This is a genomic window from Streptomyces sp. NPDC101219 (assembly GCF_044767675.1).
Classification (GTDB): Bacteria; Actinomycetota; Actinomycetes; order Streptomycetales; family Streptomycetaceae; genus Streptomyces.
On sequence record NZ_JBIWOK010000014.1, the window covers coordinates 56,619 to 112,693 of the forward strand.

Here is a 56,075-nt window from a genome sequence, read left to right on the forward strand (position 1 = left end):
GGGCACATCTCGTCGGCGCTGCGTCCGCTGGGGAAGGTGATGTGCGCGGTGGGGATCCAGTCGGGCATGCCCTTGGGGGCGCGCTTCTGGTAGAACCACTCGCCGGTGATGCCGTCGGGGTAGCGCTGGAGGGTGGTGGGCCGCTCGCGCAGGGCGCGCAGCAGGCCGGGGGCGACCGCCTGGTAGTAGCGGGCCACGTCCAGCTTGGTGTAGCCGCGCTCCGGGAAGAAGATCTTGTCCGGGCTGGAGATCCGCACGGTCCGGCCGGCCACGTCCAGTTCCACCGCTTGCGCCATGCGAGCCACGGTAGGGGCAGCGGGCAGACCTCGCACACCGGGCGACGGCGGGCGAATGACCGCAGAATCGGAACCATGGATCTTCCCGTGATGCCGCCCGTGAAGCCGATGCTCGCCAAGTCCGTGGCGAAGATCCCGCCGGGCATGCAGTACGAGGCGAAGTGGGACGGCTTCCGGGCGATCGTCTTCCGCGACGGGGACGAGGTGGAGCTGGGCAGCCGTACCGGCAAGCCGCTGACCAGGTATTTTCCCGAAGTCGTGGCGGCGCTGCGGGAGCGGGTGCCCGAGCGGTGCGTGCTGGACGGGGAGATCGTGGTCGCGCGGAACGAGCGGCTGGACTTCGACGCGCTGACCGAGCGGATCCACCCGGCGGACTCGCGGGTGCGGACGCTGGCCGAGCGCACCCCGGCCTCGTTCGTCGCCTTCGACGTGCTGGCACTGGGCGACGACTCGCTGATGGACGTGCCGCAGAGCGACCGCAGGGCCCTGCTGACCCGGGCTCTGGAGGGGGTCACGCCCCCGGTGCACGTGGCGCCGGCGACGACGGACATCGAGGTGGCCCGGGGGTGGTTCGAGCAGTACGAGGGGGCGGGCCTGGACGGGGTGATCGCCAAGCCGCTGGACCTGCGCTACCGGCCCGACGAGCGGGCGATGTTCAAGATCAAGCACGAGCGCACGGCGGACGTGGTGGTGGCGGGCTACCGCCTGCACAAGAGCGGGCCGGTGGTGGGGTCGCTGCTGCTCGGGCTGTACGACGACCAGGGGGTCCTGCAGCACGTGGGGGTGTCGGCGGCGTTCACCATGAAGCGCCGGGCGGAGCTGGTCGAGGAGCTGGCCCCGCTGCGGATGGACGACGTGTCGGGGCATCCGTGGGCGGCCTGGGCCCAGGAGGCGGCGCACGAGACGGCCCGGCTGCCGGGGGCGCCGAGCCGCTGGTCGGGCAAGAAGGACCTGTCCTGGGTGCCGCTGCGGCCGGAGCTGGTGGCCGAGGTGGCCTACGACCACATGGAGAACGGTCAGCGGTTCCGGCACACGGCCCGGTTCCGCCGCTGGCGCCCCGACCGCACACCTCGCAGCTGCACCTACGCGCAACTGGAGGAGCCGGTGCGGTACGACCTAGGGGAGATCCTCGGCGGCCCCTGACGCCCGGCCACCACCGCGTGCGGCCGGGGACGGGCGCCGGACGCCGGACGCCGGAGCCGGGTCAGGGCCGCATGACCACCTTGACGGCGCCGTCCTGCTTGCGCTGGAACATGTCGTAGGCGTGCGGCGCGTCGGACAGCGGCACGTGGTGGGTGGCGAAGTCGTCGACGCCGAGCGGGTCCTCGTCGGTGAGGTGGGGGATGATGTCGTCGGTCCAGCGGCGGACGTTGGCCTGGCCCATGCGCAGCTGGATCTGCTTGTCGAACAGGGTGAGCAGCGGGATCGGGTCGGCCATGCCGCCGTACACGCCGGACAGGGAGATGGTGCCGCCGCGGCGCACCATGTCGATGGCGGTGTAGAGGGCGGCGAGCCGGTCGACGCTGAAGCGTTCAGCCATCGGGCCGCTGAGCTTGCGGGGCAGCAGCGCGGAGGCGTTCTGCACCATGCGGGCGGCGGCGCTGCCGTGCGCCTCGGTGCCGACGGCGTCGATCACGGCGTCGGGGCCGCGGCCGTCGGTCCGGTCGCGGACGGCGGCGACGAGTTCCTTCTCGTCGTCGAAGGAGCGCAGGTCGAAGGTCTCCACGCCCCGCTCGCGCGCCCGGCGCAGCCGTTCCGGCACGAGGTCCACCCCGAAGACCCGCCCGGCGCCCTGGAGCATGGCGACCCGGCAGGCCATGTCACCGATCGGGCCGAGGCCGAGCACGGCGACGCTGCCGCCCTTGGGCACACCCGCGTAGGCGACGGCCTGCCAGGCGGTGGGCAGCACGTCGGAGAGGTAGAGGAAGCGGTCGTCGTCGGGGCCCTCGGGCACCTTGATCGGGCCGTACTGTGCCTGCGGGACCCGCAGGTACTCGGCCTGGGCGCCGGGCACGGCGCCGTACAGCCGGGTGTAGCCGAACAGCGCGGCGCCCATGCCCTCGGAGCCGACCTGGGTGGTCTCGCACTGGGTGGGCAGGCCGGTCAGGCACATCCAGCAGTTGCCGCAGGCGATCTGGAACGGGACCACCACCCTGTCCCCCACCTGGAGGTCCGGCACGGCCGCGCCGACCTCCTCGACGATGCCCATCGGTTCGTGGCCGAGGATGTCGCCCGGCGTCATGAACGGGGTCAGCACTTCGTAGAGGTGCAGGTCGGAGCCGCACAGTCCCGACGAGGTGACGCGGATGACCGCGTCCGTGGGCTCCTCGATCCGGGGGTCGGGCACGTTCTCCACCCGTACGTCCCGCTTTCCCTGCCAGGTGACTGCCCTCATGTCCGCCCGCTCCCTCCGTCGATTCCGGTGTGTCACGCATGCGGTGGCCGCCGGGTACCCGAGCGGGCCCGTACCGAATCGCCCGGCGCTGCGCCGATCGGCGGAACCGGCGCGACCGACCACGTCTGATCGGGTATGACACCCGACGATCAGAAAAGCGCACAATTGAGACATCGACGGAGTCGGGCGGGGAGGGTGGCGACGGTGAGCAGGAGACGGAGTCCGCGCGCACGGGGCGGGACGGCGGCCAGGGCGCTGGTGGCGGCCCTGGCGGCGGCCGCGCTGGCGGCGGGCTGCACGGGGCCGGGCGGCGGCCCGGCCGACGACGGCCGGGGCAGCCCGTCCCGCCGGCCGTCCCAGCAGCCCCCGCCCACCGCGGCGGACAGCGCTCCGGTCCTCGCCGTGAAGCTGGACAACGCCCGTACGGCCCGTCCGCACACGGGCCTCGAGGACGCCGATGTGGTGTACGTCGAGCAGGTCGAGGGCGGACTGAGCCGCCTGATGGCGGTGTACGCCACCCGGGTCCCGGAGTCAGTCGGTCCGGTGCGCAGCGCCCGGGAGTCCGACCTGGAGCTGCTGCGCCAGTTCGATCGGCCGGTGCTGGCCTTCTCCGGGGCGCAGAGCAAGCTGATGCCGGAGATCGAGGGCGCGCCGCTCACCCCGCTCACCCCCGAGACGGCCGAGGGGATGTACGTCCGCCGCACGGACCGTGCGGCCCCGCACAACCTGTACCTGCGGGCCGGGCGTCTGCTGCCCGAGGAGCCCGGCCGGGACGCCCTGACCACCGGCTTCCGCTACGGCCCGCCCCCCGAGGGCGGCGAACCCGAGCGGACCCGGACGGTGTCCTATCCCGCGGCCCGCTTCTCCTTCACCTGGTCCGGCGCCCGCGACCGGTGGCTGGTCACCATGGACGGCACCCCGGCGACCACCGCGCAGGGCGAGCCGATCGCGCCGGCGACCGTGGTGGTGCAGTACGTGACGGTACGGCCGTCCGACTACCACGACTTCCTCGGCAACAACACGCCGTACACCGAGACCGTCGGCTCCGGCCGGGCCACGGTGCTGCGCGACGGGCGGGCCTACGACGTCGGCTGGAACCGCCCGGACGCCGAGGACGGCACCCGCTTCACCACCGACGAGGGCACGCCGGTGAACTTCGCGCGCGGTCAGGTCTGGGTGGTGTACGCCGACGCGCCGTGACCGGACGGGGGCGTCCGGGGCCCGTGCGCGGTGGGCGGACGGGGGCGTGCGGGGCGGGGCCTAGGTACCGCGCGGGGCGTCGGGGCCGTCCGGGGTGTCGGAACGGTCCGGGGTGTCGGGGCCGTCCGGGTGGCGCAGGCTTTCGGCGGCGTCGGCGACGCGGCGGACCAGTTCGATGAAGACCGCCCGTTCGGCGGCGTCGAGAGGGGCGAGGAAGACCCGGTTCATCCGCGCGGTGCGCACGGTCAGCTTTCGGTGGGTGCGCTCACCGTCCGCGGTCGGGTGCAGCAGGAAACGCCGGCCGTCGCGCGGGTCGCGGTCCTTGCCGAGCAGCCCGCGCCCGACGAGCCGGGCGACCACCTCGGCGATGGTCGACCGGTCGAGTCCCACCCGCTCCCCCACGGTGCGCTGGTCCAGGCCCGGTTCGGCGACGAGGGCGTTGAGAACGGCGTACTGCGGCGAGGTGATCTCCTCCGAGACCATCGTGTTCCACAGCAGGTGGTGCGCCTGCTGGAGCCGCCGGGCCAGGTGCCCGGGATGGGTGGCGAGGTCCACCGCCGCCATGCGCGCTCCCACGGTCGGTTCAAAATTGCTCTGTGCACGGAACGCTACCGGGTCCTCCCGCTCCCTGTCAGGCCCCGCTCACCGACGTCACCCGGCATCTTCGGGGGTGTTGACGCCCCGCCGGAGCGAATGGCAGCGTATGCGACGCCTTCCGAAATACTCAGTGCCCTGACTGATTCGGCGCCCGAAGCCCCCGAAGCGCTGACCGAACCGGGGAGAGCCCTGCCATGACCGACGCGCCCACCCAGGCGGACATAGACCAGGAGATCGCGGCCGAGCACGCCGCGTACCGGCGGCGGACCGCCGACGGGGCGCCCGTCGAGCACCATCCGCGCCGGGACTACGCCCCCTACCGCTCCTCGGCCCTGCGCCACCCCCTGCGCCCTCCGGTCACCGTCGACGTGAGCCGGGACCCGGAGCTGGTCGAACTGTCCTCCCCCGCGTTCGGGGACCGGGACGTCACCGACGTCGACAACGACCTCACCCGGCAGCACACCGGGGAGCCCATCGGGGAGCGCATCACCGTCTCCGGGCGCCTCCTGGACCGCGACGGACGCCCCGTCACCGGGCAGCTGGTGGAGATCTGGCAGGCCAACGCGGCCGGGCGGTACGCGCATCGGCGCGAGCAGCACGACGCGCCGCTGGACCCGCACTTCACCGGCGTGGGCCGGACCCTCACCGACGCCGAGGGCACCTACCGGTTCACCACCGTCCGGCCCGGCCCCTATCCCTGGCGCAACCACGTCAACGCCTGGCGGCCGGCGCACATCCACTTCTCCGTCTTCGGCACGGCGTTCACCCAGCGGCTCGTGACCCAGATGTACTTCCCCCACGATCCGCTCTTCCCGCACGACCCGATCCTGCAGTCAGTGACGGACGACGCGGCCCGGCAGCGTCTGGTCGCCGCCTACGACCACGGCCTGTCGGTGCCGGAGTTCTCCCTGGGCTACCGCTGGGACATCGTGCTGGACGGGCCGCGGGCCACCTGGACCGAGGAAGGACGCTGACCCATGACGCACGACGACACCGGCGGCGCCCGGACCGCGCTGCCCACCCCCTCGCACACCGTCGGCCCGTTCTACGGCCACGCGCTGCCGTTCCCCGGCGGCGAGGACATCGCGCCCCTCGGGCACCCCGACGCGATCACCGTGCACGGGTACGTCCTCGACGGCGCGGGCCGTCCGCTGCCGGACGCCCTGCTGGAGGTGTGGGGCCCGGATCCCCGGGGCGTCGTGCCCGCGGTCGACGGGTCGATGCGCAGGGACCCGGCGAGCGGTGGTCATCTCGGCCGCAACGGCGTGGAGTTCACCGGTTTCGGCCGGATCCAGACCGATGCGGACGGCCACTGGTACGTCCGCACCCTGCGCCCCGGGGCCCGGGGACGCCACGCCCCGTACCTCAGTGTCTGCGTGTTCGCGCGCGGTCTGCTGGTCCACCTGTTCACCCGGATCCACCTGCCGGACGATCCGGCCGCGCTCGCGGCCGACCCGCTGCTGTCCCGGCTCGACGCGGACCGCCGCGACACGCTGATCGCCGTGTCCGAGGGTCGCGCCACGTACCGTTTCGACATCCGCCTTCAGGGCGAAGGCGAGACGGTCTTCCTGGAGTTCCAGTGACATCAGCCGCATCCGGTACCGGTCTGCTCGCCCCCGGGTGGTCCGGTTCCCCCGCCGCCGCCACGACCGGCGACGACGCGTTCCTGCGCGCGCTGCTCGACGCGGAGGCCGCACTGACGCGCGCGCACGCCGCGCTGGGTCTGGCCCCCGCCGAAGCCGCGGAGGCGGTGACGCGGGCGGCCGCCGACAGCGGTCGCTTCGACCTCGCCTCGCTCGCCGCACGGGCCCGCGACGGCGGGAACCCGGTGATCCCGCTGGCCGCCGACCTGACCCGGGCGGCCGGGGAGGAGTACGGCCCGCAGGTGCACCGGGGCGCCACCAGCCAGGACATCATGGACACGGCGATGATGCTGGTCGCGCACCGCACCCTGGGCCCGGTGGCCGACGACCTGGGCCGTGCGCAGCGGGCGCTCGCCCGGCTGGCCGTCGAGCACCGGGACACCGTGCTGCCGGGCCGCACGCTCACCCAGCACGCCGTGCCGACGACGTTCGGCCTGAAGGCCGCCGGCTGGCGGTCGCTGGTGCTCGACGCCCGGGACCGGGTGACGGCGGTCCGCGACGCGCTGCCCGCCCAACTCGGCGGCGCGGCGGGTACGTTGGCCGCGTTCACGGCGTACGGCGCTCGGAACGCGACCGAGCTGCCCGCCGTCTACGCCCGCGAACTCGGACTGCGGGCGCCCGGACTGCCCTGGCACACGCTGCGCACCCCGGTCGCCGACCTGGCGGGCTGCCTGGCGTTCACCGCGGGGGCGCTGGGCAAACTGGCGGCCGACGTGCTCACCCTGTCCCGCACGGAGATCGCGGAGGTCTCCGAGGGCAGCGGCGGGGGCTCGTCGGCCATGCCGCACAAGTCCAACCCGGTGCGTTCGACGCTCGTCGCGGCGGCGGCCCGGCGCGCGCCGCAGCTCGCGGCCACCCTGTACGGGGCGCTGGTCGCCGAGGACGAGCGGCCGGCCGGTGCCTGGCACGCCGAGTGGGAGCCGCTGCGGGACCTGCTGCGGCTGACCGGGGGCGCCGCCCGGGACGCGGCCGAACTGGCCGAGGGACTGCGGGTGCACCCGGAAGCCATGCGCCGGCACCTCGGGCTCACCCGGGGGCTGATCGCCACCGAGCAGCTGTCCGCGCGGCTGACGCCGGTGCTCGGCCGCGCCCGCGCGCGGGACCTGCTGACCCGGCTGGCGCGCCAGGCCCGGGAAGAGGGTGTCGACCTCACCGAACTCCTCGCCACGGAACCCGAGTTGCTCGGCATCGACCTGAACCGCGCGGCCGACCCCACTGAGGGCACCGGCGCGGCCGGCGCCCTCACCGACCAGGCTCTGGAGCGACCGTGACCGGCATCCTCCACCACCGCGCCGAGGGCCCCGACACGGCTCCCCCGCTGCTCCTCGGCCCCTCCCTCGGCACGTCGTACGCCCTGTGGGACCGGGTGGCGCCCGAGCTGTCCGCCGTCCGCCGGGTGGTGCGCTTCGACCTGCCCGGGCACGGCGGTTCCGCGCCGGAGCTGATCGGTCCCGGCGCGACCGTAGGCGACCTGGCGGGGCTGGTCCTCGACCTCGCCGACGCGCTCGGTCTCGAACGGTTCGGGTACGCGGGGGTCTCGCTCGGCGGCGCGGTGGGACTGCACCTGGCCGTGCATCATCCCGAGCGGCTGACGACACTGGCCGTCCTGTGCTCCTCGGCCCACTTCGACGGCGCCCGGCCGTGGGAGGAGCGGGCGGCGCTGGTCCGGCGCGAAGGGCTGGAGGGGCTCGCGGCGGGCGCCGACGCCCGGTGGTTCACCCCCGGGTTCACGGTGCCCCGGCTGGTCCGGGACCACCGCGAGACCGACCCGGCGGCGTACGCCGCATGCTGCGACGCGCTGGCCGCCTTCGACCTGCGGGACCGCCTGGCGGAGATCACGGCGCCGACCCTCCTCGTCGCGGGCCGGGAGGACCCGGCGACACCGCCGGCCCACCTGCGGGAGATCGCGGACGCGGTGCCCGGCGCCACCCTCGTGGAACTCCCGGGCGCCTCGCACCTGGCCCCGGCCGAACGCCCGGAGGCGGTGCTCACGGCGCTGCGCAGCCACCTCGCCGGGGACGCCGGACGGGGCATGGAGGTGCGGCGCGCGGTGCTGGGCGACGCCCACGTGGACCGGGCGCAGCAGCGTCAGTCGCCGTTCACCGCCCGCTTCCAGGACTTCATCTCGCGCTACGCCTGGGGCGAGATCTGGACCGACCCGACGCTCACCCGCCGCGAACGCAGCATGATCACGCTGACCGCGCTGACCGCGCACGGCCACCACGAGGAGCTGGCCCTGCACGTCCGGGCGGCGCTGCGCAACGGGCTCACGCCCGAGGAGATCGGTGCGGTGCTGCTGCAGACGGCGGTGTACTGCGGCGTCCCGGCGGCCAACGCGGCGTTCGCGACGGCTCAGCGGGTCCTGGCGCAGGAGAGGCCCGGACCGAGTCTTTGAAGGCGGGGCGGCGCGTGGTCGGCGGTGCGATTCCGTCTCAGCGGGACGGTACGTGGGCGGCGACGGTGCGCAGTTCGGCCTCCGCGCGGGTGACCAGACCGTCCGCGCCGCAGGAGCGGGCCAGGGCCAGCCCGCGGGCGAGATCGGCCTCCGAGCGGGCGAGGGCGCCGTACTCGACACGGGCGGCGGCGTGCTCGTACTGGCAGGGCGAGGACTCCAGGTAGGCGACCGCCTGCCCGGCGAGACGCACCGCGCGCTGGCCGGTCTCCAGGGCGGCCGCCACCCGCAGCGCCTCCCCTATCGCGGTGTCGGTGCCGAAGCGTTCGGCCCGGCGGCGGAGCTCGACCGCGAGCCGGGCGGCGCGCCCCGGGTCCTCGGTGGCCAGGGCGCGGGCGAGGTCGGCGGCCCAGAAGAGGTGCACGGGATTGTGGTGGCCGCGGGCGGCGGCCGCTTTCCCGGCGGCTTCCAGCTCGTTGACGCCGTCCTTGGTGCGGCCCACCGCGAGCAGCAGGCGTCCGCGCACGGAGCGCGGGTCGGGCAGCGCGATGGTGGACGGGTAGGGCGGGGCGAAGTCGTGCCGGTCGGCGACCGCCTGCGCCTCGTCGACGTGGCCGCGGGCGAGCAGCGTGTCGATGAGGTTGCAGGTCACCGTCCAGTACAGGGGCAGTCCGCGGCCGACGCGTTCGGCGATGCGCAGGGCCGCCCGCAGGGACGTCTCCGCGGCCTCCAGCCTGCCCCGGCGGCGGTGGCCGAGGCCCACGTAGGCGTGTGCGAGCGCGAGGTGGCCGCCGCTCCAGCCGGCCGACTCGTAGGAGCGCAGGGCCTCGTTGTACATGCTCTCGGCGCGGTCGAGGCGGTCGGTGTAGGCGTAGACACTGGCCAGCATCAGGAGGAGTTCGACGCCCCACTCGGAGTCGGTCCAGCCGAGGCCGGGCGCGAGACGGCCGTTGACGAGGGCACGGTCGACGAGTTCGAGGATCTCCTCGGCGTTCTCGCCGCGCATCATGGCGTCGAAGCCGCGCAGGATCAGCAGCACCCGCTCGGAGTTGTCCCGCCCGGTGCAGGTGGCCGCGAGCTCGGCCAGGCGCTCGGAGCGGTCGGGCGAGGTGGTCTCCCCCGCGTGGATGCCCTCCCACATGAACTGCACGGCCTGCAGCCGCATCCGGGCCGGTCCTGGTTCCGTCCGGGCGGCCTCCGCCTCGACGGTGCGGACGGCCTCCTCCATCTGGTCGTTGTGCAGCAGTGCCTGGGAGAGGCGGACCACCGCGTCCACCCGCTGGTCGCTGTCGAGCCCCGTCATCCCGAGCGCGGTGCGCAGGTGACCGATGGTGCGCGCGGGGGCGGTGAGGAAGGTGGCGCGGCCGAGTTCGTAGAGGACGCCGGCGTGGACCTCGGGGCGCGGCGGTTCCTCCAGGGCACGTTCCAGACAGCGGCGGGCGGCGTCCGGGGCTCCGACGGCGAGGTGTTCGCGGGCGGCCTCGCGCAGTTGCGCGACCAGTTCCTCGTCGTCGTCCGGGTGCACCTCCAGCAGGTGGCGGGCGGCGGCCGCCGCGCCGAGCGCGGAGTCGGTGACGATACGGGCCGCGATGCCGTGCATGGCCCGGCGCAGTGCGTCGGGGATGGAGTTGTAGACGGCGGTGGCGATGAGCGGGTGGACGAACTCCAGGTCGTGGGGGCCGGAGCGGCCGGTCGCCGGGTCGGGCGTGGTGAGGATGCGGGCGGAGCGCAGCCGCTCGGCGCAGCGGAGCGCGTCGTCGGGGTCCAGGGTGGCGAGGCGGGCCACCAGGTCGACCGTGATGTCGGTGCCGAGGATGGCGGCCGCCCAGGCGAAGCGGGTGGCGTCGATGCCGAGCTGTTCCAGGCGGGCGACGAGGCCGCCGCCGCGGGCCGACCGGTTCAGGTCGCGCAGCTGCCCGGCGTGGCCTTCCACGGGCTCCAGTTCACTGTCCTGGACCTTGGCGAGGAGTTCGACGGTCTCGTAGGGGTTGCCGCCGGTGACGGCCCACACCTCGCGGCAGAAGGCGGCGTCGGCGGTCTCGCCCAGGGTGGCGCGGGTGAGTCCGGCCGCGGCGGCGGGGGTGAGGGCGCTGAGGGTGGTGGTGGGGCGGTCGGCCGCGGCTGCGACGGCTTCCAGGTGGCGGGCCGCCACCCCGGAGACCTCGCCGGGCCGCCGGGCCACCACGACGAGGACGGACAGGTCCGTCAGCCGTTCGGCGAACGCGGAGAGCCAGTGCAGGGTCTCCTGGTCGGCCCAGTGCGCGTCGTCGATCAGGAGCACCAGCGGCCAGTCCCGGCGGGCCAGCCGGCTCACGGCGGCGACCAGACCGTCGCAGACGCTCTGCGGGTCGACGTGCCCGTCGCCGGGCTCCGCTATGCCGAGCGCGGGCCCCGCGATGTCGTACCACTCGCCGAGGTACTCACGGGCCTCCTCCGGCAGCATCGACACCAGGGCGGGCTGGAGGAGTTGGCGCACCACGTTGAACGGGACGGAACGCAGCGTCTCGCCGCCGCGGGCCGACCACACCGTGCAGCCGCGCTGCTCGGCGATCCGCCGGGTCTCCGCGAGCAGCGCCGTCTTGCCCAGGCCCGCCTCGCCCCGGAGCACCAGCAGGCTGCCGGAGGACGAACGGTCCGCGCACAGGGTGTCGACCGCCTCCGCGAGCGCGGCGACTTCCTCGTCCCGCTCCCACAGGGGCGCCGAGGCCCCGGCCGTGCGCCGTACCTCCGTCATCCCGCTCCCTCCCCAAGTCGCCCGAACGACGTACTGAACTCGAGCGTAGCGGCCCGGTCGCCGTCACGGTGCCGGGACCGGGCACGTGTTGCCGTGACGGGTGACTCGGGGTACGGGGGTCGACGCATCGGGCCCGCCACCAGCGGTTCGCATGGTCAACAGCTGTCAAGAGGACGGAAGGTGACGATCCGACAGATTCTCGCGCGAGGGTGGCGCGGGACGGCGCCGCCTCGCCGGGGGACGGTCCGCGCGGGGCGGACGGTCCTGGTGCGGGGTGCCCCGCGGCGTCGGCCGGACCGTGCTGCGGGGACAGCATGAGGGGGCGCGTTCCGGGGTGGATCGGGGGGCGCGTCGGGAGCGCGTCGGGGGTCGGCTCGGGGGGTGGGGCCGGCTCCGGGGGGTGGGGCCGGCTCCGGGGGGGGTGGGGCCGGCTCCGGGGGGCGGGGCCGGCTCCGGGGGGCGGAGGCGGCTCCGGGGGGCGGAGGCGGCGCGAGGACGGGGTCGGCTCCGGGGGCCCAGGCGCGCGGGAGCTGCCGGCGCGGTGTCCTTCCGAGGGGGTTCCGAGGGGGCTTCTCATCCCGCTTTCACCGATGCCTCATACGGTGGGGACATGACGCAGGTGACTCCCCCCGGGTGGTACCCCGACCCCGGGCAGACGCAAGACGGACCGCCCACCGAACGCTGGTGGGACGGCAATGCCTGGACGGACCGGGTCCGCCCGGCGGGGCAGGCCGGCGCCTGGGCCCCGCCCACACCGGCCCCACCGCCGACCCCGGCTCCAGGACCGGCGCCTGGACCCGGGCCGGCGGGAGGCCCGTTCGCAGGTCCGCCCGCACCGGCCGCCGCACCCTATCCGGTGCACCCCGGCTATCCGGGCCACCCGGTGGCGCCGCCGCCCGGCCGCGGGCGCGGCCTGCGGATCGGGGCAGCCGTGGCCGCCGCCGTGGTGCTGCTCGCGAGCATCGGGGTCGGGGTGTACGTCCTCGTCGACGACGGGGACGGCGGTCCGACCACGTCGCAGGCACCCCGGGACCGGGACGGCGGACCCGGCGGCGAGCCGGACGGAGGGTCCGGCGGTTCCGACGGGGAGCGGCGGCCGGAGCGGCCGGACGGATCCGAGCCGCCCCGCATCGAGAGCGGATCGGTGACCGACGCGCTGAACGGCATCAGCCTGCCCATCCCCGACGGCTGGTACGGCCAGGAGATCGGCGCCGGCGCGCACATATCGTCGAAGGACTCCTACAAGTGCCCCGGTGACACCTCCAAGACCTGCGTCAAGGGCGGCGCCTACTCCGCCCCCGCCGTGGCCCTCGGCACCCGGGGCGCCACCGCCGAGGAGGTCGCCAAGGCCGACATCGCGGTGAACGCGGAGGAGTCCTACGGCGGAACGTCCTACGGCAAGATCACCTCGCACGACGTGCTGGAGTCGAAGGCCGTCACGGTGGCCGGCCAGAAGGGCTATCTGGTGCGCTGGAAGGCGGTCACCAGCAAGGGCTCCGACGGCTACGTCCAGTCGCTCGCCTTCCCCTCCCCCGCCCAGCCGAAGCTGATCGTCGTGGTGCGGGCCGGGGTGGACACCGACCAGAAGGAGACCGTCATCGACCAGATCACCCGGGGCATCGAGGCGGCGAAGGGCGGCAGCGGAACGGGGCAGGACATCTGACCCGCACGTCCCGGTACGACGGCCGGGTGGGGCGCCCTTCCGCTCAAAGGGCACCCCACCCGGCCGGGGTGCGCGCCGCCCCCGTCCCCACGGTGCGGCGCGGTCGGGCCGCCGTCCGGTCATCCCGTTGACGGCGTCCCTGGTCCAGGGGGTGTGAGGAGCGGCAGCACCGCCGCCTCCACGAACGCGAGCAGGTACTCCGGGTCGGCGTTCCGGCCCTCCAGGACGGGCCGGGCCCGCAGCACGCCGAAGATCTGGGCCGGGACATGGGGCAGGGCCGGGTGGTCGGCCGCGACCTCGCCGCGTTCCACACCCCGGCGCAGGATCTCCTCCAGCGCGGTGATCTCCGGGTCGACGAGTGCCTCGCGCAGCGCCCGGGCCAGCTCCGGGTCCTGGGTGACCGCGTGGCCGAGCGCCTGGAGCAGCGCGGTGTCCCGCGTGGCCCACTCCCCGGCGAGCCGCGCGGCCGACCGCAGGTCCCCGGCGAGGCTGCCGGTGTCGATGCCGGCGAACCGGGCCCGGGGGCTGGAGCGCAGGGCGGCGGCGACGAACCGGGGCTTGGTGCCCCATTGCCGGTAGAGCGTGGACTTGCTGCACCGGGTGCTGGCGGCGACGCCCTCCATGGTGACGGCGTCGTAGCCGTGCTCCCGGATCTGGTCCAGTACGGCGTCGAAGAACTCCTGCTCACGCTCGGGCGTGATCTTGGAGCGGCGCGCGGCGGATCCGGACGGTTCCGGTCGGCGCGCGGCCTGCGACGTCATCGGTTCGGCTCCTTCGGCTCAGGTCATCGAAACGCCAGTGTACGGGTACGGGAGCGTATCGGTACTCGGGCGTATCGATACCTGGCCGTATCGGTGCCGGAGCGTATCGGTTCCGGAGTGTGTCGGTGCCCTTCGGCGGTACCGGCTCAGGCGGCGAGCAGCAGGATGCCGAGGACCAGGAGCACCACCGTCTTGATGACCTCGAGGGCCACGTAGTACAGGTGTGCGGAGGACCGGGGCACCTGCTCGCCGGCCAGGACCCGGTCGGAGCGGCGGTTGAGCCGGGGCCGCACGACGCCCAGCTGCACGGCCAGCACCGCCACTGCCACGGCCGTCGGCACGATCACCCCGGCATCCGGGCCGCCCGTCGCCACGGCGACCACGACGACGACCGCGAGCGCCGCCTCGGCGATATTGAGGGCGCGGAACACGATGCGGCCGATACCGAGCCCGAGCGGGATGGTCACCCCCGGAGCCCGGAACTTCAGGGGCGCCTCCAGGAAGGAGATCGCCAGGACCATGCCGAGCCACACGAAGACGGCGGCCCCGGCCACCGCTGCTGACGTCGAGTTCACTTCCGTACTGCTCCTTCTTTGCTCCCGGGCGCGCCTCGCCCCGGCGCCGCTGGGCGGCGGGGCCGTGACCCCGTTACAACCCCGGAGGATGGAGCGGGCGCGACCGGTCCTAGGGGACGGGGGCGAGATGGGCGACGCACACGTCCGGTTCGGCGAACGGCTCCAGCCGGACGGCGGCGACGGGGGCACGCTGCTGCTCCAACGCGCCCTGCATGAGGCCGAGGTGCAGCGGGCAGACGATCTCCCCGTACTCCTCGGCGAGTTCGAGGAAGGGACAGTGCCGCAGCAGAATGCGGCCGGCGTCCGCCTCTTCGGCCGCCCCGTCGTCATCGGCGCCATCAGCACCGGCGTCGATGCGGGGGCCTGCATCGGCAGCGGCGGTCGCGGTCTGGTCCGCCGGCCGGTCCGGCGGACCGTGCACCGGCTCCGGGTCGAAGCCGAGGTCGGCGAGAAGGCCGGTGAGGCGTTCGACGGCCTCGGCGGCCTCGACGGTGCGGAACGGCGGGACGGGGGGCAGGAGGTGTCCGCCCCAGGCCCGGCCCGCTTCGACGGCGGCCGTCTCGGCGTCCGCCTCGTCCGAGGCGAGGCGGCTGAGCAGGATCCGGGCCAGCAGGAGGTACTCGCGCTGTCCTCCCCGGTCCATGCCGCGGCGGGGCGCGTAGACGGTGCGGGGGCGCCCCCGGCCGGACGAGGGTTCCGTGAGGCCCTCCACGGCACCGCTCGTCACCAGTGCGTCCAGGTGGAAGCGGACCGTGTTCGCGTGGACGCCGATCCGCTCGGCGATGTCACCGACCCCGAGCGGCCCGTCGGCCTCGCGCAACACCTCCAGTACGGCCCGGCGGCGAGGACTCACCGGGGCGGCTGCGCGGTCAGGCTCCACGGCGCTTCACTCCTGCCCGTTCTGCGGCGGCAGGGCGGCGATCAGCGGATGGTCCCGCTCGATCAGCCCCAGCTTCGAGGCACCGCCGGGAGATCCGAGGTCGTCGAAGAACTCGATGTTGGCCCGGTGGTAGTCCTTCCACTCGGCCGGGGTGTCGTCCTCGTAGAAGATCGCCTCGACGGGGCAGACCGGCTCGCACGCCCCGCAGTCGACGCATTCGTCGGGGTGGATGTAGAGGGAACGCTGCCCCTCGTAGATGCAGTCGACGGGGCATTCCTCGACGCACGCCTTGTCCTTCACGTCGACGCAGGGCTGTGCGATCACGTAGGTCACGGCGGCCTCCTCCATGAATTTCCACAAATTCTACATGGAGAAATAGTGGCTGCCGCGGCCGGGGTCGAGCCCGAAGCCTCCCGGCTCCCGGGCCCGCCTGGAGAAGGGGGCGGCGGTCAGTCCGCGGCGGGAACCACCCGCAGGTGGGCGGCACCGCGTCGGGCACCGCGCCCCCGGGCGGCGGCCTGGCGGCGCGCGTCCCGCAGGACCAGGGTGAGACGCGTGCACCCCAGGTCGTCGAGGGTGGGGGTCGTCTCGACGACGATCCGGCAGTCCGTGGCACCCCAGCGCGGGTCGGGGTGGATCAGCGGCCGCACCGACCCGTCGTGCTCGGCGGCCCCCTCCCCCACCACCCGCAGCCAGTGCGGCACCCCGTGCCGGTAGGCGACCTCCATGATGGGGTCCTGCTCGATCTCGCGGCGGATCGCCTGGAGGCCGGGGTCGGGGGCACAGTGCTCGACGGTCCGGGCGAAGTGGGCCAGCATCGGCAGACACCAGCTCGCCTCGTGCTCACCGAGCACGGTGGCGGCGTCCGGGTGGAACAGGACGAACCGGAGGAAGTTGTCGTCGGGCATGGCGGTCGGGTGCGCCTCGACCTGCCGGAAAAGTGACCGGAAAGGACTGTTGGACAGCAGCACGTCCCAACGGCGGTCGACGACCAGGGACGGGAAGGGGACCGCCTCCAGGAAGGCGGCGTAGTCCGCCAGATAGGCCCGAGCCTCGGGAGTGTCGGGGACGAGCCGCGGTGCCTGCCGCTGCCCTCCTGCTGCCTGATGTGCCATCGGGAGGTCACCCCTCTTGCCTGTGCGGCCCTGACGCGGCGCCCCGATCCTGCTGCCCGGCGCCCGAGCATGTCAACTATCGTGGCATTCCATGCCCGTTGACGGCTGAAATTGGCCACAGTTGTGGCGAGACCTGGATGTGAGTTCGAACCACCGGCTAGTCTCCGTGAAGTTCACGGCGACGGGTTGTGAGAAGCCTGTGAGAGACGTAGGAGATCTGTCGGTGACGGGTGGCTTCGAGGGTCCGGACACCGCGCCGACGACCGCGCTGCCGGCCGTCGTCGCCCGCGTCGCCGCACTCGCCGACCGGCTCGGCGTTCCGCACGGCGAGGTCTTCGACACCGGTCGGCTGTCGGCCGCCTCCGGGGTGCCGGAGAGCGTGGTCAAGGCCCTGCTGAGCGGGCGGCCCGCCGGCGAGCGCGACGTGCAGGCCCGGTTCGTGCAGCGCCTTGACCTGCTGCGCCGCACACGGCTCAAGCCGAACGGCCGCAAGTACACCCAGCAGGAGATCGCCGACGGCGCGGGCATGTCCCGTCAGCAGGCCGGCGCCCTCATCAACGGGGACCGGCGGCCCACCATGGAGCACTGCGACGCCATTCAGCGGTTCTTCCGGGTACACGCCGGTTTCCTCACGGCGGAGGACCCGGAGGCGCTGGCGGGCGCCCTGCAGCACACCGAGCAGGAACTGCTCCAGAAACTGGCCGGCAGGGAGCGGGAGTCGGCCGCCGCCGCCGACGACGACCCGCTGGAGCGGCTGCTGCAGGACCACGGCGTGCGCGGGATCGCGTGGCGGGCCGCCCAGCTGCCCACCGACCAGCACCGGGACAAGGTCGCGGAGTGGCTGGACATGCTCCTGGAAAGCGTCAAGCGATCCGAGTCGTGATCTGGGGAGAACTGTGGGCATCGGTAGGGAAATGCGCCGTCTGTGCGGCGAGTTGGTCGCGGAGCTGACGCTTCCGGTCCCGGCGCGGCCCGCCGATCTCTACGGCGCGCTGTGCGCGGCGATGAGCCGACGGCGCGGGCGTCCCGTGCAGTTCCGCATGGCCGCGTTCCCGCCCGGCACGGCGAGCGGGCTGTGGCTCGACATGGCGGACCGGGACCTCGTCGTGATCGAGGAACGCACCGCCCCTGCCCATCAGTTGGTGATCCTGGGGCACGAGCTGTGGCACATGAAGGCCGGTCACTGCGGCCACCACGTGGCGGGCGCCGGGGCGGCGACCCGTCTGCTCGGCGACGACCCGGACGAGGAGGCCCTGACCGCGACGGTCCTGAAGGTCGCCGCCCGGACCCGGTTCGATCTGGCCGACGAGAAGGAGGCGGAGGCGTTCGGTCTGCTGCTGGCCAGCAAGTGCCGTACGTGGCTTGCGGGTTCGTCCCTGCGGGGCCCGGTGCAGCGGGACCACCTGGCGGGCCGCATCGAGGCGTCCCTGGGATACCTGGGCCCGAAGGGCTGAGCCGGGCGGACGCCGGCCCGTGGTCCAGGGGCCCGGGGGCGGCACCCACGTCCGGGGCCCAGGGGCGTCGCCCATCGGCGTGCAGGAACGCGCGCTCCGGCGTGCGAGCCCCGGCCGCCCGCTGTCCGGTGCCCGACGGTCTCCGCCGGGCGGGCGAATCGACGTGCGGCGACGCCCGATTGTCAGTGGTGGGCGGCAAGCTGGAGGTGCGCTCCGCCCTGCGGGGTGCGGGACCCACGATCACGACACGGGGAGAGCCGAGCGATGCCGACCGCTGTACTGACCGACCGCGAGCGCACGGCCGTCCAGGCCTATCTGCGCCTGCTGCACACGGTGCGCGCCACCCTCGACACCCGGACCGGCCCGCCCGACGCGGTGCGGCCCCCCGTCGTGCCGCCCTCGGTGCTGGCGGAGGCGGAGGCCGCCCTCGCGCAGGCCGGTCTGAGCGGCAACGAGGAGGAGTTCTTCCGCATGCTGCGGGAGTGGTGCCCCGAGCCGTGACGCGGTGCCCGGCCGCCCCGGCGCCGGGGCGGCCGGGCACGGCCGACGGCCGACGCGAAGGGGGACGTCCCTGCGGGCGGCGCGGCTGCCCGCAGGCGTACGGCTGCCCGTGGTTCAGGTGTGCGGCACGGCGACCGCCGTGGCGACCAGGCCGCGACCGGTCGTCCAGCGGCCCTCGAAGCTCCCCACGGTCCGCTCGCCCACCCGGGGGCCGGCGACGAGCAGCTCGGCACGGAAGCCGCCGCGCGTGCGCTCGTCCGGGTCGGGGAAGAGGTCGATGTCGGCCTCCATGAAGTCGAGCCACCTGCCGGTGAGGGGGAACCACGCCTTGTAGACGGCCTCCTTGGCGCTGAACAGCAGCCGGTCCCAGTGCACTTCGGGACGCTCCCCGATCAGCCGGCCGATCCTCGCCGCCTCCTGCGGCAGGGACACGGAGGACAACACGCCCTCGGGCAGGGGCCCGTGCACCTCGGCATCGATCCCCACGGACGCCAGATCACCGGCCCGGACGAGGGCGGCGGCGCAGTAGCCCGCGCAGTGCGTCATGCTGCCCGTCAGCCCGGCCGGCCACTGGGGCGCGCCGCGCTCACCGGGCACCAGGGGCTGCGCGGGCACGCCGAGCCGCTCCATCGCGCGGCGGGCGCAGGACCGTACGGCGGTGAACTCCCGGCGGCGCTTGTCGACCGCGCGCGCCATGTACGCCGCCTCCTGCGGGTACAGCGGGGCGTCGGCGCCCTCCTCGCCGTAGGACTCCACGGCGACCACGGCGGGCGGCAGCAGGTCCCCGATCACCGGTCGCCCTCCGGCGCGGGGACGATCCGGCGCAGCCGGCCCGGCGGCCGGTTCCGGGTGCGCCACTCTCGGGGGTAGCCCACCGACACCTCCTCGAAGCGGACGCCGTCGCGCCGTGTGCTCCGGGGGATGTGCAGATGCCCGTAGACCATGGTGTGCACGGGGAATCTGCGGTGCCAGTCGCCGGTCAGCGTGGTGCCGCACCACATGGCGAACTCGGGGTGGCGCAGCACGTCCGTCGGATGCCGGTGCAGCGGATAGTGGTTGACGAGGACCACGGGCAGGCCGGCGGGCAGGTCCGCGAGCCGGCGTTCGGTGGCGGCGACCCGCGCGCGGCACCACTCGTCCCGCCCGGCGTAGGGGTCGGGGTGCAGGAGATGCTCGTCGGTGCAGACGACGCCGGTGCCGTGGGCGTACTCCAGGCCCTCGGCCATGGTGGTGCAGCCGGCCGGCAGGAACGAGTAGTCGTACAGCAGGAACAGCGGGGCGACGGCGACCGGTCCGCCGGGCCCCCGCCACACCGGGTAGGGGTCCTCGGGTGTGACCACGCCGAGTTCGCGGCAGCGGTCGACGAGATGCTCGTAGCGGGCGACGCCGCGCAGGGTCACCGCGTCCCTGGGATGCGTCCACAGTTCATGGTTGCCGGGCGCCCACACGACCTTCGCGAACCGGCCCGCGAGCGTCTTGAGCGCCCAGGCGATGTCGTCGACGGTCTCCGCCACGTCACCGGCCACGAGCAGCCAGTCGTCGTCCGACGCCGGCCGCATCCCCTCCACCAGCGCGCGGTTCTCCGCGTACCCGATGTGCAGGTCGCTGATGGCCCACACCTGTCCCCCGCCGCCGTCCGCCGACGTCACCCGTCTTTCCCCCCTCGGTCAGCCCCCCGGGTCCGCTCCGCGGACCCCCGAACTCCTCCACGAGATCACATCCGTTTGCGGGGGACAAGGGTGACTTGTCCCGCGCGACGGCGCTGACCGGCGCTTTCGGTCGCGCCGCACGCCCGGCGCGGGCCTCCGCCGGGCCCGTGCCACACGCGTTGCACGTTTGCGGCCGCTGAAGCCGTATGATGCGCCCGACACCACCGCGGCGAACGGTCCTTCGCACAGAGCGGTCCGGTGACCCTCCACACCTCCTGCCCGGGCACGGGCCGCTCGGCCCTGCCCGCGAACCGTGAAAGGCGGCATGCATGGTCTCCTGCGTACGCGTCTGGCTCAACCGCACGTACGCGGAGAACGTGTTCTTCATCGATCAGCTGAGGCGGAATCCGGGCAACCGGGCCGTCGAGGTCCATGCCACCCACGGTGATCCCGACTCGCCCGTGCTGGCCGCCGCCGACACCGCCGACCTGGAGCCCGAGGGCCTGTCCCCGGCCGCGTACGTGGAGTTCGCGCTCGCCCAGTGCGAGTGGCGCGGCATCGACGTGTTCGTGCCGCGGCTGCACCAGGCCGCGATCGTGGCGCACCGCGCGGAGTTCGAGGCGGTCGGCACCGCCCTGCTGGCACCGCCGCCCGAGGCGGTGGCCGTCTTCCAGGACAAGGTGATCGCCTACGAGGCGGTCCAGGCACTCGGGGTGCCCGTACCGCCGTGGTGGCGGGTCCGCTCGGCCGACGAACTGGCCTGCGCCGTCGAGGAGTTGGAGGCACGCGGCCATCGCGCCTGCTTCAAACCGGCGTCCGGCGCGGGCGGAGTCGGCTTCCGCGTGATCACCCGTGCCCCGTACTCGCTCGCGCAGTTGAACGGCTTCCCCAGCCCGTACGTGCCCTACGACCTGGTCCTGGACGCGGTGCGGGAGGCGGAGGAGCCGGTGGACTGGCTGGTGATGCCGCAGCTGGGACAGCCGGAGGTGTCGGTGGACTGCCTCACCGGGACCGACGACCGGGTCCGCCTGGCCGTCGGCCGGACGAAGAACGGCCGACGCCGGGGCTTCACCCTGCACGAGCAGTGGCTGGAGCCGGCCCGGCGCATCGCGGAGGGCTTCGGGCTCCACCACTTGTCCAACATCCAGTTCCGCATGTTCGGCGAGCGGCCCGTGCTGATGGACGTCAACACCCGCCCGGCCGGCGGGCTGCACCAGCTGTCGCTGTGCGGCATCAACGCCCCCTGGGCCGCCGTCCGGCTGGCGCTCGGCGACGACCCGGGGGCCATGACACCGCCGTTCCTGGGCCAGGACTACAGCGTGGTGTCCGGCCCCCGCCCGCTGCGCCCGGTGGGCATGCCGGGCCGGCTCACCGAACTGCCGACACAGCCGCCCGCCCCCACTCCGGCGCCCGCGGCGCCGGGACCGTCCCCGTCGCCGACGGAGCCGATGTCCGCACCCGGGCTGCGGGCGGGCACGCCCGCCTGGGGAACGCACCGCCGGTAGCACCGCCTCCGCTGCCGCGGGGGCTTCGACCGGCCCGGGTGCCTGTGGTCCGGGGCACGCCTACTGCAAGTACGCCAGCCCCGGGTGGACGGCCCGGTATCCGTCGACGAGGCGGCGTGCCACGTTCACGGAGTCGATGAGCGGGTGCAGCGCGAAGGCCCTGACCGCCTCCGCGCGGGAGCCGGACCGGGCGGCGGCGAGGACCGCGCGGTCGGCCGCCTTGACCGCGCAGACCAGGCCGGCCGCGTGGTCCGGCAGCGGGTCGACGGACACCGGGTGCGCGCCCTGGGCGCCGACCAGGCAGGGCACCTCCACGACGGCCTCGGCGTCCAGGATGCCGAGCGTGGCGCGGTTGCGGACGTTGAGGATCAGGGTGGTGCGTTCGTCGCGGGCGATGGCCCGCATCAGGGCGAGGGCGACCTTCTCGTAGCCGCCGGACAGGTCCTCCTCCTCCCGCTCGCCCGCGCCGGCGGTCTCCCGGTTCTCGGCCATGTAGGTGGCCTCGCGTTCGGCCCGGGTGCGGTCCCACAGCTCCAGGGCGGGCGTGTCCGGGTCGGTCACCCGGGCGTAGAAGCCCGCCTGCTGGTCGTGCAGGAAGGCGCCCCGGGTGGGGCCGGCCCCGTGGGCGCGGACGGCTTCCCGGTGGAAGTAGTAGTAGTGCAGGTACTCGTTGGGGACGGCTCCCAGCGAGCGGAGCCAGTCGGCACCGAAGAGGCGGCCCTCCTCGAAGGAGCCGAGCAGTCCGGGGTCGGCGAGCAGGCGCGGCAACTGGTCGCGGCCGTCGACGAGCAGGCCGCGCACCCAGCCGAGGTGGTTGAGGCCGGCGTAGTCGATCCAGGCTCGTGCAGGGTCGGCGCCGAGCACGCGCGCGATGCGGCGGCCCAGGCCCACCGGGGAGTCGCAGATGCCGATGACCCGGTCGCCGAGGTGGCGGGACATGGCCTCGGTGACCAGGCCGGCCGGGTTGGTGAAGTTGATGACCCAGGCGTCGGGCACGAGGGCGGCCACCTTTCGGGCGATGCCGACGGCGACAGGGACCGTGCGCAGACCGTAGGCGATGCCGCCCGCGCCGACCGTCTCCTGCCCGAGCACGCCCTCGGCGAAGGCGACCCGTTCGTCGTTCGCCCTGCCTTCCAGGCCGCCGACGCGGATCGCCGAGAAGACGAAGTCGGCGCCGCGCAGGGCCTCGTCGAGGTCGGTGGTGGTGGTCACCTCGGGCGCGTCGGGCACGCCGGACGCCTGTGCCGCCAGGACCCGGCCGATGGCGTGCAGCCGCCGGTCGTCGACGTCGTGCAGGGCGACCCGGGTCACCCGCCCCTCCCCCCGGTCGCCGAGGAGCGCCCCGTACACCAGCGGCACCCGGAATCCGCCGCCGCCCAGAATCGTCAGCTTCACGTCCCTACCCTTCCCACCGGGCCAACCTAACCGCTCCGCCTCCCGGCTCCCGGCCCACGCGCAGGGGCACCGCCGTGGACGGGCACCGGCACGGACACAGGCAGGCGTACGGCGCCTGCTGAGCCCTCTCCCCTGACGGGTGCAAGGAACCCAGCGGCGCGCTTGCCCCCATTCGCGTTGTTCAGGACCTGAACTCGCCCCGGGCGCAAGGACTTTCTCGGTGGCACCTCTTGACGCCCGAGGGGGCGCAGAGCACATTGACGGCAACCTGAGAGCGCTCTCAGGTACGGAGTCCGTGCCCCACTCCCTCCCGGGGCGCGGCTCCGGTCCCGGTTTCCGAACGCCACTCCCCCCCACATCCACCTCGTTTCCGAGAGGGCTCCCCACATGAATGACACCTCCGGCATACCCCGCACCCCGCGCAGACCCCGCCGCGTCCGGCGGGCGCTCGTCGCCGTCGTCAGCACCCTCGGGCTCGCGGCCGCGGCGGCCACGGCCGCCACGCCGTCGGCGAGCGCCTCCGCCCCGCCGCCCCCGTCGGGCTGGAACCAGGTCTTCCTCGACGACTTCGACGGCCCGGCCGGCAGCGGCGTCAACACCTCCAACTGGCGCTACTCGACCGGCACGGGCTATCCGGGCGGCCCGGCCAACTGGGGCACCGGTGAGATCGAGACGATGACGTCCAGCACGCAGAACGTCTCCCTCGACGGCAACGGCAACCTCCGCATCACTCCCCGGCGGGACGGGGCCGGCAACTGGACGTCCGGCCGCATCGAGACCAACCGGGCCGACTTCCAGCCTCCGGCGGGCGGCAAGCTGCGCGTCGAGAGCCGCATCCAGGTGCCGAACGTCACCGGCGCCGCCGCCAAGGGCTACTGGCCGGCGTTCTGGATGCTGGGCGCCCCCTACCGCGGCAACTGGTGGAACTGGCCCTCGGTCGGCGAGCTCGACATCATGGAGAACACGCAGGGCATGAACACGGTGTTCGCCACCATGCACTGCGGCACCGCCCCCGGCGGCCCCTGCAACGAGAACAGCGGCATCGGCAGTTCGACCACCTGTCAGGGGGCCACCTGCCAGGCCGGGTTCCACACCTACCGGCTGGAGTGGGACCGCTCGACCAGCGTGGAGGAGATCCGCTTCTACCTCGACGACCGTCACTTCCACACCGTCCGGGCCAACCAGGTCGACGCCACGACCTGGGCGAACGCCACGAACCACGGCTACTTCATCATCCTGAACGTCGCCATGGGCGGCGGCTTCCCCGACGCCTTCGGCGGCGGACCGGACGCCGGTACGCAGCCCGGTCACCCGATGGTCGTCGACTACGTCCAGGTCCTGAGCTCCGGCGGGGGCACCACTCCCCCGCCGACCGGCAACCGCGACGCCTACGGCACCATCCAGGCCGAGTCCTACGACGGCCAGTCCGGCGTGATGACGGAGTCCACCTCCGACAGCGGCGGCGGGCAGAACGTGGGGGCCGTCGCCAACGGCGACTGGCTGCAGTACAAGGGGGTGAACTTCGGTGCGGCCCCGGCCCGGCAGTTCTCCGCCCGGGTGGCCGGCGGTGCGGGCAACGGCGTCAGCGGACTGGTCGAGGTCCGGCTGGACAGCCGGAGCAACGCGCCCATCGGCAGTTTCGCGGTCGGCAACACCGGCGGCTGGCAGTCGTGGCGCACGATCCCGGCGAACATCAGCCCCGTGACCGGCACGCACGACGTGTACCTGACGTTCACCAGCGGCCAGCCGGCCGACTTCGTGAACGTCAACTGGTTCACCTTCGGCCGCTGAGATCCGCTCAAGGGGGCTCCACACACCCGTGGGGCCCCCTTTCGGCATGTCCGGCGTGGTTCGCGGTACTCACGCAATCGTCGGACTTTTCGTCCCCGCCGTGCCGCCGTCCGGGCCGGTCCGCGTTGCGGTCGGCTCAGGAACAGAGCCGGCGTGGTACCGGTTCACACAGACGCGGCGACCCGCGGGTCTTCTCGTCCACGCAGGTGACGGACCCGGCGCGCCGGGACACCCGGTACCCGGCGGGACCGGTCGGGCCGGGCACCGTCGGGACGTCGCGGTGTGCGCGGGACCCGGCAGGACCCGCCCGACGCGGTGCACGAGCGGCTTCACGACCAGGGAGTTGACGCGGAATGGCCCAAGAGACGACCGAGGCGGACACCGGCGGGACCACCGGCCGGGGCGACGCGGCGCCCGCGCCCGCCGCATGGTCGAACCCCCTGCGCGACCCCCGGGACCGGCGCCTCCCGCGGATCGCCGGCCCGTCCGGGCTGGTCATCTTCGGCGTGACGGGCGACCTGTCCCGCAGGAAGCTGATGCCGGCCGTGTACGACCTGGCCAACCGGGGCCTGCTGCCGCCGGGCTTCTCCCTGGTGGGCTTCGCCCGCCGGGACTGGGAGGACCAGGACTTCGCCCAGGTGGTGCACGACGCCGTCGAGGAGCACGCCCGTACCCCCTTCCGGGAGGAGGTCTGGCAGCAGCTCGCCGAGGGCATGCGCTTCGTCCCGGGCGACTTCGACGACGACTCGGCGTTCAAACAGCTGCGTTCGGCGGTCGAGGAGCTCGACGTCTCCCGGGGCACCGGCGGCAACCACGCCTTCTACCTGTCGGTGCCGCCGAGGTTCTTCCCGAAGGTGGTCCAGCAGCTGAAGAAGCACGGGCTGGCCGACGCGCCCGCCGGGTCCTGGCGGCGCGCGGTCATCGAGAAACCGTTCGGGCACGACCTGAAGTCCGCGAAGGAGCTGAACGCGATCGTGCACGACGTGTTCGAACCGGAGCAGGTCTTCCGGATCGACCACTACCTGGGCAAGGAGACCGTCCAGAACATCCTGGCGCTGCGCTTCGCCAACACCATGTTCGAACCGATCTGGAACCGGTCGTTCGTCGACCACGTGCAGATCACCATGGCCGAGGACATCGGCATCGGCGGCCGGGCCGGCTACTACGACGGCATCGGCGCCGCCCGCGACGTCATCCAGAACCACCTGCTGCAACTGCTGGCGCTCACCGCGATGGAGGAGCCGGCCGCGTTCGACGCCGGCTCGCTGCTGACCGAGAAGCTGAAGGTGTTCCGGGCCGTGCGGCTGCCGGACGACCTGGGCCTGCACACCGTGCGCGGGCAGTACACCGCTGCCTGGCAGGGCGGGACGCCGGTGCGCGGCTACCTGGAGGAGGACGGCATCGACGCCTCCTCCAGGACCGACACCTACGCCGCGATCAAGCTGGGCATCGACAACCGCCGCTGGGCGGGCGTCCCCTTCTATCTGCGCACCGGCAAGCGGCTGGGCCGCCGCGTCACCGAGATCGCCGTGGTCTTCCAGCGCGCCCCGCACTCCCCCTTCGACGCGACGGCGACCGAGGAGCTGTGCCAGAACGCGATCGTCATCCGGGTGCAGCCGGAGGAGGGCATGACCGTCCGGTTCGGCTCGAAGGTGCCGGGCACGTCGATGGAGATCCGGGACGTGTCGATGGACTTCGCCTACGGCGAGTCGTTCACCGAGTCCAGCCCGGAGGCGTACGAACGGCTGCTCCTCGACGTGCTCCTGGGGGACGCGAACCTGTTCCCCCGTCACCAGGAGGTGGAAGAGTCCTGGAGGATCCTCGACCCGATCGAGGAGTACTGGGCGTCCCACGGCAGGCCCGCGCGGTACGAAGCGGGCAGCTGGGGACCCGCGGAAGCCGACGAGATGCTCGCACGAGACGGACGGAGCTGGCGCAGGCCATGAAGATCGACCTGACCGACACCACGGCAAGCAACATCAACAAGGCGCTGGTCAAGGGCCGCCGCGCCATCGGCACTCCGGCCGTCGGCATGGTCCTGACGATGGTGATCGTCACGGACGAGGAGAACGCCTACGACTCGATCAAGGCGGCCGAGGAGGCGTCGCACGAGCATCCCTCGCGGACCCTGGTCGTCATCAAGCGCCACGCCCGCACCCCGCGCGACCGCACCCACCCCCGGCTGGACGCCGAGGTGCGGGTCGGCTCGGAGGCCGGCGCCGGCGAGACGGTCGTGCTGCGGACCTACGGGGAGGTCTCCGACCACGCCGACTCGGTGGTGCTGCCGCTGCTGCTGCCGGACGCGCCGGTCGTGGTGTGGTGGCCCGTGGACGCGCCCGAGGTGCCCTCCAAGGACCCGCTCGGCGCGCTGGCCCAGCGCAGGATCACCGACCTGTACGCGGCGGAGCACGCGCTGGAGATGCTCGAGACCCGGGTGCGTTCCTACGCGCCCGGCGACACCGACCTGGCGTGGACGCGGCTGACGCCGTGGCGTTCGATGCTGGCGGCCGCCCTGGACCAGGCCCGGCTGACGGTGACCTCGGCGGCCGTGGAGAGCGAGGCGGACAATCCCAGCGCCGAGCTCCTGGCCCGCTGGCTGCAGGCCCGGCTGGGCGTGCCGGTGGAGCGGGTGGAGACGGCCGGTCCCGTGGTGACGGGGGTGCGGCTGGGCACCGCCGACGGGGAGATCGTCATCGACCGCCCCGAGGGACCGCTGGCCACGCTGTCGCTGCCGGGGCAGCCGTCGCGGCGGCTGGCACTGAAGGTCCGGCCCACCTCCGAGCTGATCGCCGAGGAGCTCAGGCGGCTCGACGCCGACGAGATGTACGCGATCGCCCTGCGGGGCCACGAGCCGGAAGGGGCCGCCGTCCCCGCCTGACTGCCACGGGCCCGGGGTCCCCGGTCCCGTTCACCGTCCACGGGCGTGCCGGTGGCCGCCCGCCGTGAACTCCAGGAAGTGAACCAGACATGCAGATCGGTCTTGTCGGCCTCGGAAAAATGGGCGGCAACATGCGCGAGCGGCTCCGCAACGCCGGGCACACCGTCGTCGGGTACGACACGAACCCCGAACGGTCCGACGTCGCCCACCTCTCGGACCTCGTCGGCGAGCTGGAATCCCCGCGCACGGTGTGGGTGATGGTGCCGGCCGGTGACGTCACCCAGCACGTCATCGACCAGCTGGCGAGCCTGCTCAAGCCAGGCGACACCGTGGTCGACGGCGGCAACTCCCGCTGGACGGACGACGAACGGCACGCCCGGGAGCTCGGCCACCGGGGCATCGGCTTCGTCGACGCGGGCGTCTCGGGCGGTGTGTGGGGCCTGAAGAACGGCTACGCCCTCATGGTCGGCGGCGACAAGGAGCATGTGGACCGGCTGCGTCCGGTGTTCGAGGCGCTGAAGCCGGAGGGCCCGTACGGGTTCGTGCACGCCGGGAAGGTGGGCGCCGGGCACTTCGCGAAGATGGTCCACAACGGCATCGAGTACGCCATGATGCAGGCCTACGCCGAGGGCTGGGAGCTGCTGGAGGCCGTGGAGTCGGTGGACAACGTCCGCGAGGTGTTCCGCTCCTGGCAGGACGGCACCGTCATCCGCTCGTGGCTGCTGGACCTCGCGGTGAACGCGCTGGACGACGACGAGCACCTGCGCGGCCTGCGCGGCTACGCCGAGGACTCGGGCGAGGGCCGCTGGACGGTGGAGGCGGCCATCGACAACGCGGTGCCGCTGCCCGCGATCACCGCGTCGCTGTTCGCGCGGTTCGCCTCCCGGCAGGAGGACTCCCCGCAGATGAAGATGGTGGCGGCGCTGCGCAACCAGTTCGGCGGCCATGCCGTCGAGTCGGCGCGGAAGGAACCGTAGGGGCGTGGGGGACCTGCTGCTGGCGCGGCACGGCGAGACGGAGTGGAGCAGGTCGGGGCGGCACACCGGCCACACCGACCTGCCCCTCACCCCGCACGGCGAGGAACAGGCCCGTTCGCTGGCGCCGCTGCTGGCGGGGCGGGCCTTCGCCCTGGTGCTGGCCAGTCCGCTGGTGCGGGCCCGCCGCACGGCCGAGCTGGCGGGGCTGACCGGTGCGAAGCCGGATCCGGACCTGCGCGAGTGGGACTACGGGGCCTACGAGGGCGTCACCACCGCGACGATCCGCGCCGGCCGGCCCGACTGGGACCTGTGGACGGACGGGGTGCCGCCCGGGCCCGAGCTCCCCGGTGAGTCCCCGGCGCAGGTCGGCGCGCGCGCCGACCGGGTGCTGGCCCGGGTGGCGCGGGCCCTCGAGGAGGGCGACGTGATGCTGGTGGCGCACGGTCATCTGCTGCGGGTGCTGACGGCTCGCCGGCTGGGCCTGTCCCCGGCGCAGGGGCGGCTGTTCCGGCTGGAGACGGGCACGCTGAGCCGGCTCTCGCTGGAGCACGGGCGCCCGGTGATCGCGGAGTGGAACGCGGCCGCGCCCACCGGGTGGCCGGCCCCGGTGCGCGGGCCCGCCGGCTAGCCGGCCTCGGTGCGCCGACCCGCCCGCTGACCCGCCTGGGTGCGCCGGCCCGCCGGCTGGTCGGCCTGGGATGCGCCGCGCCGGCTAGCCCGCCTCGGTGCGCCGGGGGATGCCGTAGGCCCGCTCCACGTGCAGCCGCAGGACGAGGCGGCGGTCGCGGACCATGGCGGCGCGGTAGTCGTCCCAGTCGGGGTGCTCGCCCTGCACGTCGCGGTACAGCCGGATCAGTTCCTCCACGGTGGCGTCGTAGGGGTCCCGGGCCACGGGGGAGAGTTCGGCGGTGCCCTCCGCGACCGTGTACGCCCAGCGGTCGTCGGTGGTGACGTGGTAGGAGGCCCGGGGGTCCCGCCGCAGGTTGCGGGTCTTGGCCCGGTCGTCGGTGACGGAGACGCGCACGATCCGTTCGTCGGGGTCGTAGGCGTGGTTGACGTTCGACAGTTGGGGCCGTCCGTCGCCCTTGAGGGTGACGAGCACCCCGCTGTTGCCCTCGGCGAGCAGGGCGAGCAGCGCGTGCTGCGCGGGTTCCTGAGTCATACCTCGATCAACGGTTCGCCGGTGGCGGGCGTTCCCCGTGCCCTCGCGCGGGGTAGTCCGCAGGCACCTCCGCGCCTGATCGCGGAGCTGTACCGGACCGGACCGAGGAGAACGATGACTGTGCTGGAGCACGAGACCGGGCCGGAGCGGGCCGGGCTGGACGCGGGGGCGTTGGGGCGTCTGGACCGGCACTTCGCCCGGCAGGTCGACGAGGGGCGGCTGCCGGGGTTCCTGGTGGCGGTGGCGCGGGGCGGACGCGTCGCCCACCTGACCGCATACGGGTGGCGTGACGTCGCGGCCGGGCGGCCGGTGCGCGCCGACACCCTGTGGCGGATCTACTCCATGACGAAACCGGTGACGGCGGTGGGCGCGCTGCTGCTGGTGCAGGAGGGCCGGCTGTCGCTGGACGACCCGGTGGGGCGTCATCTGCCGGCCTTCGCCGAACCCCGCGTGTACGACGGCGGCTCGGGGGCGGGGGTGCGGACGCGCCCGGCGGCCGGTCCGATGCTGGTGCGGCATCTCATGACCCACACGGCGGGGCTGACGTTCGCCTTCTACGGCTGCCATCCCGTGGACGCGCTGTACCGGGAGGCCGGACTGGAGTCGTCGGTGCTGCCGGGGGCGGGGCTGGCGGAGACGGTCGACGCGTACGCGCGGCTGCCGCTGCAGTTCGACCCGGGCACCCAGTGGAACTACTCGGTGGCCTCCAATGTGCTGGGCCGGATCATCGAGGTGGTGTCGGGGCAGCCCTTGGACGTGTTCATGGCCGAGCGGGTGTTCCGTCCTCTGGGGATGACGGACGCCGGCTTCGAGGTGAGCGAGGAGCAGGCGGGGCGGCTCGCGGAGCTGTACGGGGAGAAGGAGGGCGGCGGCATCGAGCCCATCGCCGGGCTGCCGCTGCGGGGGCGGCCCCGGTTCCTGTCCGGCAGCGGCGGAATGGTGGCATCCGCCTACGACGTGCACCGCTTCATGGAGATGCTGCGGCGGCGCGGGGAGCTCGACGGGGTCCGGCTGTTGGAGCCGGACACGGTGGACCTGATGACCCGCAACCATCTTCCCGGGGGCGCCGACCTGCGCGCCTTCGGCAGCCGTCCGGCGCACGACGAGCCGGGAAACGAGGGTGTCGGCTTCGGTCTCGGCGTGTCGGTGGTGGTCGACCCGTCCCGGACGCAGGAGCCGTCGGCCGCGGGCACGTTCGGCTGGACCGGGGTCGCCACCACCGCGTTCTGGGTGGACCCGGGCCGCGATCTGACCGTGCAGTTCTACACGCAGGTACGGCCCAGGTCCTCGCACACGGTCTTCCGTGACCTCCGGCGGCTGGTGCACGAGGCGGTGCACTGACCGGGGGCCGGGTCCCGTCCGCCGCCGGTCAGGACAGGTGGGCCACCGCGTCCAGGTGGGGCAGGTGGTGGTCGAGACGCTCCCGCTTGGTCCGCAGGTAGGTGATGTTGCTCTCGCACGGCGGTATCAGCAGCGGCACCTGCTCGGCGACCTGCACGCCGTGTCGGACCAGCGCCTCACGCTTGCGGGGGTTGTTGGACATCAGCCGGACCGACCGCACACCCAGGTCCTGGAGCATCCCGGCGGCGACGGCGTAGTCGCGGGCGTCCACCGGCAGGCCGAGGGCGAGGTTCGCCTCGACGGTGTCCAGACCCTCCGCCTGCAGGGCCATCGCCCGCAGCTTCGCCAGCAGACCGATGCCCCGGCCCTCGTGGCCCCTCAAGTAGACGACGACGCCCGCGCCTTCGGCGACGACGGCGCGCATCGCGGCGTCGAGCTGGTCCCCGCACTCGCAGTGCTGCGAGCCGAACGCGTCCCCGGTCAGGCATTCCGAGTGCAGCCGGACGAGGACGCCCTCCGCGCCGATGTCGCCGTGCACCAGAGCGACTTGTTCGTCACCGCGGTCGTGGTCCAGGTAGCCGATCGCCTGGAAAGGGCCGTACACGGTGGGCAAGGGGGCGTTCACGACGCGTTCCACGCCGGTCCGCTGCGGGGGCTTCTTGCCGAGTACGCCTACGTTTTCTGTCATGATTCTCGAGTTCCTAAGCAGAGACGAAAGGCCGTGAGGATTATGAGTGGTTCACCAAAGCGGTCGGCGGCATCCGGCCCGGTGCACGGTCTGTTGCCGGCGGATACTACAGAGGATGTACGGAAGCGGGGCGCCGTCGTCTCACGGCAGATCGCGATTCTTCCGGTGGGGAGCTACGAGCAGCACGGCGCCTACCTGCCGCTTGCGACGGACACGCTGGTGGCCTGTGCCGTCGCGCGGGAGATCGCCGGCGCGTATCCGGTGCACCTCCTTCCTCCGGTGACGGTCTCCTGCTCGCACGAGCACGCGGCCTGGCCCGGGACGGTCTCCATCTCCGCCGTGACGCTGCACGCGGTGGTACGGGACATCGCCGACTCGCTGCGCCGGTCCGGCGTCGACACGCTGGTGCTGGTCAACGGGCACGGCGGCAACTACGTCCTCGGCAACGTCGTGCAGGAGGCGTCCGCGCGGGGCGAGCGGATGGCGCTGTTCCCGGCCGTGGAGGACTGGGAGGCGGCTCTGGACCGGGCCGGTGTGGCCACCTCGCTGCTGACGGACATGCACGCGGGGGAAATCGAGACCTCCATCCTTCTGCACACTCATCCCGAATTGCTCCGGCCCGGTTATGAGACGGCTGATTTCGTCGCGGACGACCGGCGTCATCTGCTCACCCTGGGCATGGCCGCTTATACCGATTCCGGTGTCATCGGGCGCCCTTCTCTGGGCTCCGCGGAAAAGGGCAAGCACCTCCTGGCGAGTCTCGCGGATTCCTTCGGCGCGTATTTCACCCTCCTGACGGGCGACGGCCCGGACGACCCGGCCACGGCTCTCGGCGCCGGTACGACCGGCGGCGGTACGGCCGGCGGCGGTACGGCCGGTGGTGAGCAGACGGCCGGTGCGCGTACGGCGCCCGGTACCGGAACCGGCGACGCCGGGACGGGCGGTGCGGGAGCGGCCGACGCCGGTACGGGCACTGCCGGTACGGGCCCTGCGGGTACGGATGGTGTCGGATCGACCGACGCCGGTCCGGGCGGTGCGGGTGCGGGTGACGCCGGAGCGGACGGTGCGGGTGCGGGTGCGGCTGGTGCCGTCGGCGGGGCGGACGCTCCGTCCGGGGCCGGGGTTCCGGACGGCCCTGACACGTCCGGCACCGCGGCACGGGACGCGGCCCGCGGGTAGCTTCCGTCGTGCGCGCCGGGACCGGTGATGACGGGGTCGGCGACCGTCCCCTTCCCGGCGCGCAGGCCCGCGTACCAGCGGGTGGCGAGGACGACCAGGCCGGGCAGGCTGGCGACGAGACAGAGCACCCCGTACACCACCGCGACGGCCAGCCCCTGGCCGGCACCGAGTCCGGCGGCGCCGAACGCCCACGCGGTGACGCCCTCCCGGGGCCCCCACCCGCCGACGTTGAGCGGCAGGCTCATGGCGAGCAGGGCCAGCACGGCCAGCGGCAGTAGTTCGCCGACGGCCGCGTCGGTTCCGGTGACGCGGGCCGCGAGCACGAACATCGCGATATGCCCCGCCAGGACGACGACCGAGGAGACCAGCACGCCGGGCCCGTTGCTGCGGGAGAGCAGCCCCGCGCGGGCTTCGGCGAGCATCCGGCGCAGCGCCCGCCCGCGACGCGAGGGCGTCGGACGGTTCATGCGCAGGGCGAGCACGACCAGGCAGGCGCCCAGGGCGCCGAGGCCGGCCAGCGGGGCGGCGTGCCGGGCCTCGTCCAGGACCGGGGACGGCACCGTGAGCAGCACGGCCGCTCCGGCGGCGAACAGCGCGAGCTGTCCTGCGGTCCGCTCCAGGACGACGGCCCGCACGCCGCGTCCCAGGTCGCCGGTGCTGCGCCCGTGGTGCACGGCCCGGTGCACGTCGCCCACGACGCCGCCGGGCAGGGCCGCGTTGAGGAACAGGGCCCGGTAGTAGTCGGCGACGGCCCGGCCGAGGGGCAGCCGGATACCGAGGCCACGGGACACCAGGGACCAGCGCCAGGCGCTGAACACGGTGGTGACCAGCCCGAGCGCGAGGGCTGCGAGCAGCGCCGGGCCGTCGATCCGGCGCAGCCCGTCCAGGAAGACCCCGGTACCCAGGCGCCACATCAGTACCGCGAGGATCGCCAGTCCGGCGAGGGTGCCGAGGCGGGTCCGCACGAGCGGGGAGTTGAGGCGCGCGAGCAGGGCACGGAGACCCGCCCGCTGCCCCGCCCCGGGCTCCTCCCCCGCCCGCGGGCTGTCGACGGAGTCGGCCGGTGCCGTCGCAGTGGCCGGTGAGGGTGGGGCACTCATGCGGTGCCGCCCGTCGGTCGGCACAGGGCGAGCAGGTCGCTGTGGTGGACGACGACCCGCAACTCGCCCGCCGCGCAGGCCTCCAGGCGCTCCTTCAGGTAGCTTACGGCGCGGTCCGCCAGTTCCGGGCGCTCCTCGACCGCCGCGCCGACCCAGCCGCGCAGCCACTGCTCGGTGAGGGCGGCCTGGTCCGGGCCGAGCCGCCAGGGGCTCGGGTTGAGCCGCACTGTCGCGCCGTGTTCGGCGAACGCGTCGGCGGCGGCCGTCGCCGCGTCGGGGCCGAGCAGGCCGCCCCGGCGCTGGTGGGCGTTGAACGCCTCGGTGACCTCCTGGTCCATCGGGTGCGGGGCGCTCAGTTCGACGCGCCCGGCGACGGACAGGGTGAGCAGGGCCGGGCAGCCGGCTCCTGCGCACGCGGCGGCGAGCGCACCGACCTCCTCGCGGGTGAGGACGTCGAGCAGGGCGGAGGCCGTCACGAGGGAAGCGCCGGCCAGGGCGTCGGGGGTGAGCCGGGCGACGTCGCCGCGCCGGGTCTCCACGGACACCCGGCTGCCGTCGGCGGACGACCGCGGCGCCCCCACGGCGGCGAAGTGCAGCAGGTAGGGGTCGCGGTCGTGCAGGATCCAGTGCTGCGCACCGTCGAGGTGCGGGGCGAGCCAGCGGCCCATCGACCCGGTGCCGCAGCCGATGTCGTGGATGACCAGGCCGTCCGCCCGCTGCGGCAGGTTCGCCAGGCGGATGCGCAGCGGATCGAGGAGGTCGTGCGAGCGGGCGACGGCATCGGCGGGCTCGCGCAGCTGGAGCCACTCGGGCGCGTAGCGGGCGGGCTCCTCGCCACCGGTGTCGCGCAGTCTGACGGTGGCCCGCTCACCGGGCCGGGCGGCGGCCGGCGCGGCGGGTCCGGCGCCGGGGATGACGGCGGGTCCGGCGGTGTCGCTGCCAGAGGTCACGGTGCCCCCTCGTGGGCCGGTGGCCGCGTCCGCGGCCTGCCGGGGTCCGGGCTGGGACGGGATCGTCCCGGCGTGCGTGGTCGTCGCCTGCTCGGTCATGCGGCCCTCCGGGGTTCGGCCGGCAGCCGGCGCAGGACGCCCGCCAGGCTCTGTGCGGTGCTCGCCCAGCCGCCCAGCGCGGCGCGCCGGCCCCGGGCGGCGGCCTTCAGCCGGCGCCGCACGTCGGGCTCGCCGAACCAGCCGCGCAGTTCGGCGGCGATGGCGGCGGGGTCCTCCGGCGGGACGAGGATGCCCGGCACCCCGCCGTCGGGGGCGCGCCCGACCGCCTCCGGCAGCCCGCCGACGTCACTGGCCAGCACGGGGATGCCGCGGGCCAGGGCCTCGGTGACGGCCATCCCGTACGTCTCGGCGTAGGAGGTGAGGACCATCAGGTCGGCGGCGGCGTAGCTGGCGTCGAGGTCGGCGCCGGAGCGCGGCCCGGCCAGTTCCAGCCGGTCCTGGAGACCGTGGGTGCGGATCAGCGACTCGAGGTGGGCGACGTACTCGGGGTCCTGGGTGGTCCCGCCGACGAGACTGCAGGTCCACGGCAGGTCGGCGACGGTGGCCAGGGCCTCCACCAGCCGGTGCTGGCCCTTGCGCGGTGTCACCGCGGCCACGCACAGCAGCCGCGACACGCCGTCGGTGCCGGGGGCCAGCGGCGCGATGTCGGCGCCCGGGGCGGCGACATGGACCCGCTCGGGGTCCAGGCCGTGGTGCGAGACGAGACGGCGCACCGCCCAGTCGCTGGTGGCGACGACGGCGTCCACGGCACGCAGCACCGTGCGCTCGCGGGCGTCCAGCTCGGCCGCCATGGCGGGCTCCAGCCCGGTCTCGTCCCCGAGCGGCAGGTGGACCAGCACGGCCAGGCGCAGCCGCTCCGCCTCGGGGACGACGATGTCCGGCACGCCGCAGGCGACCAGTCCGTCCAGCAGGACGGCGCTGCCGTCGGGAAGTTGCCGCAGGGTGCGGGCGAGGTGCGCGCGGGCGGCGGAGTCGGGGCGGGGCCAGGAACCGGCCACGGCGTGCTTGTGGACGCCCCATCCGAAACCGGGCAGGTCGAGGCAGACGCGGCGGTCGTAGGCATTGCCGCCGCTGGGCGCGGACGGGTCGTCGACGCCGCCCGGCATCACGAAGTGGACCATGCGCAGGGACATGGGGATGATCCCGTCGTTCCTCGGAAAGGACGCCTGCCGGGGAACATAACCCAGTCGGGCGGCCCCCGCCCGTTCGGCGGAGGGGTCGGTGGTGGGCGAGGCGGTGTGAAGGGTCGTGTCGGTCACAGCGCACGCTCGTAACTCGCCCAGGCGATGTGCGACTCGTGCAGGGTGATGGTGAGACCCGTGATGCCCTTGGCGCTCTCCCCGAGCGCGCCCTTGTGGATGCGTTCGGCCAGCCGGTCGGCGATGACCTTGGCCAGGTACTCCGTGGAGGTGTTGATCCCAGCGAAGTCGGGCTCGTTGTCGAGATTGCGGTAGTTCAGCTCGGCGACGAGAGCCCCGAGTTCCTGCGTGGCGAGCCCGATGTCGACGACGATGTTGTCCTGGTCCAGCTGTTCGCGCCGGAACGTGGCGTCCACGAGGAACGTGGCCCCGTGCAGGCGCTGGGCCGGTCCGAAGACCTCGCCGCGGAAACTGTGGGCGATCATGATGTGATCGCGGACGGTGATGCTGAACAACGGACGACCCTCCAGGTGCGGCGCGTCTGCCCCCCGGCCGATGTCCGCCGGGGATGTCGTGTAGTACGGCTGACTCTCTTCCCGTGTTCAGCCGTCAGTAGCTCTTTTCTCAGGTCAGGCGGGGGCGGCCGGTTCTGTGCGGTACCCACGCGGGGCGGAGTGGGGCGAGGGGCGGGCGTGACGGGCCCGGCGAGCGGGTGAGCAACGTCGGGGACGGTCGGGGGCGGATGGTGCGGTGGCGTGTCTGTGACGCCGGGTGCGGCTGTTGTCTGTGGGGCGCGTCTGCGTCTGCGTCTGCGTCTGCGGGGAACGAGGTACGACTGGCCGGCCCGGCTGGGCGCGGCTCGGTGCGGCGGAGGGGCGGGGGTGGTTGAGTCCCGGCCCGAGGGGGCGGCGTGTGTACGGCGTGGGGCGGGCAACAGGGCCGGCGTGGCGCGGGTCAGCCTCAGCCGTCAGCTCCGGCCCGCGGCGGGTGGTGGTGCCGGCCGGGCGGGTGGTGTGCCGGGCCGCGGGCGGGCGGTGCGTCGGGGCCGGCTCAGGGAGCGTCGTAGCGGACGCGGTGGCACAGGGCCGGGATGTCGCCGGAGGCCAGCCGGGGCATGACCTCGGGCAGGTCCGAGAAGGGGGACTCCCCCGTGATCAGGGCATCGAGCGCGGGGTCGGCGAGCAGGTCAAGGGCGACGGCCAGCCGGTCGGCGTAGCTGCGGCCGGGGCGGGCCGGGGAGACCGTGCCGACCTGGCTGCTGCGGATGACCAGCCGCCGTGAGTGGAACGCCTCGCCGAGCGGGAGGGCCACCCGCCGGTCGCCGTACCAGCTCAGTTCGACGACCGTGCCCTCGGCCGTGAGCAGTTCCAGGGACCGGCTCAGTCCCTGCTCCGTAGCGCTGGCGTGCACAACGAGATCGCACTCGCCGAGAGCGTCCTGGGGCAGGGCGAATCCGACGCCGAGGCCGCGGGCGGTGCTCTCGCGTGCCGGATCGCTGTCGACGAGCTGCACGCGCACGCCGGGGAACCGGGCCAGCAGGGCCGCCACCGAGCAGCCGACCATCCCCCCGCCGACCACGGCGATCCGGTCACCGATCAGTGGTGCGGCGTCCCACAGGGCGTTGACGGCGGTCTCCACGGTCCCGGCGAGCACGGCCCGCCCGGCCGGCACCTCGTCCGGCACCGGGGTCACCGCGGAGGCCGGTACGACGTAGCGCGTCTGGTGCGGGTAGAGGCAGAAGACGGTCCGGCCGGTGAGGTGCGCGGGGCCCTCCTCGACCACGCCGACGTTGAGGTAGCCGTACTTCACCGGCCCGGGGAAGTCGCCCTCCTGGAACGGCGCCCGCATCGCCGCGTGCTGGTTCTCGGGCACCCCGCCGCGGAAGACGAGAGTCTCCGTACCGCGGCTCACCCCGGAGTACAGCGAACGCACCACCACGTCGTCGTCACCCGGCTCGGGCAGGTCCACCTCGCGGATCCCGCCCCGGCCGGGCGAGTCGAGCCAGAACGCGCGAGCGGTGCGGTTCATCGGAATCCTCCTGAACGATCGGGAACCTGCACGCGTACCGAGGGGTGCACAGGCCGCGCACAAGGTAGCGGCGTTGATCAAATCTGTCACACGGCCGGAGGGTGTTCGGTGGCCCTGAACAACAGTTACGACGCGAGGCTCGTACAGCAGGAGACCGCCGTGGGGGCGGGCGTACAGATCCTGCTGCTGGTGCTGCTCGGCTCGGCGATCGGCATGGGGCCGGCGGGCTGGCTCACCGGTCTCGCGTTCGCCCTCGCGACCTGGGCGGTGCTCTCCCGGGCCCTGCACCGGTCCCGGTCGCGCTCCTTCGGCGCCGCCAACCGGGTCACGCTCGGCCGGGCCATTCTCGTCGGGGGCGTCACGGCTCTGGTGGCCGACTCCTTCCAGGACTCGCCGCCCATCTCCCTCTTCGTGGGCCTGACGGCCGTCGCACTGATTCTCGACGGCGTGGACGGCAAGGTGGCGCGCAGGACCGGTACATCGACTGCGCTGGGTGCCCGGTTCGACATGGAGGTGGACGCCTTCCTGATCCTGGTGCTGAGCGTGTATCTGTCGATGGCCATGGGGCCGTGGGTGCTGCTGATCGGCGGCATGCGGTACGGGTTCGTCGCCGCGGCACGCGTCTGGCCGTGGCTGAACGCCCCGCTGCCGCCGAGCACGGCCCGCAAGACGGTGGCCGCCCTGCAGGGCGTGCTGTTGCTGCTGGCAGGCGCGGAACTCCTGCCGCACGCGGCCAACGTCGCGGTGGTCGCGCTGGCGCTGGGGCTGCTGCTGTGGTCGTTCGGCCGGGACGTGTTCTGGCTGTGGCGGACCTCGCGGGTCCCGGCGACCCCGGTCGAGCAGGCCGCTCAGCAGCCGTCGCCCGAGCAGTCCGACCGGCGGGAACTGGTCGCCGGCTGACGCGGGGCCAGGGGCACGTCACGGTCCCCGTCCCGCCCTACGCGATCCCCGTCGCGTCGAGCACCCGGACGAGATCCTTGCGCCCGTATCCGAGCACCCGCGCCCGGTGGGCGGCCATCAGCACCAGGTGGGCCACGGTCTGCGCCGCCGGGCCGTCCCGGTCGGAACCGAGCCACTCGTCCGGCTTCTCCACCCCCAGGCTGGTCATCACCAGTCCGTGCTCGCGGCGGATCTCCGCGACCGTGCCGGCGACCGCGTCCATGAGGGTCCGCCCCGGCCGCTCGCACTCCAGCGCGAAGCACCCCCGGTCGACGGGAACGCATCCCTTCGGCGGATGCCTCCGCACCTGCGCGTACCGCTCGTCCCCGAACCCGGCCGTCTCGAACTCCTCGTGCACCAGCGGGAACCGGTGGAACCCGCGCGGGACCGGTGGCGGCGGGGGCGTGTACGTCCACCCCGCGTCCTCGTACAACTGCCGCTTGACCTCCTCCTCGTCTCGGTGCGTCACCGAGAAGCCGTTGGCCTCGTTGCGCCCGGTCGTCGTACCGTCGGGATTGCGGTGGAAGTGCAGACCCATCTGTGTGTCCCCCGTTGCTTGTGATGAGTGAGTGTCCGTGGCGAGCGGAGGAGTCCTCCCGTCTTCGGGAGAAGTCCCCGTCACTCCGTCGAACGGTCCGCCCGGTCGTCGCGTGCCCGTTCCCCGAGACATCACCCGATCGCGTGACACCGGCCGCCAGCCCGCTGACGCTTGCCCCCGTTGTTCCCCTCCCCGAGGCGCATTCCGGGACCTGACGAGATCCGCGCCCTGCACGAGCGGTACGCACCGACGGCCGAGGCGTTCGACCTCGTCCACCAGCACTGCGTGATCGTCTGGGGCGTCGCCGAGCAGCTGCTCTCCGATCCCCGTCTCTCCCCTGTGGACGCCGAGCTGGTCCGCGCCGGCTGCCTCCTCCACGACATCGGTGTCTACCGCCTCTACGGGACCGACGGACGGCTCGACCACCGCAACTGCGTCCGGCACGGCCTGCTGGGACGCGAGATCCTCGAGCGGGAGGAACTTCCCGAGACCCTGCGCCGGTTCTGCTCCCACCACACCGGGGTGGGACTCACCCGGGACGACATCCTGAAGCAAGGGCTGCCGTTGCCGCCCGCCGACTACCTGGCGGAGACGGTGGAGGAGAGGCTGGTGATGTACGCGGACACGTTCCACACCAAGTCCGGGCCGGCGTCGTTCCTCTCCCCCGAGGAGTACCGCGACCACGTCCGACGCTTCGGTGAGGACAAGGTGACCGCTTTCGAGGCGCTGCGCGCGGAGTTCGGCGACCCGGATCTCGCTCGCCCGGTGCGACCCCACGGGACGGCGCCCTCCCTCTGGCCCACCGCCCGGCCGAGGAGTTCTGAGGGCCGGAGCCGCACACTCTGTCACTGTGCCGGCTGTCGGAGGGCCGCCAAGGGCCCGGCCCCGTCGGGGTCGAGGCCCGGTCCTACTCCTCCGGCAGATGCGCGTCCGGGGCGTCCGGGCGGTGGTCCGGGAAGCCGGAGCGGCTGGCCTCGTGACGCACCCGCAGGAACTCCAGGTGCCGTTCGTACTGGTCGAGGGCGTCGGCGATGAGCTGTTCCTTGGTGTACCCCATGACGTCGTAGTCCTGGTTGCCCTCGGCGAGCCGGACCTCGAAGCGGACGTAGGTGTCGTGCGTGGTGACCGACCGGGTGGCGAAGGCGGGCGTCGGCCGTTCGACGGGCCAGACCTCGTAGACGAACTCGTCGCTGGTGCCGATCGGTACACGCAGGCCGACGTGCGCGAGGCCGGTGTCCTCGACGACCCCCTCCACGACCTCGGCCTCCGCACCCTGCTGCCGCAGTTCCTGGGCGACCTCCTGGAACGCGGGTCGGCACACCTGGTCGACGAACCGGGCGGCCGCCCGACGGCCGGGGAAGGACATGGTCCGGGCCAGCCGGTGCCGCCAGTTGGGCGCCCCCGGCAGACCGTGCTGTGCCATGCGCCCGGACAGCGACCCCGGAAGGGTGGTGTCCTTGGCCTCGACGAGCATGCGTTCGGTGCGCAACGCCAGGAACAGCCCGGCCATGATCAGGAACATCACGAAGGAGAAGGGCAGGCCCATGATGATGGTGGCGTTGGTGAGCGCCTGGACGCCGCCCACGATCAGCATGGCGAGCGTGAGCAGACCCGTCGCGACCGCCCAGAAGATGCGCAGCCAGGTGGGTGCGTCGGTCACCGGAGTCGGCAGTTCGGCGCTGAGGTTGCCCATCACGAGGGCGCCGGAGTCGGCGGAGGTGACGTACAGCAGCAGGCCGACGAACGTCGCCAGTCCGGCGCTGAACACGAAGCCCGGATACTGGTCCAGCAGGGTGTAGAAGCCCTGCTCGGGGACGTTCATGGCGGTTTCGCCGAACTCCTTGTTCCCGTCACGCACCAGGAACAGGGCGCTGTTGCCGAAGATCGCCAGGAAGGCACCGGTGAAGAGGAACGGGATGACGAGCGTCGCCGCGATGAACTCGCGCAGGGTGCGGCCGCGCGAGATGCGCGCCAGGAAGAGCCCGACGAACGGCGCCCATGCGATCCACCAGGCCCAGAAGAAGAGGGTCCAGGCGTCCAGCCACTCGGTGGGCTGGTCGTAGGCGAAGGTGTTGAGCGTCATCGACGGGAAGCCGCTGACGTAGTCCCCGACGTTCTGCACCACGGCGTTGAGCAGCCGGAACGGTTCGTCGACCACGAGGATGTAGAACATCAGCAGGGCGGCGAGGAGGACGTTGAGCTGGGACAGCCGGCGGATGCCCTTGTCCACGCCGGACGCGGCCGAGGCGGTGGCCATGCCCACGGCGACCACGATCAGGGCGATCTGCGCGGCCAGCCCCTCCGGCACGTCGAAGAGGACTTTCAGGCCGTAGTTCAGCTGGACGACGCCGATGCCGAGGGTCACGCCGATGCCGAAGACGGTGCCGATGATGGCCGCGAGGTCGACGGTGTCGCCGATCCGGCCGTGGATGCGCCGGCCGATGATCGGGTACAGCGCGGAGCGGATCGCGAGCGGCAGCTTGTACCGGAAGGAGAAGTATCCGAGCGCCATGCCCATCAGCGCGTACATGGCCCAGCCCGTGATGCCGTAGTGGAACAGGGTCCACACCACGGCCTGCCGCGCGGCCTCCAGCGTTTCCGGGTCCCCCTGCGGCGGCGCGAGATAGTGGCTGACGGGCCCGGAGACCGAGAAGAACATCAGGTCGATGCCGATGCCGGCGGCGAACAGCATCGAGCCCCAGGTGAAGAGCCCGTAGTCAGGTTTGGAGTGCTTGGGGCCCAGCTTGACGGTGCCGTATTTGGACACGGCGATGTAGACGACGAAGAGCAGGTAGAGGGTGGCGGCGACGAAGTAGTACCAGCCGAACCAGCTGGAGATCTTGCCGACGACCACACCGATGGTGGTTTCCGCACCGCTCGGTGTGATGATCGCCCAGAGCGAGATGGCGAGAACGAGGGTCGCCGCGCCGAAGAACACCACCGGTTTCAGCCGGACGGGGCCCGTCGGCCGGTCGTCCGCCAGCAACTCCTCCGGTGCCGCTCCGTGGCCCTTGTCTCCAGCGCTCGACATGGTCGGTTCCTCCTTCGCTGAGGGCCAGGACGTCGGCCGGGACGGCCGGTGGCTTCTTCCGCCGGCCGAGGCCGCCGCCGCTCGCGAGACCTCAGGTCTGTGCTCGAACACCCCTGGTGCGGGGCGCGTGGGGCGAGGCAGAATCCTGATGCCCTGGTGGTGATGGCTTGAACCGACCGTACGGGACGAACTCCCGTGCGGCGTACACGGATCCCGGACGGCGGACGGCACGCGGTGATGTGCGCGCGGGCCGCGGCCCCGTCACCGCGCGGCCGCCCGGCCGGCGGACGTCCCGTCACCGGGCCCCGGCTTTCCGGTGATCAGGTCGGCGGCCCGTTCGGCGGCGAGCAGCACGGTCACCATGGGGTTGATGGTCGGCATGGTCGGGAAAACGGACGCGTCGACCACACGCACACCGTCGACCCCGCGCAGCCGCATCTGTGGGTCGCAGACGGCCATCGGGTCGTCCGCCGCGCCCATGCGGCAGGTGCCCGCCGGGTGGTAGACCGTGTGGGCGGCGCGGCGCCCGTACTCCGACAGGTCGGCGTCGGACGTGACGTTGGGGCCGGGAGCGACCTCGCGGACGAGCCAGTCCTTCAGCGGGTCGGTCGCGGCGACCTCCCGGGCCAGCTTCAGGCCCTCGACGATGGTGCGCTCGTCGTGGCCCTCGGGGTCGGTGAAGTAGCGGAAGTCCAGCGCGGGGTGCTCGGACGGGTTGGAACTGCGCAGCCACATCCGGCCGGTGGAGCGGGCCCGGGGGACGTTCGGTGTCATGCACACCCCGTGCTCGGGGACGGGGTAGCCCAGGCGTTCCGTGTTGACGGTGAACGGCACCTGGTAGAAGTGGAACATCAGGTCCGGGCGCGGCTGCCCCTTGTCGAGGCGCAGGAACAGTCCGGCGTCGGAGTCCATGGCGGAGTTGGGCGGCAAGGGGCCGTCCGTCTCCCAGAGGATGATCGACTCGGGGTGGTCCAGCAGGTTCTCCCCCACGCCGGGCAGGTCGACATGGACGTCGATGCCCACGCGGCGCAGGTCGTCGGCCGGGCCGATGCCGGACAGCATGAGCAGCCGCGGGGTGTCGATGGCGCCGGCGCACAGGACGAGTTCGCGCGTCGCGCGCACGGTCGCGGGCTCCCCGTCGGCACCGCGGACGGCGACACGGGTCAGCCTCCCGTCCTCGTCGGTGAGCAGCCGGTGCGCCCAGGTCTCCAGCATGAGGGTGAGGTTGGGGCGGTTCAGGATCGGGTGCAGGTAGGCGACGGACGCGGAGGAACGCAGGTTGCCCTCCGGCTCGTAGGCCAGCGAGAAGAAGCCGGTGCCGTCGGCGAAGGGCTCGGCGTTGAAGTCGTCGACGACGGGGACGCCCGTGGCCCGGGAGGCGGCGGTGACGAAGTCCTTGGCGATGGGATTGCGGTCGGCCTCGGCCACCGGGACGATCTTGGTGAGCAGCCGGTCCCGGTACGGGAGGATCGTCGCCGGGTCCCAGCCGGCGCACCCGGCGGCCACCCAGTCGTCGAGGTCCTCCGGCAACGGCATGAAGCTGATCAGCGTGTTGTGGGAGGAACAGCCGCCGAGGACACGGGCCCGCGAGTGGAGGATGTGCGAGTTGCCGCGCGGCTGTTCGACCGTGGTGTACCCGTAGTCGTACTCGGTGCCCAGCAGGTTGATCCAGTTGCGCAGGCGCAGGACACGCTCGTCCCCGACGTCGCTGGGACCGCCCTCGATCACGCAGACCCGGCAGTCGGGGTCCTCGCTCAGGCGGGCGGCGAGCACACAGCCGGCGGTGCCGCCGCCGACGATGACGTAGTCGTAGGAGGACTCGGCGCCGTGCGGGGTGGTGGGGGCGGCCATGGAGTGCCTTTCGTCAGGGCTCTTCGCGTGCTCTGGAATGCTGAAGTACCGGGGTACTGGAGTACTGAAGTACTGGAGTGCCTTCGGGGGGTGCCGGGGGCTGCGCGGGATCAGCCCTTGAACCAGCCGGACGGCCCCGGGGCGAGGTTCTGGTAGATGTGCTTGGCCTCCTGGTACTCACGCAGGCCCGTGGGACCGAGCTCGCGTCCCACGCCTGAGCGGCCGAATCCGCCCCACTCGGCCTGCGGTACGTACGGGTGGAAGTCGTTGATCCACACGGTGCCGTGCCGCAGCCGCTGGGCGACGCGCTGGGCGCGGCTCGCGTCGGACGTCCAGACGCCGCCCGCCAGGCCGTAGCGGGTGTCGTTGGCCAGTTCCACCGCCTCGTCCTCGGTGCGGAACCGCTCGACCGTGACGACCGGGCCGAAGACCTCGTCCTGGACGATGCTCATGGACCGGTCGCAGTCCGCGAAGATGGTCGGCAGCAGGAAGTAGCCGTTACGGAGCGCGGGATCGTCGGGCCGGGTGCCGCCGGTGACGAGCCGGGCGCCCTCCTCACGGGCGGCGGCGATGTGACGCTCGACCTTGTCCCGGTGCTCGGCGGAGCTGAGCGGACCGCTCTCCGTGCCCTCGTCCAGGCCGTTGCCGAGGCGGATCGCCCGGGCCCGCTCGGCCAGGGCGTCGACGAACCGGTCGTGCAGGGAGTCCTGGACCAGCAGCCGCGAACCGGCGGAGCAGACCTGCCCGGCATGCAGGAAGGCCGCGTCCAGCGCGTAGTCGACGGCGGCGTCGAAGTCTGCGTCCTCGAAGACGATGTTGGGGTTCTTGCCGCCCAACTCGAGCGCGATGTTCTTCGGCCCTTCGGCGGCAGCGGCCATGATGGCGCGTCCGGTGGCGAGGCCCCCGGTGAACGACACCAGGTCGACCTCGGGGTGCGAGGTCAGAGCCGCGCCGACCGTCGCACCGGAACCGAGCACCAGGTTGGCGACGCCGGGCGGGGCACCGGCCTCCTCGATCAGCCGGATCATGGCGATGGTGGTGAGCGGCGTGGTCTCGCTGGGCTTGAGGACGAAGGTGTTCCCGGCGGCCAGCGCGGGGGCCACCTTCCACGATGCCTGGAGCAGCGGATAGTTCCAGGGAGCGATGAGCGCGCACACCCCGACCGGCTGGTAGACGACCCGGCTCAGCACGTCCGGGCCGACGTCCACGACCCGGCCACCGTCCTTGCCCGCCAGCTCGGCGAAGTACCGGAAGGCGTTCGCCACGTCCTCCACGTCGATCCGGCCCTCGGTCAGCGTCTTGCCGGTGTCGAGTGTCTCGGTGCGGGCGATCTCGTCCCGGTCGCGCAGCAGCAGGTCGTGGACGCGCATCAACAGGTCGGCGCGCTGCCGGGTGGGCGCGTTCGCCCAGTCCTCCTCGACGAAGGCCCGCCGGGCGGCGCGTACGGCACGGTCGACGTCGGCGGCGTCCGCCTCGTCGACCGTCGTGACGACGGAGGCGTCGTACGGGTTCAGCACCTCCCGCCGCCCGCCCGCGGCCGCGTTCGTCCACTCACCGTCGATGTACAGCTCGCCCATCGCGGGGCCTCCTTCGCTTCCGACCGGTACCGATCGGGTTGCCGGTCGGCAACAAGGCCATGCTGCGGCGGGGCGGCGCGGTGCGCACGGCCGATGTCGCGAGCGGGTGGTGTGCTTGACCCGCGCGGGCTAATGACCGGGCCGGGAGGGGCGGTGCGGGGGCAGGCCCGGCCACCAGAAGGGCCCGGCGGCCAGGTCACGCGGCGCCCTTCACGCCAGGCCGACCAGCGGGGCGGAGCGACAGGGAGTTCTCGACGCGTGGCGCAGCCTGGCCGGCCCCGGCCTTGCCGGTACACGGTGAGAGGTGGCTCCGGGCTCCCCCGTGCGGGCCGCCTTCGCAGGTGTCGAGGGGGCTGCGGCTCGTCACCTCCTACCCCTCATTCTCCGGACGCCTTGGCGGAGATACACGCCCCCGTCAATCAGGTCATACCAAAACCGTTGACACCGCTAACATACCTCCGGCATGCTCCCTTGACGTCGGGCGGAGACCCACCGGTCGCACCAGCGATCCCATCACCACGGCCCCAGAGGGCTGCAGGACGACCTCAGCGATCTCTCCATACCGCTACGCGCAGACGCTCTACGGGGGTTGCAGCAGAGAGGGCTCCGGCCCAACGGCCCGCCCGTCCAGTCGACGCCCCACCCGGCCTGATCGAAGGGTTCCGGCTGGGCCGCGCCGCGTCCATCGCACTGCACATCCCCGGACCGCACAGAACATCCCCGGGAGGGAACATGGCCTTTCAGCCGCAGCCACCGTCCGCAACCGACATACGCCCGCTGCGCAAGCGCAAGAGACTGTGGGCCGTCGGCGCCGCCCTGTTCGCCATGGGGGCGCTCGGCGGCATCCAGTCCGCGCAGGACGAGGTGAACGCCGCCCAGACACTTGCCGCCAAGCCCGCACCGACTGTCACGATCACAGCAACGGCCACAACCACCGCCACCGTGACGGCCACTCCCGAAGCGAAGCCCGCCCCCACGGTCACGAAGACCAAGAAGGTGGAGACTCCCGGCCCGACCGTCACCGTCACCCGGAGCGCCCGCACCTCCAACTCCGGCGGTAACAACAGTGGCGGCAACGGCAGCGCTTCGGGCACGTGCTCCATCGTTTCCAACGCGGGCAACTGCTACCAGGCCGGGCAGTTCTGCCGGAACAGCGATCACGGGGCCACGACGACGACTGCGAGCGGCGCACGCATCACCTGCTCCTACCGGTCCAACGCCTGGCGCTGGTCCTACTCCTGACGCACACCACACAGGGAGCGACAAGGGGCGGACGGTACCGGCTCCCCCGAGCACGGATCTTCGCGGGAGCCGGCCCGGTCCGCGCCCCTCGACCGGACCGCCTCAGGCTCCCGTACTTCCTGGCTCCTACCGCAGCTTCCACTCACCGGTCTTGTCGGCGAACCCGGAGTTCATGGTGAACTGCACGGTGTCGATCTTCGCCGCCTCGGGGACTTCGAAGACGATCCAACCCAGCCCCTTGGCACCGGGCTTGAGCTTCAGGCTGGAGGCCATCGAGGGCCCGGCCGTGATGTCCCCGAAGGTCGCGTCGAACTGCTGCCCCTCACTGTCGGCGACCTGCGCCCCGTTGGACGGGCTGTCGCTGTAGGCCGCCTTGCCGGTGTTGACCAGCTTGAACTGCACGCCGACGAAACGCTTTCCGGCGGCGGGCTTCATGAACTCGTCCGCGGACTTCGCGGGGTCGGCGACCTTCACGACCGTGACGTCGAGTTCGCTGCCCTCGTCCATGCCCTCCAGGGCGAGGGTGTCACCGACCTTGGCGATCTCGGGAGCCTTCTCCTTCTTGGCCGTGTCCTCGCCGGTGCCGGTGTCGACGTCGGCAGCGGCACCCTTCTTCGGCTTGTCGACGACGGTGCTGCCGGTGTCGCAGGCAGTCAGCGTGAGCGCCCCGACGGCGGCGACGGCAGCGGCGGCAATTCTGATACGGGCGTGCATGGTCCCCCCAAGGACATGGCTCATGTTCACATTCGTCTCCCCGGCGTGAGATCACCGAAGAACGCACGAGAAACATAGGTGAATCGCGTTGATAGTGTCAACAGAACGGTTACGTCGATTGCATCTCTCGCGTGCACGATGGGTTCACAGCTCGATTGGGAGGCATGCGGCTCTGCCCGGCAGCAATCGCCTGGTGATCCCCGGAGCGGCCGATCACGTCGGAAGGCACGGCAGAACACAGCTGCTGCCCACGGAGGCATGCGGAGATGGCGGCTCGGAGCCTCGATCAGCCAGCTCCCGCAGCCCCGCGGAGCTCGGCGATACCGCCGTATGCCTACTCGGCGACGCTCCCGGCTCCCGGCTTCCCGGTCGACTCGCTACGGCGTGCACGCCCCGCGGACGCGCACGCCGTGAACAGCCGACGGACTCGGCTCAGTCGTCCGGCGTGAGCGCCCCGTTGCTCAGCCCGTCCTGGGCCAGCGCGGTGATCTGCCGGCTCAGCTCCGCGACGCGGCGGGCACGCTCCTCGAACTCCCGGAGCGCCCGGAACGCCGCCCCGTACCGGCGCTGGGCGCTGATGTCCATCTGCGGAATACGGGCACCCTTGCCGTCGAGCCGGAACGTTCCGCTGGCGGTCGTGGAGCGGCGGCTGTTCGCCGCGCTGTGCAGGAAGCCGCGCAGGAAGTCGGTGTCGAGCTGCTCGCTCACCGACACGGGTTCCGGGTCCGCGTTCTCGACCAGTCCGGCACGCATCAGGTCGGCGACACTGACGCTGGGCCCGTCCAGGGCGCCCGGCCCCTCCCCCGCCGTCAGGGACGGCAGCAGTTCGCTCAAGCGCCGTACGTGCTCGGTCAGTTCCCGGCTCAGCGTTTCGTACTCGGCCGCGTAGTCGCGATGGAACTCCTGGACGTACCGGCTCGGAGTGAGGTCCACCAGATCGTCGAGCAGGTCGATCTGCGGTACGTCCCTGATCTGTTCGGGCCGTGGCTCCAGCGGCCCGTCCGCCTCGTTGGCCGTCAGGTCGACCATCCGTACGGTGCCGGCCGACTCATCCGGCGTCCGGGGCCGGCGCAGATGCCACAGGTGCACGGGGAGCGCGTGAGCTGCGGCCGTGCCGGGCGCCAGCGCCGTCACCTGGGTGAGGACGCCGCGGCGGACGAGTTCGGCGCGGATGCGACGCCCGGCCTTGCGGTAGGCCACCGAGGCGGGCATGACCATGATGACCCGCCCCCCGGGCGCGGTGTGCGCGTAGGCATGCTGCAGCCAGGCCAGCTCGCCCTCGGCCCGTGAGGGCGTGCCCAGCTCCCAGCGGGGGTCGAGCAGCAGTTCCTCCCGGCCCCAGTCGCTGTCGCTGACCGGTGGGTCGCAGACGACGAGGTCGGCCTTCAGGTCCGGCCACCGGTCGGAGCGCAGGGAGTCGCCCTCGGCGACCTCCAGGTGGGCCGACTGCGCGAGTCCGGCCCTCCCCTGGGCGAGCCGGGCACTCCGGGGGTCCACCTCCTGGCCGTACCGCCGGACCTGCCCCCCGGCGCCGACGGCCAGCAGGAGGGTGCCGACTCCGCACGCGGGGTCGAAGAGCGCCGCGCCCGCGGACACGTCGCCGACGGCGTGCCGGACGGCGCGGACCACGCGGGGCGACGTGACCTGGTCGGATCCCGCTCGCCGCACCGATTCCTTGAACCGTTCCACGAGGCCGTCCACCACGTCGGCAGGGCTGCTGTCCGCAGCCATACGCCGGGCCAGCTCGACCGCCTGGAGGGGCAGTGCGGACGGCGTGTCCTTCTCCTCGACAGTCTCGGCAGCGTCGGCACCCTCCGCGCGCTCGGCACCCTCCGCGCGCTCGACTCCCTCCGCGCGCTCGGCAGCGAGCACCTCGGCGATGTCGGCGAGCCCGCTGAGGATGTCCTCGCCGTAGGTTCCCCGCAGCACCTGCCACAGCTGGACCTCGTCGGTGACGTCCTGCCCCTTGCGCTGCTTGTCGAGCCACGCCTGGACCTCGGCGAGGTCGAAGAGCGGGCTGTTCCCCCCGCCTCCCGCCGGCGCCGGGAAGTCGTCGTACCGCCGCCGCCAGTTCGACACGGCGGCACGCGTGACGCCCGCGATACGGGCGATCTCGGAACCGCTCACCAACGGGTTCGCCGGGGTGGCCGGGGTCTTTGGCATACCGGTAACCGTACACAGGTGCCACCGTTCGCCGGCAACAACCGGACGGCGTTGACGACGTCAACGGGGCGCCCCACCCGCGACCGGCTGGCCGACACCACCATTCACTTAAACTTTCAACAAAAATGATTTATGATTGAACTAATTCCCGGTTTTGCGGGCGCTCACCACAAGAAGGAGTCGACATGAGGGCATGGCAGTTCAACGAGGTCAACGAACCGTTCACGTTGGTCGAACGCGAGGACCCGAAGCCCGGCGCCGACGAGATCGTCATCGACGTCAAGGCGTCCGGCCTCTGCCACAGCGACGTGAGCTTCGTCGACGGCACCCTGACACCCATCCTGGGCTACAGGCCGATCATCCTGGGCCACGAGACCGCGGGCATCGTCAGCGCCGTCGGTGCGGACGTCAGCGCCTTCGCCGTCGGCGACCGCGTGGGGATCCCGGCGGTCACCGAGGGCCCCGGAACCGCCGTCGACGGCGGCTTCGCGGACAAGGTCGTCGTCAAGGCCGACCTCGTCGTCCGGGTGCCCGACGAGGTCGACTTCTCCCAGGCCGCCCCGGCCATGGACGCCGCCCGCACCTCCTACCGCGCCCTCGTGACGTTCGGCCGCGTCGAGGCCGGGCAGAACGTCGGCATCATCGGATTCGGCGGACTCGGCTCCCTGGGAGCGCAGATCGCCAAGGAACTGGGCGCCGACGTCTACGTCGCCGATATCAACGAAAAGGTCTGGGACGACGCCAAGGACCTCGGCGTCGCGGGCGTGTCCAAGGACATCCGCGATTTCGAGGACCGCGGCCTCGACGTGATCGTCGACTTCGCCGGCTTCGGCACCACCACGGCCTCCGCCGTCGACGCGATCAAGCACGGCGGCCGCATCGTGCAGATTGGGCTGGCCCGCGAGGAGGCCACCCTCTCCATGCAGCAGGTCATCCTCAAGGAGATCACCATCGTCGGCGCCTCCAACGGCGAGAAGTCGGAGGCGGAGGAGGTGCTCCGGCTCATGGCCGGCGGCAACATCGAGTCGAATGTCGTGCCCATCACGTTCGAGCAGATCCCGGAGTACGTCGACAAGCTGGCCAAGGGCGAGGTCCCGGGCCGGGCCGTGGCGGTCCTCTGAACCGGGAGGAGCACCGGCCGTCGCCGGTCGCGCTCCTCGTTCCACGCAGGTCCGGGAGGCCCGGCATCGTCCGGCATCCCGGAGTCTTCTCCGTGGTTCCTCCCCAAGGTCCCCGCAAGGTCCCCTGGAACAAGCCGCTGGAGGGCTATGCCTCCCGCTGACACCGGGAAACAGACCGGACGTCGGGCGCACATCGGAGTACTGACCGGTGTCTCTGCCTGGAACCCGGCCAACTCGGCTGGTGGGGTTGGTGATTCACTTGCCGACGGTTCTCTTACCCGAGCCGTCCGCCCAGCAGAGCGAAGGAAGCCGTTCCGTTGTCCTGGTCCACTCCCCCGCCCTCTCCTGCCGCTGCCCCGTCCGCCGACGCCGCGGGTCGCCGTCCGGGATCCCGGTGGATCGTGCCGGGTCTGACGGCCATGGTCGGTATCGGTGCGGGCCTCGGCATGGGCTGGCTTCTGTGGACCGGCCCGGACAGTGCGTCGCCCGGGGCCGAGCCCGACATCGCGGCAGCCGATGCGGCGGGCGCCTGCCAGGCATACAGGCGTGTACCGGCGTTCGCCACGCTGTTCGACCACAGCGAGGGAGAGCGGGGCTCTCACCTCGAACGCGCCACGGCTGCGGCCTACCTGGGCCAGTCCGCTGCCGGGATGGACGACCGCTTCAAGGACCTGAACGACGCGTTCAAGGTCGCCCACCGGCACCTCCAGACACTCGACATCAAGGACGCCGAAGCGAGGGAGGCCCAGGAGAACGTGTTGGCGCGCTGCGCCGAGCTGGGCTACTGAGAGTCGCACAATGGGCGTCGGGGCCCGTGCACTGGTCGTCTCCCGGCCCCCGGGTGCCCTGCCGGGTCGCACGCACTGCCCGCGCGTCACACGGGAAGTGCGTGCAGCTCCGTGCCGTGCAGGGCGAAGACGCGCTTGCCGTCGGTGGCCACCAGCCAGGCGTGGTGGTCGCCGGTCCCGTCGTTGAACGTCCAGCGCACGTCGCCGGTCTTCGCGTCCATGGCGATGATGCCGCCCTGCTTGTCCAGGTCCGTGGCACCGTAGAGGATGTTGCCCGCCCTGACGTACTGCCGCGGCACCTGGAGCCCCGCCGACGCGAGCGCCTCGGACGTCCAGAGCTGCTTACCGGTCTGCGGATCGATGGCCCGCATCGTCCTGGCACTGTCGGCGATGTAGAGCACGTCCTCGACGACGGCCGGCTCCTTGAAGAGGGCGAAGTCCGCTGCCTCCAGGGACCATCTCTCCTTGCCGTCGGACAGGTTGAAGGCCTGGAGCTTCTGCCCCTGCGGGACGATGACCACATTCTGGTGGACGGCGAAGAAGCCGTAGTTCGTCTTGGCCGTCTTCCGCGTCCATACCTGACTGCCGGTGGCGGTGTCGCGCACGGTGAGGTTCTTCTTGAAGTCGGTGTAGACGAGGTGGCGGCCGCGGACGGCGGCATGGATGCCGTTCTGCATGGTGTCCAGGTCGCGCTGTTCCTTCCAGGCGAGCCTGCCGGTGGTGCTGTCGAGAGCCGCGATGACATTCGTCTTCGACGAGCCGTCGTCCTCGAGGATCTCGGCGATGACGTAGACCTGTCCGTCGTCCACCGCGATCGGCCGCGGCTGCCGGTAGCCCTCGCCCAGGCGGCTGCGCCAGGTCTCCTTGCCGGAGGCCGGGTCGTATCCGGTGACTGTGCCGTCGTACTTGTTGCTGGCCAGGTACAGGGTGCCCTTGCCGAGCAGCAGCGGCGCTCCGGGGACGGTGCCGCCCGGCAGGGACCACTTCCGGCTGCCGGTCACAGTCTCGAGGGCGGCCAGTGGGCTGCCGCTGGCGAGCACGACGCCGCCCGCCACCACCAGTTCGTCGTTGTCCCCGTAGGTCTCGGCCGAGGTCGACTTCGTCCACAGCGGCTTCGGGGCCCGGCCGCCGGCGGCGGTGCCGTCCGAGTCGCCGGAGGCCTTGCCGCCGTCCTTCGGCTTGTCGGCGCCGCCGGCGGAATCCTCGACGTCCACCGCTTCCTCGTCGCAGCCGACGGTGCCCGCGGTCAGTGCGGCCAGAGCCAGACCGCCTCCGGCCAGCCGGAGCACACGCCGGCGGGACGGAGACCTGAGGGTCCCGGACGATCTGTCGTTCGACGTGCTGTCTCGCATCGGCATTCGCCGTACCCCCGTGAGCCGGTCAGAGCAGGAACATGTGCATTGGGTGCAACGTGAGCAGGAACGGCCTCGGCCCGTATCGAACATGCGGACCAACCCCCTGCGAACAGGAACGTTAGTCGGGCTCCTGCGCCACAGCCGCGTACTGCTCCCAACTGGGACATCACCGTGAAGCAATGGAGACAACAGGCACCCGACGATGTCGCGGGCGCCCTTTCTCGGCGTTGTCCAAGAGCACGAGCCGACGGCCGCCCCCCCCGTGAGAGCACGGCGCCCAGCCGCTCGTACTAGCTGCTGGGGAACATCTTTGCGACAGGTGACAGCAGCAGGGCATACTCCAGGTTCTTCGCGATCTTCGCTCCCCCTCCCTGGAGGACCTCGCCCGATGGGTCAACTCGTATGTGTGCACCCGCATGTACACGGCTCCGTGACGGTCATGTGCTGCCGGGGCGGTGCATGATCTGTGGATGTCGCACGCGTCGTCGTGATCGCGCTGGTGGCGGCGGTCGCTGTCGTCGCCTACCGCCGCACCATGGCTGGACCCGCCGCGCCGAGGGGTTCCGCACGGCGGGCGAAGGCGCTCGGCCTGCTTCCGAGGTCGGCCCAGCACACCCGGCAGGTCGCGGCGGACCCCGAGCTGGAACAGGCGCGCACCGCAGCCTCCCGGGGCGACTGGGAGCCGGCGGCCCGACTGCTGGCCCGGAGCAGGGAGCTGGGTGACTGGGGTCGCCGCTCCGTCCACGCCGACGTGCTGGGTGACCACGATGCCGCGAGTCCCGGGAGTTGGCTGCAGGCGTGGGAAACGGCAGTCGGTCCCGACGATCCCGACGCCGCGTTGATCCGGGCACGGGCGACGGTGTCCCTGGCCTGGCACCTGCGGGGCGCCGCCCGGGCGCGGGAGACCAGCCGGAAGCAGTTCCAGGAGTTCCACAACGTCCTCGCCCATGCACCGGCGTTGAGCGCACGCGCCGCAGAACTGAACCAGGGCGACCCGTCCCCGTTCGTCGCCGAGATCTGGGCCGCGCTCGGCCTCGGTGCGTCCCGGGAGCAGATGCGGCAGATCTGGAAGGAGGTGACCGCCCGGGACCCGCACCACTACGGCGCGCACCGCGCCGCCCTCCAGTACTGGTGCGCGAAATGGCGCGGGTCGGCGGGCCTGGCCGACAGCTTCGCGCAGAAGGCCGCGGCGACGGCTCCGCCCGGCAGTCTCCTCACCGCGCTGCCCCTGGTGGCGTGGTACGAGCACCATGACACGGACGCCGAGACCGACGACTTCCGGACGCCCTCTCTCGTCGCCATGGTGGACGCCGCTCTGGCCGACGCGGATGCCGCCCCGCCGGACCACCCGGACACGGCGTCCGTACGGCATCTGCTGGCCTACTTCCTCACCCGACAGGGCCGGTACGACCTGGCGTTGCAGCATTTCCGCCTGGTCGACGGCCATGTGGACGCCCTGCCGTGGCGGTACTTCGACAATCCGGCCGCCGTGTACTGCGTGTGGCGGGACCGGGCGATCCAGGGCGCGCAGGGGCGGTATTCCTCCTGAAGAGCTGGGGGCGGCTCCCGGCGGCTCCCCGAGAACAGGGCCGGGTGGGCACGAGTCGTCCGCAAGGGGCGGGGGCGACTACCGCAGCAGCGCGTGCGGGTTCCGCACCGCATGCCACAGTCCCGCCCCCAGCGGGACGACCGTCACTGCGAAGAAGACCCAGAAGAGGAACTCGGCGCCCGGCGCGAGTTCGTAGGTCGTGCCGTCCTCCCACAGGCAGTAGGCCCGCGGCGGGAACGGGGTGGAGACGCCGGAGACCTCCCCGTCGCCGATGATGCCCTTCCGGTAGGGCTCCTTGGGGCAGGGGGCGGTGTCCGGGAAGAGGAACGCGTCGTCGGCGACCATGATGACCGCCCAGGTGACGGCACCGAACGGCACCGCCCAGAATGTCGAGGTCCGCACCCACAGCGGCAGGTGCGGATGCACCAGCAGGCCGCGCAGCGCGATCCAGCCGACCACCAGGAGGGCGAAGACCCACAGCAGCGTCATGCAGTCACCTGTGCCGTGCGGGCGCGGAGTTCGGACGCGTGGCCCGCGCCGATCGCCAGCACGGCAGTGGTCAGGGCGAGGGACGCCGCCGTCCAGTTCATCCACACGTAGTCGGGGCTGCTGGAGTACACGCTGCCGTCGTCGCGGACGCAGTCGAAGCTGAGCGGCAGGTAGGAGGAGCGGTGGTGCGAGAGGCCCTGCTTCTCCGCCGGGGAGAATCCGTCGCGGCAGGCCGGGGCCGGGATCGAGTCCGCGCCGTCGCCGAACGCCTGCTCGGACGACAGGACGGCGAAGAAGCCCAGCGAGTAGACGGCTGCCGCGGCCCAGGCGGTCGCTGCAGCGGCGCGGCGCAGGAGGTGGCGCGTCCAGGGCTCCGGCCTGCCCGGGAGGGCCATCGCCGCGACGCCTGCCAGGGCGACGAGTGCACCCACACCACAGGCAAGGAAGAGACCCAGACCCACTATCACGCGCATCACGTCCCCTCGGTGCCTCGTCAAGACGACCGGGCTGGACACACGGCCACGCCGACCCTAGTGCGCGGCCGATCGGCTCGTGCCGGTGGGTGGATACGGGCCGGGGGGTTGGGGAGCGGCCGGGGGCAGGGCGGCGTGCCCGTCGCGGTGCGTCTTCCATGTGGTGGGTGTCCCGGGTGACCCGAGTGTTCCCGGGA

At 72.8% G+C, this 56,075-nt stretch carries 49 protein-coding genes and 3 pseudogenes (1 of these 52 only partly in view); 24 read left to right on the top strand and 28 right to left on the bottom strand.

Going from position 1 to position 56,075, the window contains the following annotated elements; genetic code table 11:
• Nucleotides 1–296: the start of a non-homologous end-joining DNA ligase gene (gene ligD, locus ACIRPP_RS25340; RefSeq protein ID WP_403646976.1), read on the bottom strand. The gene continues 727 nt to the left of window position 1, outside the view; 296 of the gene's 1,023 nt are visible here — the first part of the coding sequence; its start codon is at nucleotides 294–296; the stop codon falls past the left edge of the window.
• Between the two features lie 75 nt (nucleotides 297–371).
• Between ligD and ACIRPP_RS25345 the strand changes: the two genes are divergently transcribed.
• Nucleotides 372–1,439 (top strand): ATP-dependent DNA ligase, encoded by a 1,068-nt coding sequence (locus tag ACIRPP_RS25345; RefSeq protein ID WP_403646979.1) that lies wholly within the window; start codon nucleotides 372–374, stop codon nucleotides 1,437–1,439.
• 61 nt (nucleotides 1,440–1,500) lie between these two features.
• On the opposite strand, the gene ACIRPP_RS25350 is transcribed toward ACIRPP_RS25345, so the two are convergent.
• The gene (locus ACIRPP_RS25350; RefSeq protein ID WP_403646982.1) at nucleotides 1,501–2,691 is read right to left on the bottom strand and encodes a zinc-dependent alcohol dehydrogenase; all 1,191 of its coding nucleotides are present in this window, start codon (nucleotides 2,689–2,691) and stop codon (nucleotides 1,501–1,503) included.
• A 135-nt stretch (nucleotides 2,692–2,826) separates the two neighbouring features.
• Here ACIRPP_RS25350 and ACIRPP_RS25355 point away from each other — a divergent pair, with 135 nt between their 5' ends.
• Entirely contained in the window at nucleotides 2,827–3,891 is a 1,065-nt protein-coding gene (locus tag ACIRPP_RS25355) for a DUF3048 domain-containing protein (RefSeq protein WP_403646985.1), read from the top strand.
• A 60-nt stretch (nucleotides 3,892–3,951) separates the two neighbouring features.
• On the opposite strand, the gene ACIRPP_RS25360 is transcribed toward ACIRPP_RS25355, so the two are convergent.
• A complete protein-coding gene (locus ACIRPP_RS25360; RefSeq protein ID WP_403646988.1) occupies nucleotides 3,952–4,455 on the bottom strand; it encodes a MarR family winged helix-turn-helix transcriptional regulator in 504 nt (167 codons plus the stop codon).
• 227 nt (nucleotides 4,456–4,682) lie between these two features.
• On the opposite strand from ACIRPP_RS25360, the gene pcaH reads away from it, so the two are divergent.
• The 4 genes from pcaH to pcaD are packed head-to-tail and all read left to right on the top strand — an operon-like array spanning nucleotide 4,683 to nucleotide 8,526.
• Nucleotides 4,683–5,462, top strand: coding sequence for a protocatechuate 3,4-dioxygenase subunit beta (gene pcaH / locus ACIRPP_RS25365; RefSeq protein WP_403646991.1), 780 nt, complete (start codon nucleotides 4,683–4,685; stop codon nucleotides 5,460–5,462).
• Between the two features lie 3 nt (nucleotides 5,463–5,465).
• Nucleotides 5,466–6,071: a protocatechuate 3,4-dioxygenase subunit alpha gene (gene pcaG / locus ACIRPP_RS25370; RefSeq protein ID WP_403646994.1), complete on the top strand. Its 606-nt coding sequence runs from the start codon at nucleotides 5,466–5,468 to the stop codon at nucleotides 6,069–6,071.
• Nucleotides 6,068–7,402, top strand: a complete 1,335-nt coding sequence (pcaB, locus tag ACIRPP_RS25375) for a 3-carboxy-cis,cis-muconate cycloisomerase (RefSeq protein WP_403646997.1) — start codon at nucleotides 6,068–6,070, stop codon at nucleotides 7,400–7,402. The genes pcaG and pcaB overlap by 4 nt, the downstream gene beginning before the upstream one ends.
• Nucleotides 7,403–7,407: 5 nt before the next feature.
• Entirely contained in the window at nucleotides 7,408–8,526 is a 1,119-nt protein-coding gene (pcaD, locus tag ACIRPP_RS25380) for a 3-oxoadipate enol-lactonase (RefSeq protein WP_403647263.1), read from the top strand.
• A gap of 37 nt (nucleotides 8,527–8,563) precedes the next feature.
• On the opposite strand, the gene ACIRPP_RS25385 is transcribed toward pcaD, so the two are convergent.
• Nucleotides 8,564–11,257 (bottom strand): ATP-binding protein, encoded by a 2,694-nt coding sequence (locus tag ACIRPP_RS25385; protein WP_403647001.1) that lies wholly within the window; start codon nucleotides 11,255–11,257, stop codon nucleotides 8,564–8,566.
• Nucleotides 11,258–11,867: 610 nt separating this feature from the next.
• Between ACIRPP_RS25385 and ACIRPP_RS25390 the strand changes: the two genes are divergently transcribed.
• A complete protein-coding gene (locus ACIRPP_RS25390) occupies nucleotides 11,868–12,920 on the top strand; it encodes a DUF2510 domain-containing protein (RefSeq protein WP_403647004.1) in 1,053 nt (350 codons plus the stop codon).
• Between the two features lie 119 nt (nucleotides 12,921–13,039).
• Here ACIRPP_RS25390 and ACIRPP_RS25395 read toward each other — a convergent pair whose 3' ends face one another.
• The 5 genes from ACIRPP_RS25395 to ACIRPP_RS25415 form a co-directional block, all read right to left on the bottom strand.
• On the bottom strand, nucleotides 13,040–13,681 hold the full coding sequence (locus tag ACIRPP_RS25395) for a TetR/AcrR family transcriptional regulator (protein ID WP_403647007.1): 642 nt from the start codon (nucleotides 13,679–13,681) through the stop codon (nucleotides 13,040–13,042).
• A 146-nt stretch (nucleotides 13,682–13,827) separates the two neighbouring features.
• On the bottom strand, nucleotides 13,828–14,256 hold the full coding sequence (locus ACIRPP_RS25400) for a hypothetical protein (RefSeq protein WP_403647009.1): 429 nt from the start codon (nucleotides 14,254–14,256) through the stop codon (nucleotides 13,828–13,830).
• Nucleotides 14,257–14,365: 109 nt separating this feature from the next.
• On the bottom strand, nucleotides 14,366–15,136 hold the full coding sequence (locus ACIRPP_RS25405; RefSeq protein WP_403647011.1) for a helix-turn-helix transcriptional regulator: 771 nt from the start codon (nucleotides 15,134–15,136) through the stop codon (nucleotides 14,366–14,368).
• A 6-nt stretch (nucleotides 15,137–15,142) separates the two neighbouring features.
• Nucleotides 15,143–15,469 (bottom strand): ferredoxin, encoded by a 327-nt coding sequence (gene fdxA / locus ACIRPP_RS25410; RefSeq protein WP_164338407.1) that lies wholly within the window; start codon nucleotides 15,467–15,469, stop codon nucleotides 15,143–15,145.
• Between the two features lie 116 nt (nucleotides 15,470–15,585).
• Nucleotides 15,586–16,251, bottom strand: a complete 666-nt coding sequence (locus tag ACIRPP_RS25415; protein WP_403647013.1) for a hypothetical protein — start codon at nucleotides 16,249–16,251, stop codon at nucleotides 15,586–15,588.
• A gap of 223 nt (nucleotides 16,252–16,474) precedes the next feature.
• On the opposite strand from ACIRPP_RS25415, the gene ACIRPP_RS25420 reads away from it, so the two are divergent.
• From ACIRPP_RS25420 to ACIRPP_RS25430, 3 genes are all read left to right on the top strand, one after another.
• Nucleotides 16,475–17,134, top strand: coding sequence for a helix-turn-helix domain-containing protein (locus tag ACIRPP_RS25420; RefSeq protein ID WP_403647270.1), 660 nt, complete (start codon nucleotides 16,475–16,477; stop codon nucleotides 17,132–17,134).
• Between the two features lie 31 nt (nucleotides 17,135–17,165).
• On the top strand, nucleotides 17,166–17,705 hold the full coding sequence (locus ACIRPP_RS25425; protein ID WP_403647015.1) for a toxin-antitoxin system, toxin component: 540 nt from the start codon (nucleotides 17,166–17,168) through the stop codon (nucleotides 17,703–17,705).
• A 264-nt stretch (nucleotides 17,706–17,969) separates the two neighbouring features.
• Complete coding sequence (locus tag ACIRPP_RS25430) at nucleotides 17,970–18,206, top strand: hypothetical protein (protein WP_403647017.1); 237 nt, start codon at nucleotides 17,970–17,972, stop codon at nucleotides 18,204–18,206.
• 114 nt (nucleotides 18,207–18,320) lie between these two features.
• On the opposite strand, the gene ACIRPP_RS25435 is transcribed toward ACIRPP_RS25430, so the two are convergent.
• A complete protein-coding gene (locus ACIRPP_RS25435; protein WP_403647020.1) occupies nucleotides 18,321–18,998 on the bottom strand; it encodes a 4'-phosphopantetheinyl transferase in 678 nt (225 codons plus the stop codon).
• Entirely contained in the window at nucleotides 18,995–19,855 is an 861-nt protein-coding gene (locus ACIRPP_RS25440; protein WP_403647023.1) for a metallophosphoesterase family protein, read from the bottom strand. The genes ACIRPP_RS25435 and ACIRPP_RS25440 overlap by 4 nt, the downstream gene beginning before the upstream one ends.
• A 329-nt stretch (nucleotides 19,856–20,184) precedes the next feature.
• On the opposite strand from ACIRPP_RS25440, the gene ACIRPP_RS25445 reads away from it, so the two are divergent.
• Nucleotides 20,185–21,360 (top strand): ATP-grasp domain-containing protein, encoded by a 1,176-nt coding sequence (locus tag ACIRPP_RS25445; protein WP_403647026.1) that lies wholly within the window; start codon nucleotides 20,185–20,187, stop codon nucleotides 21,358–21,360.
• Nucleotides 21,361–21,420: 60 nt separating this feature from the next.
• Here ACIRPP_RS25445 and ACIRPP_RS25450 read toward each other — a convergent pair whose 3' ends face one another.
• On the bottom strand, nucleotides 21,421–22,755 hold the full coding sequence (locus tag ACIRPP_RS25450) for a 6-phospho-beta-glucosidase (RefSeq protein WP_403647029.1): 1,335 nt from the start codon (nucleotides 22,753–22,755) through the stop codon (nucleotides 21,421–21,423).
• Nucleotides 22,756–23,142: 387 nt separating this feature from the next.
• Here ACIRPP_RS25450 and ACIRPP_RS25455 point away from each other — a divergent pair, with 387 nt between their 5' ends.
• The 5 genes from ACIRPP_RS25455 to ACIRPP_RS25475 all read left to right on the top strand — a co-directional run bounded on the left by ACIRPP_RS25455 (nucleotide 23,143) and on the right by ACIRPP_RS25475 (nucleotide 29,029).
• Nucleotides 23,143–24,546, top strand: coding sequence for a glycoside hydrolase family 16 protein (locus ACIRPP_RS25455; protein ID WP_403647032.1), 1,404 nt, complete (start codon nucleotides 23,143–23,145; stop codon nucleotides 24,544–24,546).
• A gap of 353 nt (nucleotides 24,547–24,899) precedes the next feature.
• Nucleotides 24,900–26,492, top strand: a complete 1,593-nt coding sequence (zwf, locus tag ACIRPP_RS25460) for a glucose-6-phosphate dehydrogenase (RefSeq protein WP_403647035.1) — start codon at nucleotides 24,900–24,902, stop codon at nucleotides 26,490–26,492.
• Nucleotides 26,489–27,424 carry a glucose-6-phosphate dehydrogenase assembly protein OpcA gene (opcA, locus tag ACIRPP_RS25465; RefSeq protein WP_403647037.1) on the top strand — a complete coding sequence of 312 codons (936 nt, stop codon included), beginning with the start codon at nucleotides 26,489–26,491 and terminating at the stop codon, nucleotides 27,422–27,424. Before zwf ends, opcA begins: the two co-directional genes overlap by 4 nt.
• Nucleotides 27,425–27,513: 89 nt before the next feature.
• Nucleotides 27,514–28,401, top strand: a complete 888-nt coding sequence (gnd, locus tag ACIRPP_RS25470) for a phosphogluconate dehydrogenase (NAD(+)-dependent, decarboxylating) (protein WP_403647039.1) — start codon at nucleotides 27,514–27,516, stop codon at nucleotides 28,399–28,401.
• 4 nt (nucleotides 28,402–28,405) lie between these two features.
• On the top strand, nucleotides 28,406–29,029 hold the full coding sequence (locus tag ACIRPP_RS25475) for a histidine phosphatase family protein (RefSeq protein ID WP_403647042.1): 624 nt from the start codon (nucleotides 28,406–28,408) through the stop codon (nucleotides 29,027–29,029).
• A gap of 84 nt (nucleotides 29,030–29,113) precedes the next feature.
• Here ACIRPP_RS25475 and ACIRPP_RS25480 read toward each other — a convergent pair whose 3' ends face one another.
• Complete coding sequence (locus tag ACIRPP_RS25480; RefSeq protein ID WP_403647044.1) at nucleotides 29,114–29,563, bottom strand: PPOX class F420-dependent oxidoreductase; 450 nt, start codon at nucleotides 29,561–29,563, stop codon at nucleotides 29,114–29,116.
• Between the two features lie 114 nt (nucleotides 29,564–29,677).
• Between ACIRPP_RS25480 and ACIRPP_RS25485 the strand changes: the two genes are divergently transcribed.
• Nucleotides 29,678–30,904 (top strand): serine hydrolase domain-containing protein, encoded by a 1,227-nt coding sequence (locus ACIRPP_RS25485; RefSeq protein WP_403647046.1) that lies wholly within the window; start codon nucleotides 29,678–29,680, stop codon nucleotides 30,902–30,904.
• Between the two features lie 28 nt (nucleotides 30,905–30,932).
• Here ACIRPP_RS25485 and ribA read toward each other — a convergent pair whose 3' ends face one another.
• Entirely contained in the window at nucleotides 30,933–31,592 is a 660-nt protein-coding gene (ribA, locus tag ACIRPP_RS25490; protein ID WP_164337268.1) for a GTP cyclohydrolase II, read from the bottom strand.
• 42 nt (nucleotides 31,593–31,634) lie between these two features.
• On the opposite strand from ribA, the pseudogene ACIRPP_RS25495 reads away from it, so the two are divergent.
• Nucleotides 31,635–32,399, top strand: a pseudogene (locus tag ACIRPP_RS25495) (creatininase family protein); the annotation flags it as partial.
• Nucleotides 32,400–32,830: 431 nt separating this feature from the next.
• On the opposite strand, the pseudogene ACIRPP_RS25500 reads toward ACIRPP_RS25495, so the two are convergent.
• The 5 genes and pseudogenes from ACIRPP_RS25500 to ACIRPP_RS25520 all read right to left on the bottom strand — a co-directional run.
• Nucleotides 32,831–33,871 (bottom strand): annotated as a pseudogene (locus tag ACIRPP_RS25500) (lysylphosphatidylglycerol synthase transmembrane domain-containing protein); the annotation flags it as partial.
• The gene (locus ACIRPP_RS25505) at nucleotides 33,868–34,920 is read right to left on the bottom strand and encodes a class I SAM-dependent methyltransferase (protein ID WP_403647049.1); all 1,053 of its coding nucleotides are present in this window, start codon (nucleotides 34,918–34,920) and stop codon (nucleotides 33,868–33,870) included. The gene ACIRPP_RS25505 and the pseudogene ACIRPP_RS25500, both read right to left, overlap by 4 nt.
• Nucleotides 34,917–36,140, bottom strand: coding sequence for a glycosyltransferase family 4 protein (locus tag ACIRPP_RS25510; protein ID WP_403647052.1), 1,224 nt, complete (start codon nucleotides 36,138–36,140; stop codon nucleotides 34,917–34,919). The genes ACIRPP_RS25505 and ACIRPP_RS25510 overlap by 4 nt, the downstream gene beginning before the upstream one ends.
• Nucleotides 36,137–36,535: a 6-pyruvoyl trahydropterin synthase family protein gene (locus tag ACIRPP_RS25515; RefSeq protein ID WP_403647054.1), complete on the bottom strand. Its 399-nt coding sequence runs from the start codon at nucleotides 36,533–36,535 to the stop codon at nucleotides 36,137–36,139. Before ACIRPP_RS25515 ends, ACIRPP_RS25510 begins: the two co-directional genes overlap by 4 nt.
• A gap of 535 nt (nucleotides 36,536–37,070) precedes the next feature.
• Nucleotides 37,071–38,048: a zinc-binding alcohol dehydrogenase gene (locus ACIRPP_RS25520; protein WP_403647057.1), complete on the bottom strand. Its 978-nt coding sequence runs from the start codon at nucleotides 38,046–38,048 to the stop codon at nucleotides 37,071–37,073.
• Nucleotides 38,049–38,156: 108 nt separating this feature from the next.
• Between ACIRPP_RS25520 and ACIRPP_RS25525 the strand changes: the two genes are divergently transcribed.
• Nucleotides 38,157–38,948: a CDP-alcohol phosphatidyltransferase family protein gene (locus ACIRPP_RS25525; protein ID WP_403647060.1), complete on the top strand. Its 792-nt coding sequence runs from the start codon at nucleotides 38,157–38,159 to the stop codon at nucleotides 38,946–38,948.
• 37 nt (nucleotides 38,949–38,985) lie between these two features.
• On the opposite strand, the gene ACIRPP_RS25530 is transcribed toward ACIRPP_RS25525, so the two are convergent.
• On the bottom strand, nucleotides 38,986–39,525 hold the full coding sequence (locus ACIRPP_RS25530) for a hypothetical protein (protein WP_403647063.1): 540 nt from the start codon (nucleotides 39,523–39,525) through the stop codon (nucleotides 38,986–38,988).
• 180 nt (nucleotides 39,526–39,705) lie between these two features.
• Between ACIRPP_RS25530 and ACIRPP_RS25535 the strand changes: the two are divergent.
• Nucleotides 39,706–40,293 (top strand): annotated as a pseudogene (locus ACIRPP_RS25535) (HD domain-containing protein); the annotation flags it as partial.
• A gap of 139 nt (nucleotides 40,294–40,432) precedes the next feature.
• Here the strand turns inward: ACIRPP_RS25535 and betT are convergent.
• The 3 genes from betT to ACIRPP_RS25550 form a co-directional block, all read right to left on the bottom strand.
• The gene (gene betT, locus ACIRPP_RS25540) at nucleotides 40,433–42,556 is read right to left on the bottom strand and encodes a choline BCCT transporter BetT (protein WP_403647066.1); all 2,124 of its coding nucleotides are present in this window, start codon (nucleotides 42,554–42,556) and stop codon (nucleotides 40,433–40,435) included.
• Nucleotides 42,557–42,817: 261 nt separating this feature from the next.
• Nucleotides 42,818–44,407 (bottom strand): GMC family oxidoreductase, encoded by a 1,590-nt coding sequence (locus ACIRPP_RS25545; RefSeq protein WP_403647069.1) that lies wholly within the window; start codon nucleotides 44,405–44,407, stop codon nucleotides 42,818–42,820.
• Nucleotides 44,408–44,517: 110 nt separating this feature from the next.
• Entirely contained in the window at nucleotides 44,518–45,984 is a 1,467-nt protein-coding gene (locus ACIRPP_RS25550) for an aldehyde dehydrogenase family protein (protein WP_403647072.1), read from the bottom strand.
• Between the two features lie 732 nt (nucleotides 45,985–46,716).
• Between ACIRPP_RS25550 and ACIRPP_RS25555 the strand changes: the two genes are divergently transcribed.
• On the top strand, nucleotides 46,717–47,226 hold the full coding sequence (locus ACIRPP_RS25555) for a hypothetical protein (RefSeq protein WP_403647074.1): 510 nt from the start codon (nucleotides 46,717–46,719) through the stop codon (nucleotides 47,224–47,226).
• A gap of 126 nt (nucleotides 47,227–47,352) precedes the next feature.
• Here ACIRPP_RS25555 and ACIRPP_RS25560 read toward each other — a convergent pair whose 3' ends face one another.
• Together ACIRPP_RS25560 and ACIRPP_RS25565 are read right to left on the bottom strand one after the other, a co-directional pair.
• Nucleotides 47,353–47,964 (bottom strand): DUF4352 domain-containing protein, encoded by a 612-nt coding sequence (locus ACIRPP_RS25560; protein WP_403647078.1) that lies wholly within the window; start codon nucleotides 47,962–47,964, stop codon nucleotides 47,353–47,355.
• A gap of 408 nt (nucleotides 47,965–48,372) precedes the next feature.
• Nucleotides 48,373–50,103 (bottom strand): N-6 DNA methylase, encoded by a 1,731-nt coding sequence (locus ACIRPP_RS25565; protein WP_403647080.1) that lies wholly within the window; start codon nucleotides 50,101–50,103, stop codon nucleotides 48,373–48,375.
• Nucleotides 50,104–50,288: 185 nt separating this feature from the next.
• Here ACIRPP_RS25565 and ACIRPP_RS25570 point away from each other — a divergent pair, with 185 nt between their 5' ends.
• Nucleotides 50,289–51,224: an alcohol dehydrogenase catalytic domain-containing protein gene (locus ACIRPP_RS25570; protein WP_403647083.1), complete on the top strand. Its 936-nt coding sequence runs from the start codon at nucleotides 50,289–50,291 to the stop codon at nucleotides 51,222–51,224.
• Between the two features lie 401 nt (nucleotides 51,225–51,625).
• Complete coding sequence (locus ACIRPP_RS25575; RefSeq protein ID WP_403647086.1) at nucleotides 51,626–52,012, top strand: hypothetical protein; 387 nt, start codon at nucleotides 51,626–51,628, stop codon at nucleotides 52,010–52,012.
• Nucleotides 52,013–52,098: 86 nt separating this feature from the next.
• Here ACIRPP_RS25575 and ACIRPP_RS25580 read toward each other — a convergent pair whose 3' ends face one another.
• On the bottom strand, nucleotides 52,099–53,370 hold the full coding sequence (locus tag ACIRPP_RS25580; RefSeq protein WP_403647088.1) for a PQQ-binding-like beta-propeller repeat protein: 1,272 nt from the start codon (nucleotides 53,368–53,370) through the stop codon (nucleotides 52,099–52,101).
• Nucleotides 53,371–53,833: 463 nt separating this feature from the next.
• On the opposite strand from ACIRPP_RS25580, the gene ACIRPP_RS25585 reads away from it, so the two are divergent.
• Complete coding sequence (locus tag ACIRPP_RS25585; protein ID WP_403647091.1) at nucleotides 53,834–54,916, top strand: hypothetical protein; 1,083 nt, start codon at nucleotides 53,834–53,836, stop codon at nucleotides 54,914–54,916.
• A gap of 78 nt (nucleotides 54,917–54,994) precedes the next feature.
• On the opposite strand, the gene ACIRPP_RS25590 is transcribed toward ACIRPP_RS25585, so the two are convergent.
• A complete protein-coding gene (locus ACIRPP_RS25590; RefSeq protein ID WP_403647094.1) occupies nucleotides 54,995–55,405 on the bottom strand; it encodes a hypothetical protein in 411 nt (136 codons plus the stop codon).
• Nucleotides 55,402–55,836, bottom strand: a complete 435-nt coding sequence (locus ACIRPP_RS25595; protein ID WP_403647097.1) for a hypothetical protein — start codon at nucleotides 55,834–55,836, stop codon at nucleotides 55,402–55,404. Before ACIRPP_RS25595 ends, ACIRPP_RS25590 begins: the two co-directional genes overlap by 4 nt.
• Nucleotides 55,837–56,075 lie beyond the last annotated feature (239 nt).

Bases quoted from the DNA above. Each gene is read 5' to 3' on its own strand.
- ACIRPP_RS25580 (WP_403647088.1), bottom strand. From the start codon at position 53,370: ATGCCGATGCGAGACAGCACGTCGAACGACAGATCGTCCGGGACCCTC.
- ribA (WP_164337268.1), bottom strand. From the start codon at position 31,592: ATGACAGAAAACGTAGGCGTACTCGGCAAGAAGCCCCCGCAGCGGACC.
- ACIRPP_RS25385 (WP_403647001.1), bottom strand. From the start codon at position 11,257: ATGACGGAGGTACGGCGCACGGCCGGGGCCTCGGCGCCCCTGTGGGAG.
- ACIRPP_RS25455 (WP_403647032.1), top strand. From the start codon at position 23,143: ATGAATGACACCTCCGGCATACCCCGCACCCCGCGCAGACCCCGCCGC.
- ACIRPP_RS25570 (WP_403647083.1), top strand. From the start codon at position 50,289: ATGAGGGCATGGCAGTTCAACGAGGTCAACGAACCGTTCACGTTGGTC.
- pcaH (WP_403646991.1), top strand. From the start codon at position 4,683: ATGACCGACGCGCCCACCCAGGCGGACATAGACCAGGAGATCGCGGCC.
- ACIRPP_RS25360 (WP_403646988.1), bottom strand. From the start codon at position 4,455: ATGGCGGCGGTGGACCTCGCCACCCATCCCGGGCACCTGGCCCGGCGG.
- ACIRPP_RS25350 (WP_403646982.1), bottom strand. From the start codon at position 2,691: ATGAGGGCAGTCACCTGGCAGGGAAAGCGGGACGTACGGGTGGAGAAC.
- ACIRPP_RS25530 (WP_403647063.1), bottom strand. From the start codon at position 39,525: ATGGGTCTGCACTTCCACCGCAATCCCGACGGTACGACGACCGGGCGC.
- ACIRPP_RS25505 (WP_403647049.1), bottom strand. From the start codon at position 34,920: ATGACCGAGCAGGCGACGACCACGCACGCCGGGACGATCCCGTCCCAG.
- zwf (WP_403647035.1), top strand. From the start codon at position 24,900: ATGGCCCAAGAGACGACCGAGGCGGACACCGGCGGGACCACCGGCCGG.
- ACIRPP_RS25355 (WP_403646985.1), top strand. From the start codon at position 2,827: ATGACACCCGACGATCAGAAAAGCGCACAATTGAGACATCGACGGAGT.
- ACIRPP_RS25425 (WP_403647015.1), top strand. From the start codon at position 17,166: ATGCGCCGTCTGTGCGGCGAGTTGGTCGCGGAGCTGACGCTTCCGGTC.
- ACIRPP_RS25520 (WP_403647057.1), bottom strand. From the start codon at position 38,048: ATGAACCGCACCGCTCGCGCGTTCTGGCTCGACTCGCCCGGCCGGGGC.
- ACIRPP_RS25345 (WP_403646979.1), top strand. From the start codon at position 372: ATGGATCTTCCCGTGATGCCGCCCGTGAAGCCGATGCTCGCCAAGTCC.
- ACIRPP_RS25430 (WP_403647017.1), top strand. From the start codon at position 17,970: ATGCCGACCGCTGTACTGACCGACCGCGAGCGCACGGCCGTCCAGGCC.
- ACIRPP_RS25560 (WP_403647078.1), bottom strand. From the start codon at position 47,964: ATGAGCCATGTCCTTGGGGGGACCATGCACGCCCGTATCAGAATTGCC.
- ACIRPP_RS25545 (WP_403647069.1), bottom strand. From the start codon at position 44,407: ATGGCCGCCCCCACCACCCCGCACGGCGCCGAGTCCTCCTACGACTAC.
- ACIRPP_RS25550 (WP_403647072.1), bottom strand. From the start codon at position 45,984: ATGGGCGAGCTGTACATCGACGGTGAGTGGACGAACGCGGCCGCGGGC.
- ACIRPP_RS25485 (WP_403647046.1), top strand. From the start codon at position 29,678: ATGACTGTGCTGGAGCACGAGACCGGGCCGGAGCGGGCCGGGCTGGAC.
- ACIRPP_RS25590 (WP_403647094.1), bottom strand. From the start codon at position 55,405: ATGACGCTGCTGTGGGTCTTCGCCCTCCTGGTGGTCGGCTGGATCGCG.
- betT (WP_403647066.1), bottom strand. From the start codon at position 42,556: ATGTCGAGCGCTGGAGACAAGGGCCACGGAGCGGCACCGGAGGAGTTG.
- ACIRPP_RS25445 (WP_403647026.1), top strand. From the start codon at position 20,185: ATGGTCTCCTGCGTACGCGTCTGGCTCAACCGCACGTACGCGGAGAAC.
- ACIRPP_RS25565 (WP_403647080.1), bottom strand. From the start codon at position 50,103: ATGCCAAAGACCCCGGCCACCCCGGCGAACCCGTTGGTGAGCGGTTCC.
- ACIRPP_RS25555 (WP_403647074.1), top strand. From the start codon at position 46,717: ATGGCCTTTCAGCCGCAGCCACCGTCCGCAACCGACATACGCCCGCTG.
- pcaG (WP_403646994.1), top strand. From the start codon at position 5,466: ATGACGCACGACGACACCGGCGGCGCCCGGACCGCGCTGCCCACCCCC.
- ACIRPP_RS25415 (WP_403647013.1), bottom strand. From the start codon at position 16,251: ATGGCACATCAGGCAGCAGGAGGGCAGCGGCAGGCACCGCGGCTCGTC.
- opcA (WP_403647037.1), top strand. From the start codon at position 26,489: ATGAAGATCGACCTGACCGACACCACGGCAAGCAACATCAACAAGGCG.
- gnd (WP_403647039.1), top strand. From the start codon at position 27,514: ATGCAGATCGGTCTTGTCGGCCTCGGAAAAATGGGCGGCAACATGCGC.
- ACIRPP_RS25480 (WP_403647044.1), bottom strand. From the start codon at position 29,563: ATGACTCAGGAACCCGCGCAGCACGCGCTGCTCGCCCTGCTCGCCGAG.
- ACIRPP_RS25390 (WP_403647004.1), top strand. From the start codon at position 11,868: ATGACGCAGGTGACTCCCCCCGGGTGGTACCCCGACCCCGGGCAGACG.
- ACIRPP_RS25395 (WP_403647007.1), bottom strand. From the start codon at position 13,681: ATGACGTCGCAGGCCGCGCGCCGACCGGAACCGTCCGGATCCGCCGCG.